The sequence below is a fragment of the Agromyces mediolanus genome, assembly GCF_023715325.1.
Lineage (GTDB): Bacteria > Actinomycetota > Actinomycetes > Actinomycetales > Microbacteriaceae > Agromyces > Agromyces mediolanus_A.
In genome coordinates, this window is sequence record NZ_JAMBNX010000003.1 from 280,624 (window position 1) to 336,900 (window position 56,277).

Consider the following 56,277-nt stretch of genomic DNA (forward strand, 5'->3'; position numbering starts at 1 on the left):
TCGTCCGGGCGCTTCTGTGGAGAGCCGCCCGGCCGGCCGTGCGGACGCGGACCGAGGCTTCAGGCCGGTCGCCGGGCAGGAGCCCGCCACGGCCCGCCCCGATCGCGTCAGGATCGGGATCTGCCCCGACACGCGCGCGCCGGCTGCTCGGGCTCGGGCACCGCTTCGGAGACGAGCGACGTGCTTCGCCCTTCCCGGCCGGAGCCGTGTCGGTGGTCGCCCGTACCTTGGGAGCAGACGCAGGGCCGGCTGCACGAAGCGAGAGGAGCGACATGTCCATGACCGTCTCGATCCGCGAGCCGTTCCCCGACCGCATCCCCGGTCTGAACTTCGCCGCCGCCGCCCCCGACCTCTGGCGCGTCGCCGCGAGCGACGGCGCGCTGCTCGGCCACATCCGTCGCCGTGAGATCGGCGGCGTCGAGCGCTTCAGCTCACGCCGGCTCCTTCCCGGCGGCCGTCAGGGCATCGATCTCGGCGAGTTCTGGTCGCCCCGAGATGCCGCCGAGGTCTTCCGCTGATCCGGCGGCCCCGCGGCGCGGCTTCATGGCGCGCCGCGCGACCGCTCCGGCACACGCCGTCGTGGCGGTTACGCTGCGCTCATGCAGTGGTGGAACGATCTCATCTCCTGGCTCGACTCGAGCGCTTCGCGGCCCGCGGTCTTCTCGGCCGCCGTGCTCTTCCTCGCCGTGCTCGCCGCCGGCCTGCTCGCCGCCTGGATCGCGAGCGGTGCGGTGAAGCGAGTGGTCGCCCAACGCGATCGCGAGCTCAAGACCGCCGCGATCGCGGCACTCGTCGATGCGGCCACCGAGGCCTCGGTCTGGAACTCGCTGACGCCGCAGGAGCAGGTACTGGCCGACCGGGCGGTCGGACAAGCCGACATCCTCATCCGCACGCTCCCGATCCGTGGCGCCGATATCGCCGCGAACTGGTCGGCACATCAGCTGCACGAGCTGAAGCGTGCCTCCGCGACCTTCGGCTACCAGCTCGACCCGGCCGTGGCAGAGTTCCGCGACCGGCTGCTGGAGTGGCAGCGCCGCCCCTCGCGCACGAAGCGCCAGTTCCAGAACGACCTCGACCGGTGGCGTTCACAGCGACAGGAGCCGGAGCAGTCGATGATCGAGGAGCAGGATGCGTGGGTCGCGAGCCAGCACCACGAGCGGTTCCAGGACTCGGAGACCGTCGCCGAGGCCCGCACCGTGCCCGTCACGACAGCGACGCAGGCACCCGCGGCCCCGCAGACGGCGCCGACGACCCCGCTGGCACCCAGCGACTCGTCGCGCTGACCGCGCGTCCGCGCGAGCGGAGTGCGACTCGACCACCACGAGCGAAGCCCCGTCGGATCGATTCGGTCCCACGGGGCTTCGTGCGTTCCTGACCCGGAGCACGCGGCTCCGGGTCGGGGCCACCAGAGATCCGGGCCGGCGCGGCCAGAACCAGCTCAGCGCCACCAGGAGTCGAACTTGGACGCCGGCGTCTCGCGCTTGTGCCGGGTCTGACGGTAGCGGGCCTCGATGCGCTCGGCGACCGAGTCGTCGACCGTTCCGCCTTCGAGGAACTCGTCGAGGTCGCGATAGCTCAACCCGAGGTTCGCTTCGTCCGATTGCCCCGGGTCATCGTCCAGCAGGTCGGCCGTCGGCACCTTCACGTACAGCCGCTCGGGCGCATCGAGCGCCTCGAGCAGCGACCGCCCCTGACGCTTGGTCAGCCCGGTCAGCGGCAGCAGGTCGGCGCCGCCGTCTCCGTACTTCGTGAAGAATCCGGTGACGGCCTCGGCAGCGTGATCCGTGCCGACGACGAGCATCCGCCGCTCCCCCGCGATCGCGTACTGCGCGATCATGCGCATCCGCGCCTTGACGTTGCCCTTGCCGAAATCGCTGAGTTCGGTGCCGAGCGCTTCGGCGTACTCGCCGTCGATCCCGTCGACGCCGCCGGCGATGTCGAACACCACGCGCTCGTCGGGACGGATGAAGTCGAGGGCGAGCTGCGCGTCCGCTTCGTCCCGCTGCACTCGGTAGGGCAGCCGGACGGCGACGAAGCGCGCCTCGACCCCCTCCGCGCGGAGACCCTCCACCGCGAGCTGGCAGAGCCGCCCGGCGAGCGAGGAGTCCTGCCCGCCACTGATGCCCAGCACCAAGCCGGTGGCTCCGGAGCGGCGCAGATAGTCCTGCAGGAACCGGACCCGTTCGGCCACCTCCTCGGCGGCGTCGATCCGGGGCCGGACGTGGAGTTCTTCGATGATGGTGGCCTGCATCGCTCGCATGCCTCGACCCTAGCGCTCGCGTGTTTCGGTCGTGAGACGCGATCCCGCGCTACGCTCGGCGGCAGCGCGGGCACGCCGCACCGGATCGGATCGATCCGCGCCGGCTCGTGACGGAGGGGGATCCATGGACGTCTCGATCGGCACGCTCGTGCTCTTCCCGGCCGTCGCGGTTGCGGCGCCGCTCCTGGTGCGAGCCGTCGGCAAGCTCGTGGCGATCCCGCTCGTCGTGTTCGAGATCGTGCTCGGCCTCATGCTCGGGCCGTCGCTGCTCGGCTGGATCCGACCGGACGACTTCACCGGCATGCTCGCCGACTTCGGGCTCGCGATGCTGTTCTTCCTCGCCGGGAACGAGATCGACCTCCGAACCATCCGCGGCCGTCCGCTGAGCCGCGCGACGATCGGCTGGATCATCTCGCTCTGCGCCGGTGTCGGGATCGCCGCCCTCCTCGCGCCCTCGTTGCCGGCGGCTGCCTTCATCGGCATCGCCCTCACCTCGACCGCGCTCGGCACCATCATGCCGGTCCTGCGCGACGCCGGGGAGCTGCGCACCCCGTTCGGCATCGGCGTCCTCGCGATCGGCGCCGTGGGCGAGTTCGGGCCGCTCATCGCGATCTCCCTCTTCCTGAGCGGCCGCGCACCCGGGATCGCGACCCTCGTGCTGCTCGCCTTCGCCGTGATCACGGGCCTCGCCATCTGGGCGGCGGCGAGCGGCGCCGGCCGCCGACTGCACCGCGTCATCGCGGCCACGCTGCGCACCAGCGGGCAGTTCGCGGTCCGACTCGTGCTCCTGATCCTCGCCGCGCTCGTCGCCCTCAGCACCGTGCTCGACCTCGACATGCTCCTCGGCGCGTTCGCCGCCGGGGTGCTCTACCGGCTCCTGCTGAACGGGGCGCCGGAGCCCGACACCGAGCTCATCGAACGGAAGCTGGAGGCGATCGGCTACGGCTTCCTCGTGCCGATCTTCTTCATCAACACGGGCGTGACCTTCGATCTCGCAGGGCTCATCGCCGACCCACGGAACCTCCTGCTGCTGCCGATCTTCGTGCTGCTGCTCCTCGTCGTCCGAGGCATCCCGTCGATGCTCGCCGCTCCAGCCGGGAGCGACTGGCGCGACCGCGGAGCGACGCTCCTCTTCGGCGCGACCGGCTTACCCATCATCGTCGCCGTGACGGCGATCGGCGTGGATCGCGGCGAGCTGCCGAGCGGTACGGCGGCCGCGCTCGTGGGCGCCGGAATGCTCTCCGTGCTCGTCTTCCCGCTCGTCGCGCTCTCGCTCCGGCGCCGCGCAGCGGACGCACCGAGCGCACCCGGACCCGACCGATTCGACGTGCCGACGGAGGGGTGAACCGCCAGGGCTCGCTATGCTGTCTTCGGCGGTCACGCCGGCCCCCCGTAGCTCAGTGGACAGAGCAGGTGGCTTCTACCCACTTGGTCGGGAGTTCGAATCTCTCCGGGGGGACGCCGGCGAAACCCGGCCCCGTGACCGTTCCCGGGCCGCAGCCCACTCGCCGGTAGACTCGCCGCATGGCAAGCGCGAGCGACCGACTGGTCTGGATCGACTGCGAGATGACCGGACTCGACCTCGAGGTCGATGAACTGGTCGAGATCGCCGTCGTCATCACCGACTACGAGCTGAATCCCGTCGACGACGGCATCAGCATCGTCATCAAGCCCGATGCGAGTGCGCTCGAGCACATGAACGACTTCGTGCGGGCGATGCACACCGAGTCGGGCCTCATCGAGGAGATCCCGAGCGGTGTCTCCCTCGCCGACGCCGAGTACCAGGTGCTCGAGTACGTGCTGCAGCACATCCCGGAGGAGCAGAAGGCGCCGCTCGCCGGCAACTCCATCGGCACCGACCGCGCGTTCCTCACCAAGTTCATGCCGCGACTCGACGCACACCTGCACTACCGCAACGTCGACGTGTCCTCGATCAAGGAGCTCGCGAAGCGCTGGTTCCCCCGCGCCTACTTCAACGCTCCCGCCAAGCACGGCGGGCATCGCGCGCTCGCCGACATCCTCGAGTCGATCCTCGAGCTGCGGTACTACCGTCAGGCCGTCTTCGTCGCCGACCCGGGCCTCACCAGCCAGGAGCTGCAGGCGATCTCGGCCGCCGTCGTGAACGAGTTCGCACCCGACGTGGTGTAAGCTCGTGGAGTTGCCTCCCGCATTCTGCGGTGGCGCATGGTGGGTATAGCTCAGTTGGTAGAGCGCCTGGTTGTGGTCCAGGAGGTCGCGGGTTCAAGCCCCGTTACTCACCCCAAACCGATGGCCCCGGCACCGACGTCGGGGCCATCGTGCATCTGCGGGTGAGGAGCACGAATGGAACTCGACGCCGAGACCTTCGAACGCATGGTGGTCGACGAACTCGACCTGCTCCCGGACGACATGGTCGACGGCCTCGAGAACGTCGTGTTCGTCGTCGAGGATCGTCCGGAGGACGGTTCCCTCGACCTCCTCGGCCTGTACGACGGCACCGCGCTCACCGACCGCGACCGCTACGGCTTCGGCGAGATGCCCGACCGCATCATCCTCTACCGGGAGCCGCTGCTCGCGATCTGCGACGACGAGGAGTCGTTGCGCGACGAGATCCACGTGACCCTCGTGCACGAGATCGCGCACTTCTACGGCATCGACGACGATCGACTGCACGAGCTGGGCTGGGCCTGAGCGTGGCCCGTGGCGTCGAGCCTCGAGGCAGGCGGGCGCCGGTAGCCTGAATCCATGAGCGCTTCCCCCGCCCGCACGATCGGCATCGTCGTCGGCGCGATCGCGATCCTCGGCCTCGGGGCGTACGCGCCGGCCATGCTGCTCGGGCCGCTGCCCGACGTCGAGGTGGTCGCGGCCGCTCCCCCGTCGCCCCCGGCGCCGTCCGCGCTGACGCTGCCGGAGGCGGGCGCGAGCGCGGTCGCGCGCGTCGGCGAGGCGCCGACCACACTCGCGACGGCCGGCGAGACGGCGCCGCTGCCGATCGGCGCAGCAGCGAAGCTCGTGACCGTCCTCGTCACGAGCGAGGCTCTGCCGTTGCCCGCCGACGGCGCCGGCGCCGAGCTGACCATCGGCCCGCAGGACTACACCGAGTTCCTTCAGGCCGAGAAGGAGGGCACACGCACGCTCGCCGTCTCCCCCGGTGACCGGTGGTCGCAGCGCGATGTGACCCGGGCGGTCCTGCTGGCCAGCAGCAACAATCACGCCGACACGCTCGCGCGGTGGGCCTTCGGCAGCGTCGACGCGTACGTGGAGCGGGCGAACGGATGGCTCGAAGCGCACGACTTCGACACGCTCCGCGTCGCCGACGCGACCGGGCTCTCCGGCGACAGCGTGGGGACGGCCGAGGAGGTCGCCCGGCTCGCGGCGCTGGCCTTGGCCCAGCCGGCGATCGCGTCGATCGTCGACGGGGTGGAGGTGGCGGGCGAGCGCGAGATCCCGCAGGTCGCCGACCATGCCGCCGACGATGGGGTGGACGCCCTCGTGCGTGGGTTCACGGATCAGGCCGGACTCGTCTTCGTCGGCCACGCCCCGCTGGGCTCCGCCGAGGATGCGGGTGACTTCGTCGTCGCCTTCGTGCGGATGCCGGACTACGAGACGCTCGACCCCGCCATCGCCGCACTCGTGCAGAGCGTGCCGGCGGCGGCGGCCCCCGTCCCCGTGCTCACGGAGGGCGCGAGCTACGGCGAGGTGCGCACGGCGTGGGGCGAACGCTCCGCGCTGCTCGCGACCGGCTCCCGCGAGGCCGGGGCGTGGGGCGCCGAACCCGGAACGCCGACCCTCGACGTCGAACCGTTCGCGACGGCCCCCGCGGGCCGCACCGTCGGCGAGATCCGCGTGGACGTCGCCGGAGAGACACTCACATCGTCCGTCGAGCTCGAGTCCGCGATCGGCGACCCGGGGCCGATGTGGCGTCTGCTGAACCCCGGCGCCATCGTCGGTGCGTTCGTCGAGGACCAACAGTCGCGGTGACCGCCGCGCGAAGGCGTTCGCGGTGCTCGCGGACGCGCCGACGGAGGACGCCGAGCGCTCAGTCGTTCTCCTCGTCGGCCTCGACCGGGTCGGAGTCGCTCGGATCGAAGCGATACCGGGCGCGGAGCTCGCCGGCGACCTCGCGCTCGTCGATGCGGTCGTACCAGAAGAGGGACTCGAGCCCATCGACCGCCGCGACCATGCCGATCCGGGCCTCCGACCCGCCGCCCACCAGGGCGCGGCGATCGAACTCGCCCTCCATCGGGCCGTCGACGAACTCGGCGAGGTACTCGGCGGGCACGCTGTCTGCACTCATGGCACTACCGTAGCCCCGACCGCGCGTGGGCGGGAGAGCCCGCGCCATCATGCACGGATGACGAGGTCCGGCACGGTTCGACCGCCCTGACGTGCGCGATACCGGCGCCACTGAGTCTCCCAGAGCGCCCAGTACGGGTCGAAGGCTCCGTGATCACGTCGGAGGGCGCGCGTTCGGCGGTCCCCGAGCGGCGCCTCGATCAGGATCCGTACCGCGCGCGGATGGCCCGCGACGGCGGCGAACGCGCCGCAGCCTTCGATCACGAGCGGGCGACCCGGTCGTACGGCTCGCGGTTCGGCGACTCGCGAACGCGACCAGTCCCACCCCCGCACCCGGCCCGGCCGACCGGCGAGCAGGGCGGGTACGAGATGTTGGTGGAGCTCCACCGCGCCCTCGTCCAGCCCCTGCCAACCGCGGTAGACGCCGTCGAGCTGGACGAGTACCGGGTCGCTGCGCCACTCGGCGACGACGGCCTCGGCGAGGGTGGTCTTGCCCGCGCCGCTCGGCCCGTCGATGGCGACGAGGCGCGGCGTGCGCCGCTGGAGCAGCGCCTGGACCCGCGCGAGCGCCGCCGCGCTCGGCCCGGCCGGCCCGCCGCTCACACCCACACCGGGTGGAAGGTGCCCGCGAGGATCGCGCCGCCGATGGCGCAGCCGGCGACGGAGAGCGCGATGACGAGGAGCGCGGCATCTGGAGCGCCGATCGTGGACGGCCGCGCCCAGCTCCGCGCGGTGCGAGCACCGAAGCCGCGCGCCTCCATCGCCGTCGCGAGCTTCGACCCGCGCCTGATGGCGAGCACGAGGAGCGCGAACGCCATCGTGGCGAACCGCCGCACGGCACCATGGTCCCCGATGCCCCGAGCCCGGCGCGACATCGCCATGGCGCGCCAGTCGTCGAGGAACAGCCCGATCAGACGGGCCCCGGCGAGAGCGCCGAGGACGAACCTGGCGGGAAGTCGCCACACCTGCGCCAGTCCGTCGGCGAGTTCGGTCGGGTCGACGTCGAGGAAGAGCAGCACGGCTGGCAGCCCGATCGCCAGCACCCGGAGCGTCACCGCGACGGCGAGCTCGATCGAGCCGTCCGTGATGCGGGCGAGCCAGAAGCTCCAATACTCGGTGCCAGCCGGCCGCCCATAGAGCAGCATGGAGAGGCCGGCGAGGGGCGCGGCGACGAGGATCGGCCAGCAGCGGCGGAGCATCGTGGACGGCCGGACGCCCGCGGCGAGGAACAGCGCAAGCTGCAATGTCAGCGCCACGGCCGCGCTCACCCAGTCGATGGTGAAGAGGAGCGGCGTCGTCACGAGGATCGCGGCGGCGAGCCGGGTCACGGGGTTCACCCGCGGCAGGAGGCGCAGCCGCGGGGGCGGGACCGCCGCCGGTGCCTCGGTCGCGTCGCTCGGTCGACGTCCGATCACCGTCGTGGTGGGCGCCGCTCGTTCCACGCGGCCGGTCACGCGGCCTTCCCCGTTCCGAGGGAGTCCGCGCCGAGCGCGTACCTGACGTCGCCGAGCGCCTCACGGTAGGCCGCGTCATGGCTCACCGACAGCACGGCGACCCCGTCGTCGGCGAGTTCGCGCACGAGTCGGACCAGCTCGATCCAGGTGAGCCGGTCCTGTCCGAAGGTCGGTTCGTCGAGGATGACGACCCGGGGTCGTGCGACCAGCACCGAGGCGGCCGTGAGCCGACGTTGCTCGCCCCCCGAGAGCGTGAACGGGTTCGCCTCGGCGAGGTGCTCGAGGCGGAGCCGTTCGAGCACGGGATCGACCCGCGAGGCGGTGTCCTGCTCCCCCAGCGCGCGGAGGGCGACGCCGAGCTCGCCGCGCACGGTACGCGCGACGAACTGATGCTCCGGCTCCTGGAAGACCGTGCCGATCCGATGCAGCAGCTCACGGGATCGCCAGCCGGACGGATCGGGCCCGATCCCCGCCGCGAGTGCCGGCGCAGCCACCACTCGACCGGCGAGCGGCCGAAGCAGTCCGCCGAGCGTGAGCGCGAGGGTCGACTTGCCGGCTCCGTTCGGTCCGGTGAGCACGGTCGATGCGCCGGCCGGGACGGCGAGCTCCACCCCGGTGCGGAGCGGGCGCCCCGCCTGCCGCCCGATCGTGAGCCCGTGGCCGCTCAGGAGCACGTCGGTGTCCGGGTCCGCGGCACGAGCGGCGCCGACGTCGAGCGGCTCCCCGGGCACCCAGACCCCTGCCGCCAGCAGTTCGACGCGAGCCGAGACCAGCACCTCCTTCGGCCGGCCGTCGGCGATCACCCGCCCCTCCCGCCCGAGGACGACCATGCGGTCGACGAGCTCGTGCCACACATCGACCCGATGCTCGACCACGACGAGCGTCGCCCCCGTCCGGTCCAGCACGCGCGAGACCGCCGCGCGCACCTCGGCGACGCCCTCGGGGTCGAGATTCGCCGTCGGCTCGTCGAGCAGCAGGAGGCCGGGCCGCATCGCGATCGCCCCCGCGAGGGCGAGCCGCTGCTTCTGTCCGCCGGACAGGCGGCTCGTCGGGTGGTCCAGCGGCAGCTCCAGCCCGACGGCGTCGACCGCGTCGCGCACACGCGACCAGATCTCGGAGCGCTCGACGCCGAGATTCTCGCAGCCGAACGCGACATCGTCGCCGAGGCGCGAGAGCACCACCTGCGAGTCCGGGTCCTGCAGGACGAGGCCGGATCGCCCGCGGCGATCGGCGGGTCCGACGCCGTCGAGCAGCAGCTCGCCGACGGACTCCCCCTCTTCGGCACCGCCGTTCACGCCGGCCAGCGCGTGCAGCACCGTCGACTTGCCGCTGCCGGAGGGGCCGACGAGGAGCACCCGCTCCCCCGGCGCGATGCTCAGGTCGAGCCCCTCGATCGCCCAGCGGCGCCGGCCGGCGTGGCGCCAGCCCCACCCGCGCGCCTCGACGCTCGCGGGCGCGACGCGCTCGCTCACCGGCCTGCTCATACCCGCTGGGTCACGTCCTGACCGGCGGCGAATCGGCTGAGCGCTCCGGTCGCGGCAAGGGCGCGCACGATGATCCACCCGAGGATGCCGGCCAGCACGGCGCCGGAGATGACGATCGTGGTGAGGTAGAGCCCGAGGAACTCGGGCGACTTCTGCAGGTTGCCGGAGGTGAACAGCTCGAGCAGCCACGCCGCGGCGCCCGCTGCCGCGCCGGCGAGGACAGCGGGGACGAGCCCGAACCGGCGATAGGCGAAGAGCGCGAAGATCAGTTCGGCGCCGAGGCCCTGCGCGATTCCCGAGTACAGGGTCTCGATGCCCCACTGGTTGCCGACGAGCGCCGAGACGACGGCCGCCAGCAGCTCGACGAAGAGGGCCGCGCCGGGCTTGCGGATGACCAGCCCGCCGAGCACGCCGCCGATGAGCCAGATACCGACGGCGATGCCGCCGAGGCCCGGCGTGAGCGCGTCGGCCGCGGAGAACCAGGCATAGCCGAGGTTGTTCCAGAGCAGGAAGAGGAGGCCGGTCGCGACGCCGATGACGGCCGCGACGACGATGTCGACGACCCGCCAGCGCAGGTCGCGGGCCCGCTTCGCGGGCCGCTCGATGGTGGATTGCTGGTTCGCGTTCGCGTGCACTGTTCGTGCCCTTTCTTCGGTGGAAAGCGGCACGGGATTGAAGAGATCGATCTCCCTGCGCTGGCATGACCCAGATCAGGTTCGACGGTCGAAGGTTGGAGCACCTTCCTCTCAGCCCGGCTCACCGGACTCCCGTGTTCGAGCACGAGTATACGCGGACGCCGGCCGGCGTGGGCCGACCGGCGCCACCGCGAGTCGTCGACGCGCGTGCGCTCCAGCGGATCAGCGCTTCAGCGCGCGAATGACGCCCTTCAGCGCCTTGCCCGCGACCCAGACGAGCGGCGTCGCCGCGAGCAGCAGTCCGATGAGGTTCGGCTCGAAGCGGACCTCGCCGCCGCCACGACCGACGTATGCGCCGAGCGGAATGGATGCGCCGCCGCCACCGCCGCCCGACGCGGACTGACCCTCGTCGTCGGTGCCGGAGCCAGCGCCGAAGCCGTACCAGCCGAGCGCGACGGGGATCACCGTAGTGCCGTCGAGATCGACGGCTTCGCCGTAGGAGGTCTTGACGCCGACACCGGCGACGTTCTCTGCGAGGTCGAGCACGAATTCAGCCATACCTCAACGCTACCCGCGCGTCGAGCAGGACTCCAGGGCTTGCGCTCGGGCCCGAGCTGCTGGCGTTCAGTGCTGGGTGGGGCCGTCGCGGTCGTCGAGCGGCTGCCGGAAGCGCGCCCCGGCCGCCGAACGGTCGGGCGCGCGGCCCACGAGCGCGGCGGGCTTCACCGCTCCCGTGCCGAACTTCGCGACGACCTCGTCGATCGTGCGCTCGGCGTCGCGCCATTCCTCGTCGGGGTCCCAGAGCGCGAAGCCGCCGTCGGCTGGTCGGAGCTGCTCCGCCCGAACACCGATCAGCCGCACTCGCTCGCCGTGCCCGATGAGCCCCGCCATGGCCTCGACCGCCTCCTCGTAGATGCGACGGGCCACGTCGGTCGGCTCGGCCAGCGTTCGGGATCGGGTGATGGTGCGGAAGTCGTCGTATCGGAGCTTCAGCACGACGGTGCGCCCGACCAGGCCGCCCCGACGCAGCCGCACGGCGACATTGCCCGCGAGGTCGAGCAGCGCGCGGCGGATCTCGGCGGGGTCGGTCAGATCGTGCCCGAAGGTGGTCTCGTGCCCGATCGACTTCTCGACCCGGTGGGTGGAGACCTCACGCGGATCGTCGCCGTTCGCGAGGCGCGCCAGGCGCTCGGCGAGGGCCGGGCCGACGGCGCGTTCCAGCGCGTCCGGCGGCATGGCGGCGACATCACCGACCGTCTGCAGCCCGAGCTTGGCGAGCGACTGCTCGGTGACCCGACCGACGCCCCAGAGCGCCGACACCGGCAGCGGGTGGAGGAACGCCACCGTGTCGGCGGCCGGCACGACGAGCATGCCGTCGGGTTTCGCCCGGCCCGAGGCGACCTTCGCGACGTACTTCGACGCGGCGACGCCGACGGAGCAGGTGAGGCCGGTCTCGGCGTGCACCCGCTCTCGGATGCTCCAGGCGATCTCGGCGGGGCTGCCGTGCAATCGGCGTGCACCCGAGACGTCGAGGAAGGCCTCGTCGATCGACAGCGGCTCGACGAGCGGGGTGACCGACTCGAAGATGGTGAGCACTCGACGGGAGTACTCGCTGTATTTGCGATAGTCGCCGCGGAGCACGATCGCGTTGGGGCAGCGCTGCAGTGCGACCGACATCGGCATGGCGGAGTTGACGCCGTACCGTCGCGCTTCGTAGCTCGCCGCGGACACCACCCCTCGACCGGCGGTGCCACCGACCAGCACGGGCTTGCCGCGCAACTCGGGTCGGCTCAGCAGCTCGACGGATACGAAGAACGCGTCCATGTCGACGTGGAGGATGGGGGTGCCGGAGTCGTCGACGGGGCCGGTGGTGACCTGCCTCGACGAGCCGTCCTGCTTGCTCATGCTGCGACCCTATCCCGCGCCGCCGACATCAGCCGCGCCGCCGACATCAGCCGCTCCGCCGACATCGGCCGCTCCGGGTCAGAAGCCGAAGTCGCCGCCACCGCCGAAATCGCCCCCGCCGAAGTCGCCGAAGCCGCCATCGCCGAAGCCGCCCTGATCCGCGCCGGCCGCGTCGACGCTCCCCGCGTCGCCGGCCTGGTCGGCACCGGGGTCACCGCCCTGCTCGGCGGAGCCGTCACCAGACGCCTCGAACGCGCCGGGACCGGGCAGGAAGGCCTGCGCGATCGCCGAGCCGACGACCACACCGGCGATGGTGCCGAGCATGGATCCGCCGAGCATCTGCCCGAACGACGGGCCGCCCGCGGCCGCCGCCGTGCCGCCGCGACCGCCGCCCTGGAACGCGCGCTCCATGCTGCCGGGCGCCCGCAGCTCCTGGCGGGTGGCCGCCCTGGCCAGGGCGCCGGGCTCGTCGGAGACGAGGCGCTCGCCCGCGGGTGCCTGATCGCTGAGCGCCTGGAACACCTGCTGGCGCTGTTCGGGCGTCAGCTTCGCGAACGCCTCCGCGTGCACCTGCTCGATGGACTCCGGCGGCGCGGTGCGCAGCAGGTAGCGGTAGCGCTCGACCGCCAGTTCGTCCTCGCTCAGGGCTCGTGCCGGCGGGGCGGGCTGGGCGGCGGGGCGCTCCTCGGGAGCGCCGAAGAGTCGGTCGAAGAATCCCATGCTGTCCTCGTCATTCCTGGTGGGGAAGGCGATCGTATCGAGCGCGGCCACGAAACGGCTGAGAGCCGGCGCCGACGAATCGGCACCGGCTCCCGCGGGAGTGCTTCGGTTACTCCGCTGCGGCGGCGCGCTCCAGCACGAGCTCCCGGACGCGTGCCGCGTCCGCCTTGCCCTGCATCGCCTTCATGACGGCACCGATGACGGCACCTGCGGCCTGCACCTTGCCGTCGCGGATCTTCGCGAGCACGTCGGGCTGCGCCGCGAGCGCCGCGTCGATCGCCGCGATCAGGGCGCCGTCGTCGGAGACGACGGCGAGCCCGCGGGCGTCGACGATCTGCTGCGGCGAGCCCTCGCCCGCCACGACGCCCTCGAGCACCTGCCGTGCGAGACGGTCGGTGAGCGTGCCAGCCTCGACGAGGGCCGCGAGCTCGGCGACGTGCTCGGGCGAGGCCAGCGACGCGGCATCCGTCTCGCTCGCGTTGGCGAGGCGGGTGAGTTCACCGGTCCACCACTTGCGGGCGGCAGCAGGGCTCGCCCCCGCCGCGATCGTCGCGGCGACCTCGTTCAGCAGGCCGCCGTTCACGACGCCCTGGAACTCGAGGTCGGTGAAGCCCCACTCGGCCTTGAGCCGGCGCCGGCGGGCCGGCGGCGGCTCGGGCAGCGCAGCACGCAGCTCGGCGACGCGCTCGCGCGATGGGACGACGGGCACGAGGTCGGGCTCCGGGAAGTACCGGTAGTCGTCGGCGTCGGACTTCGGGCGACCAGGGCTCGTCGTGCCGGTGTCCTCGTGCCAGTGCCGGGTCTCCTGCGTGATGGCGCCGCCCTTGGCGAGGATCGCCGCCTGACGCTGGATCTCGTAGCGCACCGCGCGTTCGATCGAACGGAACGAGTTCACGTTCTTCGTCTCCGTGCGGGTGCCGAGCTGCTCGGCGCCGCGGGGGCGCAGCGACACGTTCGCGTCGCAGCGGAGGTTGCCGCGCTCCATGCGCGCCTCGGAGATGCCGAGCGAGATCGCCATGTCGCGGATCGTCGACACGTACGCCTTCGCGAGCTCGGGGGCGTCGCCCTCGGCACCGAAGATCGGGCGGGTGACGATCTCCACGAGCGGCACGCCGGCGCGGTTGTAGTCGACCAGCGAGTACTCCGCGCCCTGGATACGCCCGGTCGCGCCGCCGACGTGCGTGAGCTTGCCCGCGTCCTCCTCCATGTGCGCCCGCTCGATGGGCACCTGGAAGGTGCGGCCGTCGGCCAGCTCGACCTCGACCTCGCCGTCGAACGCGATCGGCTCGTCGTACTGGGAGATCTGGTAGTTCTTCGCGAGGTCGGGGTAGAAGTAGTTCTTCCGCGCGAAACGGCTCGACTCGGCGATCGAGCAACCGAGGGCGAGCCCGAGCGAGATCGACTTCTCGACCGCCTCGCCGTTCACCACCGGCAGCGAGCCGGGCAGCCCGAGGCAGACCGGTGAGACGAGCGTGTTCGGCGCCGCGCCGTGGTACTTCTCGTTCGCCGGGTTCGGAGCGGGCGAGAACATCTTCGTCTCGGTGTTGAGCTCGACGTGCACCTCGAGGCCGATGACCGGCTCGAAGAGCTCGAGCGCCTGCTCGTAGTCCATCAGTTCGACTCGCGCCATCAGAGTGCGCCCTCCTCGGTCGCGGTGAGCTCGTGGGTCGACAGGTCGGGGGCCTTCGCGAGCAGCGGGCCGCCCCACTCCGCCTCGAGCAGTCGCTCGAGCGCGCCGCCGACGTTGTACAGGCGGGCGTCCTGGCGGGCCGGGGCGAGGAACTGGATGCCGACCGGCAGGCCGTCCTCCGGCGCGAGGCCGGCGGGCAGCGAGATGCCGGGGACGCCGGCGAGGTTCGCCGGGATCGTGGCGATGTCGTTCAGGTACATGGCGAGCGGGTCGTCGAGCTTCTCGCCGAGCTTGAACGCGGTCGTCGGCGCGGTCGGCGTGGCGAGCACGTCGACCTTCGCAAAGGCCTGGTCGAAGTCGCGCTGCACGAGCGTGCGCACCTTCTGGGCGCTGCCGTAGTAAGCGTCGTAGTAGCCGGCGGACAGGGCGTAGGTGCCGAGGATGATGCGGCGCTTCACCTCGGGGCCGAACCCCGCCTCACGTGACGCGGCCATGACCTGCTCGACCGTGCCGCCACCCTGCGGGGTGACGCGGAGGCCGAAGCGCACCGAGTCGAACTTCGCCAGGTTCGAGGATGCCTCGGCCGGCAGGATGAGATAGTACGCGGCGATCGCGTGCTCGAAGTTCGGCGCCTCGACCTCGACGATCTCGGCGCCGTTGCGCTCGAGCAGCTCGAGGGACTCGTGGAAGCGCTGACGGACGCCGGTCTGGAAGCCGTCGGTGTCGAGCTCCTTCACGACGCCGATCCGCAGGCCCTGCACGTCGGCCCGGCGCACGGCCTCGGCCATCGAGGGCCACGGCTCGGCGATCGAGGTGGAGTCGTGCGGGTCGTGGCCCGCGATCACGTCCTGCAGCAGTGCCGCGTCGAGCACCGTGCGGGTGACGGGGCCGATCTGATCGAGCGAGGAGGCCAGGGCGATCGAGCCGTACCGGCTGACGGCGCCGTAGGTGGGCTTCACGCCGACCGTGCCGGTCACGTGCGCGGGCTGGCGGATGGAGCCGCCCGTGTCGCTGCCGAGTGCGAGGGGCGCCTCGAAGGCCGCGACGGAAGCGGCCGAGCCACCACCGGAGCCGCCGGGGATGCGGTCGAGGTCCCAGGGGTTGTGCGTCGGGCCGTAGGCCGAGTGCTCGGTGGAGGAGCCCATGGCGAACTCGTCCATGTTCGTCTTGCCGAGCGGCACGAGGCCGGCCTCGCGGACCTTCCGCACGGGCGTGGCGTCGTATGGCGGGATCCAGCCCTCGAGGATCTTCGAGCCCGAGGTCGAGGGCATGCCCTCGGTCACCAGCACGTCCTTGATGGCGATCGGAACGCCGGCGAGCTCGCCGAGCGACTCGCCAGCGGCGCGGGCCCGGTCGACCTCGGCAGCGGCGCGCAGAGCGCCCTCGGCGTTCACATGGAGGAAGGCGTGCACGGCGCCGTCGACGGCGGCGATGCGGTCGAGGTGCGCCTGCGTCGCCTCGACGGAGCTCACCTCGCCGCGGCCGAGGCGGCCGGCGAGCTCTGCGGCACTGAGACGGATCAGGTCGTCGGAGTGGCTCACTGCTCCTCCCCCAGGATCGCGGAGACGACGAAGCGGTCGCCGTCTCGTTCGGGTGCGCCGGAGAGCGCCTGCTCGGGGGTCAGCACGTCATCGGTCACCACATCGGCGCGGAAGACATTCTGCATCGGGATGGGATGGCTCGTCGGCGGGACGTCGGGGGTCGCGACCTGGTTCACCTGCTCGACGGCCTGCATGATCTGGCCGAGCTCGGTGGTGAGGTGCGCGATCTCCTCCTCGGTGAGCGCGATGCGAGCGAGGTTCGCCAGATGGGCGACCTGCTCCGCACTGATTTCAGGCATGCTGCTCCGAACGTGTCGTGACGGGGATGCCTGCCAGTCTATTCGAGCGCGTCACCCGGGATCGAGTCGCCGAGCGCCGACGGCCCCTCGGTGACGAGCAGTCGGAACTGCTCGGCGTCGAGGACGGGGATGCCGAGTTCCTCCGCTTTGGCCAGCTTCGACCCGGCGCCGGGACCGGCCGCGACAAAGTCGGTCTTCTTCGAGACACTCGAGGCGGCCTTGCCGCCGGCCGAGATGATCGCCTCCTGCGCACCCTCCCGCGTGAACCCCTCGAGGCTGCCGGTGGCGACGACGGTGAGGCCGCTGAGCACCCCGCCGTCGGCGACCGCCGCCCCCGGTCCGGGGTGGCCGGGCGTCGCCCATTGCACGCCCGCCGCGGCCCAGCGTTCGACGATCTCGCGATGCCAGTCGACCTCGAACCATTCGAGGAGCGAGTCGGCGATGATGCCGCCGACGCCCTCGACCTCGGCGAGCTCCGCGCGATCGGCGGCGCGGATCGCCTCGAGCGACCCGAACCACTCGGCCAGAGCCCGGGCGGCCACCGGCCCGACGTGGCGGATGTTCAGCGAGACGATGAGACGCCAGAGCGGCTTCGTCTTCGCTTTCTCGAGCTCGGCGAGCAGCTTCGTCGCCGCTTCGGACGGCCCGACCTCTCGGTAGTCCTTGCGGACTCCGGCGGCCCGGCGCTCTGCCGGCGTCATCGCCTCGGTGCCCGGCGGGTAGCTCGCGGGGCCGAGCTTCTGGAACGGCAGTCGTCGGACCGGTTCGCCCGTCTGCTCGTCGATCTTCACTTCGCCGGTCTCGGCGTCGCGCACGACGACCTCGATCGGCACGAGCTCGTCGAGCGTCAGCTCGAAGAGCCCGGCTTCGGTCGGGAGCGGCGGCACCGCGGGCACCGTCGGCTGGGTGAGCGCCGCCGCGGTGACCTCGCCGAGGGCCTCGATGTCGAGGCCGCCGCGCGAACCGATGTGCTCGATGCGCCCCCGTACCTGCGCGGGGCAGGACTTCGCGTTCGGGCAGCGGAGGTCGATGTCGCCCTCTTTCATGGGCCGGAGCGGGGTGCCGCACTCGGGGCAGCGCTCGGGCATCTGCCACTCGCGCTCGGTGCCGTCGCGCAGCTGCTCGACCGCCCCGAGGATCTCGGGGATGACGTCGCCCGCCTTCCGCAACACGACGGTGTCGCCGATGCGGACGCCCTTGGCCTTCACGACCTGCTGGTTGTGCAACGTCGCCTGCCGCACGGTGGAGCCCGCGACCTTGACCGGCTCCATGATCGCGTAGGGCGTGGCGCGGCCGGTGCGGCCGACCCCGACGGCGATGTCGAGGAGCTTCGTGTGCACCTCTTCGGGCGGGTACTTGTAGGCGATGGCCCAGCGGGGCGCGCGGCTCGTGGCACCGAGTTCGTCGTGGAGGGCGAGCTCGTCGACCTTGACGACGATGCCGTCGATCTCGTGCTCGACGTCGTGCCGGTGCTCGCCGCGGTCGGCGATGAACTCGGCGACCTCGTCGACCGTCGAGAACACCCGGGAGTGCGGCGAGACGGGCAGGCCCCAGCCGGCGAGCAGGCCGTAGATCTCGGACTGCTCGCGCACCTCGGGGTGCTGCCAGGCGCCGATGCCGTGCAGGTAGAGGGAGAGCCGCCCGAGCCGCTCGCGCATGAGTTCGAGCTCGACGGGACCCTTCTTCTCACGCCGCTGCCGCAGGCTGCCCGCGGCCGTGTTGCGCGCGTTCGCGAACTCGGGGTACTTCGTCGGGATCTCGTCGGCCGGGCGTCCCTTGGCCAGCTGCTCGGCCTCGTAGGCGGCCTGCAGCTCGTGCTGACGTTCGTTCAACGCCTCGAAGTCGACCGTGCGCAGGAACACCTCGCCGCGCACCTCGAAGAAGGCGGGGAACCCCTCGCCGGAGAGCTCACGCGGGATCACCGGGATCCAGTCGACGTTCTCGGTGATGTCTTCACCCACGCGCCCGTCGCCGCGCGTCGTCGCCGTCTCGAGCACGCCCTCCCGGTACGCGAGGCTGATCGCGAGGCCGTCGATCTTGAGCTCCGACAGCCAGTGCACGCCACGACCGGCGGCCGCCTGCGTCTTCGCCGCCCACTCGCGGAACTCCTCGATCGAGAAGACGTTGTCGAGGCTCAGCATGCGCTCGGCGTGCTCGTGCTCGGGGAATCCGGCGGACACGATGGCCGCGCCGACCTGCTGCGTCGGGCTGTCTTGCCCCGCCAGCTCGGGGAACGCGCGCTCGAGCGCCTCGAGCCGGTGGAAGTCGGCGTCGTACTCGGCGTCGGACAGCGTCGAGTCGCCGTCGCCGTAGTAGGCGAGGCGGGCCCCTTCGATGCGCTCGGCGAGCCGCTCGGACTCGGCTCGCGCCTCATCGAAGCTCATGCCCTCGAAATCGGCCGGGAACTCGCTCGCAGCAGTCGTCTCGCTCACAGGCCAATCCTACGGACGGCCGGCGACACTCACTCGGCGTTCCAGAGCTCCCGGTAGTACGCCAGCCGACGCTCGTCGGGCGTGACGCCGTACGCGCGAAAGAACGCCGGCTGCCAGCCGGGCCCGTAATTCCAGTCGAGGCTCATGCTCGCCACCGCGAGGTCCGCCCAGCGATCGGCGACGCCGATCCGGGCCGCGTCGACGATGGCGGCGAAGGAGCCGTCGTCGCCGAGCAGGGTGTTCGGCGCGCACGGGTCGCCGTGGCAGACGACGAGGTCGGCCGACGGCGCGTCGAGCAGCTCACCCGGCACCCGACGCCCGTCGCGACGCAGGAGTTCGAGCCGGTGCTCGACCCCCCAGTCGTACGGGCAGCCGTCGGGGTCGAGCGCGTGCAGCCGCCGGAGGCCCTCGGCGATCGCGCGCACCGCGACGGCCGGCTCGGCGAGCCATCGTTCGTCGACGGCCGAGCGGGCCGGGATCGCCGTCGTGAGCAGCCATTCGCCCGAGGCATCCGTCCCGGCGTCGAGCACCTGCGGGGCGGGCACCCGCCCGGCGAGCCAGCGCAGCCGCTCGGCCTCGTCGGCGAGCGACTCGCCCGAGCCGGCCGGGTTCCACTTGACGACCCGCGGCCCGTCGCCCTCGATGCGGAAGGTCAGGCCGCCGGCCTCGTTCCGCCAGAGCGGGGTCGTGCGCCGCCCGGCCGCGAGCCGGAGCACGCTCGAGGGACGAACCACGTCGGCCTCCGGTCGCTGGCTCGCGAGCTCGGGCACACCCACCTAGGCGCCGACCGGGACCGCGCTGACGGTGCGATCGATGGTGCACTGACCGAGCACCCTGGTGCCGACGTAGACGACCGCGGTCTGGCCCGGCGCGACCCCGTCGAGCGGCTGTGCGGGGCGGACCACGAGTTCGGGCGCCCCCTCGTCGCCACGATCGACACGGGCCACGGCCGGCACCGGATCGGCGTGCGCCCGGATCTGCACCTCGCAGTCGAACTCGTCGCCATCCGCGGCGACGATGCCCGAGGCGACGGGATCGAGCCCGGCCCAGCTGAACCGGGACCCGGCGATCTCCGCCGTCGCAAGGGCCTCCTTCGGCCCCACCACCACGGTGTTCTCCTTCGGACGCACCTCGAGCACGAAGCGAGGGCGACCATCGGGTGCCGGGGTGCCGAGACGAAGGCCGCGCCGCTGTCCGACGGTGTACGCGTGCGCGCCGTCGTGGCTGCCGACGACCGCGCCGCTGCGGTCGACGATGTCGCCGGGGGTCTCACCCACCCGCTCGGCGAGCCAGCCCTTCGTGTCGCCGTCGGGGATGAAGCAGATGTCGTAGGAGTCGGGCTTCCGCGCGACCGCGAGGCCGCGCCGCTCGGCCTCCTGGCGCACCAGCTCCTTCGAGGGCGTGTCGCCGAGCGGGAACCACGCGTGCGCGAGCTGCTCGGCCGTGAGCACGCCGAGCACGTAGCTCTGGTCCTTCGCCTCGGCGCTCGCGCGGTGCAGCTCCAACTCGCCGGACGCTCCGGGGAGGACCTTGGCGTAATGGCCGGTCACGACGGCGTCGAAGCCGAGGGCGAGCGCCTTCTCGAGCAGCGCCGCGAACTTGATGCGCTCGTTGCAGCGCATGCAGGGGTTCGGGGTGCGCCCGGCGGTGTACTCGGCGACGAAGTCGTCGACGACGTCCTCCTTGAAGCGCTCGGAGAAGTCCCAGACGTAGTACGGGATCTCCAGCAGGTTCGCGACGCGCTGCGCGTCCATCGAGTCCTCGATGGTGCAGCAGCCGCGGCTGCCCGTACGCAGGGTTCCGGGCATGCGGCTGAGCGCCAGGTGCACGCCGACGACATCGTGCCCCGCCTCGACCGCGCGCGCGGCCGCGACGGCGCTGTCGACGCCCCCGGACATGGCTGCAAGCACTCGCATGGCTCCAGTCTACGAAACCGCGGCTGGGCGGCGGCCGGATCACGAGGATCGGTGACGACCGGCGGATGCCGCGCCCCGAGGTCAGCGGTCGAACGACGTGCGACGGGCGGCGAGCCCGGCTCTGGCCGCCCGTTCATGAGCCGAAGGCAGCGCCGCCAGGAAAGCGTCGACGTCGGCGTCCGTGGAGTCGTGGCCGAGGGTGATGCGGAGCGCTCCGCGCGCCTCGCTCTCGTTGCGGCCCATCGCGAGCAGCACGTGGGAGGGCTCCGGCACGCCGGCCTGGCAGGCCGAACCGGTCGAGACCGACACGCCGGCGGCGTCGAGGAGGAAGAGCAGGGAGTCGCCCTCGCAGCCGGGGAAGGCGAAGTGCGCGTTGCCCGGCAGCCGCCCGTCCGGGTCCGGGTCGCCCGACAGCACGGCCGCCGGCACCGCGGCGGCAACCCCGTCGATCAGTCGGTCACGGAGACCGGCCAGGCGAGCACGGTCGGCATCGAGCCCGAGGGCGACCGATTCGGCCGCCGCGGCGAACGACGCCGCCGCCGCCACGTCCTGGGTGCCCGAGCGCACCCGTCGCTGCTGCCCGCCGCCGTGGATGAGCGGCTCGATGCGCCCCGTGCGATCGAGTACCAGGCCGCCGATGCCGGCCGGGCCGCCGATCTTGTGCGCCGAGACGCTGATCGCGACGAGCCCCTCGCCCGGCGCCGCGCCGCTCTCCCGCCGCAACGCGTGCAGGCCGATCGGCAATTGGCCGTACGCGGCCACCGCATCGAGATGCAGCGGCACACCGGCCGCGGCCGTGAGCTCGGCGACCCTGGCAACCGGCTGCACCGTGCCCACCTCGTTGTTCGCCCACAGCATCGTGACGAGGGCGATCTCGTCGGCGTGGGCGGCGAGCTCCTCGGCGAGCGCGTCCACCTGCAGCCGGCCGAGTGCGTCGACGGGGAGCTCGATCACCTCCGCGCCTTCGTGGGCGGCGAGCCATTCGACGGTGTCGAGCGTCGCGTGGTGCTCGCCGGCGGGCAGGACGATCCTGGGCCGGCGGGCGTCGTGCTGCCGCTGCCAGAAGAGCCCCTTGACGGCGAGATTGATCGCCTCGGTCCCGTTGCCCGTGAACACGAGCTCGATGGGGTCGGCGTCGAGCGTCGCAGCCACGACCGCGCGGGACTCTTCGAGCGAGCGCTTCGCGCGCTGCCCCGCGCTGTGGATCGAGGCGGGGTTGCCGACCGTGGCGAGCGCGGCGGTGAGCGCGGCGACGGCCTCCGGGCGCATGGGCGTCGTAGCGGCATGGTCGAGGTAGACGGGCACGCCGCCCTCCTCTCCTGCCGACGACACGGGTCCACGAACTACTGTAGATCGCATGTCGGCCCCCGATCCCCTGCGCGAGCTCGGCGCCTCCCCCGGCGTCGGCGGCGGATCGGTCCGGATCTGGTCGGAGCACGCCTCGGCGGTCGAGCTCGTCGTCTTCGACGGCGGGGATCTGGACTGGGCGGTGGATCGGGTCGCGCTGGTACGCGACGAGCACGGCGTGTGGTCGGGCCGTTCCGATGTGCTGGTGCCCGGCGCCCGGTACGCGATCCGCGTCGACGGTCCCGCCGGGGTGGAGCATGCGTTCAATCCGGTGCACGATCTGCTCGATCCGTACGCCAGAGGGCTGGTGCGTGCCGGCGACGGCTCGTGGCGCGGCGTCGCGCTCGGCCGTCTGGGCGATGGCGACGGCTTCGACTGGGGCGGCGTGCCCGCTCCTCGGATCCCGCTCGATCGCACGGTCGTGTACGAGACCCATGTGCGCGGCTTCAGCAAGCGCAACCCGGCCGTGCCCGAGGCGCTGCGCGGCACGTACGCGGGGCTCGCGCACGACGCCTCGCTCGACTACCTCCGCGATCTCGGGGTGACGACCGTCGAGCTGCTGCCCGTGCACGCGTTCGTGTCGGAGGAGCGCCTGGTCCGTCAGGGTCGGGTGAACGCCTGGGGGTACAACACCCTCGGGTTCTTCGCGCCGCACGGTGCCTACGCCTCGGCGGCGGCGCAGGCCGAGGGCGCGGCCGGCGTACGCCGGGAGTTCGCCGGCATGGTGCGCCGGCTGCACGAGGCGGGGCTCGAGCTCGTGCTCGACGTGGTCTACAACCACACCGCCGAGGAGAACCGCGAGGGTCCCACCTACAGTTTCCGCGGGATCGACAACGCCGCGTACTACCGGCACGACGCGCACGGCCGCTACGTCGACACGACGGGCTGCGGCAACACCCTCGACTTCGGCCGGGAGCAGCCGGTGCGTCTCGCGCTCGACTCCATGCGGTACTGGGCGGGCGAGCTCGGGGTCGACGGCTTCCGCCTGGACCTGGCCGCGACGCTCGGCCGCGATGACCACGGCGCCTTCACGCCGGAGCATCCGCTGCTACAGGGGATGCTCGAAGACCCGGTGGTCGGTGCGTCGAAGCTCATCGCCGAACCGTGGGATCTCGGTCCAGAGGGGTGGCGCACAGGTGGGTTCCCCACCGGGTTCAGCGAGTGGAACGACCGCTACCGCGACCGCATGCGCGAGTTCTGGCTGACCGATCTGCGCCTGGAGCGGGAGACCGGCTCGGCGGGCAGCGGCATCGGCCGGTTCGCGACCAGGCTGGCGGGCTCCGCGAACACGTTCTCCCCCGAGCGCGGGCCGCTCGCGAGCCTGAACTTCGTGACCGCGCACGACGGCTTCACCCTGGCCGATCTCACCGCCTACGACGTCAAGCACAATCTCGGCAACGGCGAGGACAACCGCGACGGCACCGACCACAACCGCTCGTACAACCACGGGGTCGAGGGCGAGGCGGCCGATCCCGACGTCCGCGCCGCGCGCCGCCGGAGCATCCGGAATCTGCTCGGCACGCTGCTGCTCTCGGCCGGGGTGCCCATGCTCACGGCGGGAGACGAGTACGGCCGGACGCAGCGGGGGAACAACAACGCGTACTGCCACGACTCGCCGCTCACCTGGCTGGCCTGGTCGGACGAGGAACGCCCGCGCTCCGCCCCTGCCTTGCAGCGCACGGTGCAGGCCCTGCTCCGGCTCCGCGCCGAGAACCCGGCGCTGCGGCCGGTCCGCTACGGCGTGTTCGGCGAGACGACCCCGAGCGCGACGCAGATGGACTGGTACAACGCCGAGGGCGAGTCGATGAGCATCGACGACTGGAACTCCCCCGCGGAGCGGACGCTGCAGTACCTCGCGGCTTCGACGCCCGAGCACGAGCCGCTGAACCGCATCCTGCTCGTCGTGCACGCCCGGTCCGAGCCCACCGCCGTCGTGCTGCCGGTGCACGACGGTGTCGTCAGCTACGCGCTGCTCTGGGATTCCGCGCAGGAATCGCCCGAGCTCGACGCTCGCACGGCGCTGCCGGGGGCCCGGCTGCCGGTCGCCGGGTGGTCGATGCAGCTGTTCCGGGCGGACGATCGGGGGGACGACTGATGGCCAAGCGCACCGAGCCCGCCGCGGGGACCCCGGCGACCGTCGCGCTCGGCGCGGCGGGAATCTCGTACGTGCCTCGGACGTACGAGCACGATCCGCGCGCGGCGGCGTTCGGCCTCGAGGCGGCGGAGAAGCTCGGCGTCGAGGTGGAGCGCGTGTTCAAGACGCTGCTGGCCTCCGTCGACGGCGGGCTCGTCGTCGGCATCGTGCCGGTCGCCGAGCAGCTCGACCTGAAGGCGCTCGCGCAGGCGGTCGGCGGCAAGCGGGCGGAGATGGCCGATCCGGCGCTCGCGGAACGCAAGACGGGCTACGTGGTCGGCGGCATCAGTCCGATCGGCCAGAAGACGGCGTTGCCGACCGTGCTCGACGAGTCCGCCATCCTGTTCGAGGCGATCCTCGTGTCCGGCGGCCGACGCGGCTTCGACCTGGAGCTCGCGCCCGACGATCTGCTGCGCGCGACCTCCGGGAGCTACGCGCCGATCGCACGCGTGCGCTGAAGCGGAGCCGGCCCGGCGCTCCGGAATGCGTCGCGCCGGGCCGCGGCCTCAGCCCTCGGCGAGCGCGACGAGCCCGAGCTCCGCCGATCCGGCGAGCAGCGGATTCGACGGCACAACGCGCACGGTGTAGCCGAAGGAGCCGGCGCGATCGAGCGTGACGGTGCCGCCGTACTCCCCGTCGGAGAGGCGGGCGAGGCGGGTCGTGCGCGGCTCGTCGAGGGAGTCGTCGGCGCGGCTGCGCCCGGAGACGAGTTCGACCGCCACATCGGCGTCGTCGAGGCCGCCGAGCGCGACTTCGGCGCGGACGTGCAGCTCGTCGCCGACCGCGGGCTGGTCGAGCCCGCCTGACTCGACGTGCACCACGCGGACCTGCGGCCAGGCGGCGCGGACGCGGGCGCTCCAGGCGGCGAGTTCCCGGGCACCGCGTGCCCCGTCGGCGACGAGCGCCCGACGCCGTTCGGCTGCGGGCCGGTACAGCCGTTCGACGTACTCGCGCACCATGCGGTCGGCGCCGAGCTCGGGCACGAGCCGGGCGAGCGTCGCACGCAGCATCCGGAGCCACTCCCCGGGGACGCCGTCGGCGTCGCGTTCGAAGAACCCCGCCGGCGCCGCGGCATCGGGGCGGTCGTAGAAGGCGGGCACGATCCGGTGTTCGAGCAGCTCGTAGAGCGACCCGGCTTCGCGCTCGTCGCGCTCGCCCTCGTCTCCCGCGGAATCGGCGGACGGGATGACCCAGCCGAAGTCGTCCGCGGCGTACTCCGCCCACCACCCGTCGAGGATGGAGAGGTTCAGCGCCGCGTTCATCGCCGCCTTCATCCCCGAGGTGCCGCAGGCCTCGAGCGGGCGGAGCGGCGTGTTGAGCCAGACGTCGCAGCCCGGGTACAGCAGCTCGGCCATGCCGATGTCGTAGTCGGGGAGGAAGACGATGCGCTCGCGGAGCTCGGCCCGGGCGGCGAACTGCACGAGGCGCTGGATGAGGCGCTTCCCCTCGTCGTCGGCCGGGTGGGCTTTGCCCGCGATGACGAACTGCACGGGGCGCACCGGGTCCGTGAGGATCGCGGCGAAGCGCTCCGGGTCCTGCAGCATGAGCGTCAGCCGCTTGTAGGTCGGCACTCGGCGGGCGAAGCCCACGGTCAGCACATCCGGGTCGAGGGCCCGGCTCATCCACTCCGGCGCCTGTCCGCCCGGGTGCTGATCCTCCCAGCCGGCCACGAGGCGACGACGAGCCTCGTCTACGAGTCGGGCACGCATCTCTCGCTTCACCGCCCAGAGCTCGGCGTCCCCGAGGGCGGGGTTCTGCCAGTCGGCGTGCTCACTGTCGTCGGTGCCGAGGGTGCGCTCCGCGAGCGCGACCAGGGCCGAGTCGGTCCAGCTCGGCGCATGCACGCCGTTCGTGACGGAGGTGATCGGCACCTCCTCCGGGTCGAAGCCCGGCCAGAGCGCGGCGAACATCCGACGGCTGACGCGACCGTGGAGTTCGGAGACGCCGTTCGCGTGCTGGGCGAGCCGCAACCCCATCACGGCCATGTTGAAGGCGCTCGTCGCCGGGTCCGCGCCCGGCTCGACCCCGAGGGCGAGGGCCTCCGCCGGGGCGACGCCGGGCAGCAGCTCCGCGGTGACGTACCGCTCCACCAGCGCACGGTCGAAGCGGTCGATCCCGGCGGGCACCGGGGTGTGCGTCGTGAACACGGTGCCGCCACGGACGAGCTGCAGCGCCTCCGGGAACGTGAGCCCCTCGCCGATGGCCGCTGAGATCCGCTCGAGGCCGAGGAAGCCCGCGTGGCCCTCGTTCATGTGGAACACCTCGGGCTCAGGCGCGCCGCTCAGCTCGACCCAGGCGCGGAGCGCGCGCACGCCGCCGATGCCGAGCAGCAGCTCCTGGAGCAGGCGGTGCTCGCTGCCGCCGCCGTAGAGCCGATCCGTGACGCCGCGCAGCTCGTCGCCGTTCGCGGGCACGTCGGTGTCGAGGAGGAGCAGGGTGACCCGGCCGACCGCCGCGCGCCAGACCCTCGCCGCGAGGGTGCCGCCGTCGGGCAGCGCGAGCGAGACCTGCACGGCGCTGCCGTCCGGCCTGCGCAGGACGGAGAGCGGCAGACCGTCCGGGTCGAGCGCCGGGTAGCGTTCCTCCTGCCAGCCGTCCGGGGAGAGCGACTGCGAGAAGTAGCCCGTGCGGTAGAAGAGCCCCACCGCGACGAGCGGGACCCCGAGGTCGGAGGCGGCCTTCAGATGGTCGCCGGCGAGGATGCCGAGCCCGCCGGAGTACTGCGGCAGGGCGGCGGCGATCCCGTACTCGGGCGAGAAGTAGGCGACGAGCTCGGGGCGTTCTCCCTCGATCCGCTGGTACCAACGCGGCTCCGCGAGGTAGGCGTCGAGCGCCGCGCGCTCGCGCTCGGCCCGGGCGACGAACTCCTCGTCCTCGGCGAGCTGCTCGAGACGCGCCGGTTCCACCTCGCCGAGGAAGGTCACCGGATCGTGCTCCGATCGCGACCACGCCTCCGGGTCGATGTGCTCGAACAGGCGCCGGGTCGGCTCGTGCCACGCCCAGCGGAGGTTCGCCGCGAGACTCTCGAGCGCGGCGAGCCGCTCGGGGACGACGGCACGGACGGTGAACTTCCGGATCGACTTCACCCCCTCAGACTAGGAGGCCCTCGTGTCCGGTGTGTGAACGCCGCATCACCGCCCGCGACGGAGGACGCCGAAACCCGGCTGCGCTAACGTTCGGAGGGTGACGTTCCGCCTCGCAGCCGACCGCATCCCCGTGACCGGGCTCACCCCGGCCGTGCCAGACCCGCGCTGGCACCCGAAGGCGTTCGAGGGCGAGGTGGTGCCGTTCGGGGCGACGGTCTTCCGCGAGGGGCACGATCTCGTCGGCGCCCTCCTGGTGCTCACCGCGCCGAGCGGGCGGGTGCTGCGCGAACGGATGGCGACCGCGGGGCCGGGCACTGATCGCTGGGTCGCCGAGGCCCTCCTCGACGAGACGGGGCGCTGGCACTGGCACGTCACCGGCTTCGACGACGAGATCGGCACCTGGCGGCACGACGCCGCCGTGAAGATCGATGCCGGCGTCGACGTGGAGCTCATGTACGAGCTCGGTGCGCGGCTGCTGGAGCGCGCCGCCGCCGACGATGGGCGACCGGCCGGAGTGCGGCGGACGCTGACCGCCCTCGCCCGCCGGCTCCGCGACCCGGCGCTCGCGCCGGCGGAACGGCGCTCGCTCGTGGACGACCCGGTATTCGCGGAGTTCGAGCTGCGGCCGCTCAGCCGACTCGCGGGCGACTCCCCCGAGCGCGAGCTCCTCGTCGAGCGCCGGCGCGCCGGTGTCGGCAGCTGGTACGAGTTCTTCCCGCGCTCGGAGGGCGCGAAGCGGCGTGCCGACGGCAGCTGGAAATCCGGCACCTTCCGCAGTGCGGTGCGGCGTCTCGACGCGATCGCGGCGATGGGCTTCGACGTCGTCTACCTCCCGCCCATCCATCCGATCGGCGTGACGAACCGGAAGGGGCGGAACAACACGCTCGATCCCGGTCCGCACGACCCCGGATCGCCCTGGGCGATCGGCGGGCCGCTCGCCGACGGCACCTCAGGGGGGCACGACACGATCCACCCCGACCTCGGCACGCTCGCCGATTTCCGCCGCTTCGTGCGCGAGGCCTCGGCCCGCGGCATCGAGGTCGCCCTCGACCTCGCCCTGCAGGCCTCCCCCGACCATCCCTGGGTGACCGAGCACCCCGAGTGGTTCACCGTGCTCCCCGACGGCACCATCCGCTACGCCGAGAACCCGCCGAAGAAGTACCAGGACATCTACCCGGTGAACTTCGACGACGACCCGGAGGGTCTCTTCGCCGAGGTCCTTCGGATCGTGCGCCACTGGATCGCTCAGGGGGTCCGCATCTTCCGCGTCGACAATCCGCACACCAAGCCCCTGGCGTTCTGGGAGCGGCTGATCGCCGCAGTGAACGCCGAGGACCCCGACGTGGTGTTCCTCGCGGAGGCGTTCACCCGGCCGGCGATGCTGCAGGCGCTCGCGATGGCCGGGTTCCAGCAGTCGTACACCTACTTCACCTGGCGCAACACGAAGGAGGAGCTCGAGGAGTTCCTCCTCGGACTCGCCCGTGACACGGCCGACTTCCTTCGCCCGAATCTCTTCGTGAACACGCCCGACATCCTCACCGAGTACCTGCAGTTCGGCGGCCCTGCGGCGTTCACGGTCCGCGCGACGATCGCGGCCACCGCGGCGCCCACCTGGGGGGTGTACTCCGGCTTCGAGCTGTTCGAGTCCGTCGCCCGTCCGGGAGCGGAGGAGGCGATCGACAACGAGAAGTACGAGTACAAGCCACGCGACTTCGCGCTCGCCGAGCAGGAGGGGCGCTCACTCGCGCTCTATCTCGGCATCCTGAACCGGATCCGCGCCGAGCATCCCGCGCTCGGCCAGCTCCGCAACCTGCACGTGCACCGCAGCGACGACGACGCCGTCCTCGTGTTCTCCAAGCGGCTCGCCGCCGAGTACACCGGCACCGGTGCCGACGACACCCTCATCGTCGTCGCGAACGTCGACCCGCACTCCGTCCGGGAGACGACGGTGCATCTGGACCTCGAAGCGCTGGCGCTGCCCCGGGGCGAGACGTTCGAGGTCGAGGATCTCGTCACGGGGCAGCGCTGGACGTGGGCGGCGGACGCGTACGTGCGGCTCGACGCGTTCACCCGGCCGGCGCACATCCTGCACGTCCGACCGAACGGCACCGACGCCCCGGAGGCGAACCACCATGATTGACGCGGTCCCGCCCGAGCTCCTGGCCTCGGTCGCCGAGGGTCGCTCCCCCGACCCGCACGCGGTGCTCGGCCAGCACGGCGGCGAGGCACCCGGTGCGCCGCGCACGCTCATCCGTGCGCGCCGGCCGCTCGCCGACCGGGTGGACGCGCTGCTCGACGACGGTCGCACCGTCGCCCTCGAGCACCTCGCCGACGGGATCTGGTCGGGCGGCGACGACGGCGCCCCGACCGGATACCGGCTCCGCGCACGGTACGCGGACGGCACCGAGTGGACCGCCGACGACCCCTACCGGTTCGAACCCACCATCGGGGAGCTCGACCTCCACCTCATCGGCGAAGGCCGGCACGAGGAGCTGTGGCAGGCCCTCGGAGCGCACGTGCGCAGCCACCGCGGCACCGGAGCCACCGTGACCGGGACGGCGTTCACGGTGTGGGCGCCGCGGGCGCGGGCGGTGCGCGTCGTCGGCGACTTCAACCGCTGGGACGGTCGCGGGCACGCGATGCGCAGCATGGGCGCGAGCGGAGTCTGGGAGCTGTTCGTGCCGGCCGTCGAGCCCGGCGCCCGGTACAAGTTCGAGCTGCTCACCGCAGCGGGCGCCTGGGTCATGAAGGCCGACCCGATGGCCAGGCAGGCCGAGCAGGCGCCCGCGACGGCCTCCGTCGTCTCCTCGAGCGAGCACCGATGGGGCGACGCCGCCTGGCTCGCCGAGCGCGCGTCGACCTCGGTGCACGAGCGCCCGATGAGCATCTACGAACTCCACCTCGGGTCCTGGCGCCCCGGTCGCGGGTATCGGGACGTCGCCGACGAGCTCATCGAGTACCTCGACTGGCTCGGGTACACCCACGTCGAGTTCCTCCCGCTCGCGGAGCACCCGTTCGGCGGGTCGTGGGGGTACCAGGTCACCGGCTACTACGCCGCGACGAGCCGGTTCGGGTCGCCGGACGACCTCAAGTACCTCGTCGACCGGCTCCATCAGGCCGGCATCGGGGTCATCATGGACTGGGTCCCCGGGCACTTCCCGAAGGACGAGTGGGCGCTCGCCCGCTTCGACGGCGAGCCCCTCTACGAGCACGCCGACCCGCGCCGCGGCGAGCAGCTCGACTGGGGCACCCTCGTCTTCGACTACGGCAACCCGAGGGTGCGCAACTTCCTGGTCGCGAACGCGCTGTTCTGGCTCGAGGAGTTCCACGTCGACGGGTTGCGGGTCGACGCGGTCGCCTCGATGCTCTACCTCGACTGCTCGCGCGCCGAGGGTGAGTGGCTGCCGAACGAGCACGGCGGGCGCGAGCATCTCGAGGCGATCGCGTTCCTGCAGGAGGCGACGGCGACCGCGTACAAGCGGAATGCCGGCATCGTGATGATCGCCGAGGAGTCGACGGCGTGGCCCGGCGTCACCGCCCCCACCTCGTCGGGCGGTCTCGGCTTCGGCTACAAGTGGAACATGGGCTGGATGCACGACACGCTCCAGTACGTCGCGCACGACCCGATGCACCGCGCGCACCACCACCACGAGCTCACGTTCTCGTTCCAGTACGCGTTCAGCGAGCACTACGTGCTGCCGATCAGCCACGACGAGGTCGTCCACGGCAAGGGCTCGCTCGTGCGCAAGATGCCCGGCGACCACTGGCAGCAGCTCGCGAACACCCGCGCATATCTCGCGTTCATGTGGGCGCATCCCGGCAAGCAACTGCTGTTCATGGGGCAGGAGTTCGGTCAGCTGTCCGAGTGGAGCGAGGAGCGTGGCCTCGACTGGTGGATCCTCGACCAGCCCTCGCACCGTCAGCTGGCCGAGTTCGTGGCGCGGCTGAACCACGTCTACCGCCGACTGCCGTCGCTCTGGCAGCTCGACGACGACGCGGCCGGCTTCGAGTGGGTCGACGGGGGCGCCGCGGCGGAGAACGTGGTCGCGTTCCTCCGATACGACCGGGCGCAAGTGCCCCTGCTCTGCGTCGTGAACTTCGCCGGCCGCCCGCACGAGGGGTTCCGGCTCGGCCTGCCGGCCGCCGGCCGGTGGGTGGAAGTCTTGAACTCAGACGCGCTCGAGTTCGGCGGCTCGGGGGTCGGCAACCTGGGCGCCGTGGACGCGGTCGACGCGCCCTGGGCCGGTCGACCGGCGTCGGCGAGCGTCACGCTGCCACCCCTCGGCGCCCTCTGGTTGCGCTTCGAGGGACCGTCGGCGGCTCAGTAGAGCAGGCTCGCGAGCCGGCGACGCGCCACGGCGACGCGCGGGTCCTCCGTGCCGACGACCTCGAAGAGTTCGACGAGGCGCTCGCGCACGGCGGTCTTGCCGTCGGCGTCGAGGCGCGGGAAGAGGCTCAGCAGCCGGTCGAACGCGTCGTCGATGTGCCCGCCCGACAGATCGAGGTCGGCCACGGAGAGCTGGGCCTCCAGATCTTCGGGTGCGGATGCCGCGGCGTTCCGGATCTCGTCGAGGCTCTTGCCCTGCAGCCGCCCGAGGAGCCGCACCTGGGCGAGACCGGCGACCGCGAGCTGATCACGCGGATCCTGCGCCATCGCCGTGCGGTACGCGGTCTCGGCCGCCTGGTAGTCGCCACGCTCGATCGCGTCGAAGGCTTCCTGGTGCAGCGGAGGCAGCGGCGCTTCGACCGGCTCGGCCGCTTCGTCGCCGGCGGCGCCCGGGTCGATCCGGCCGTCGGCACCGTGCTGGGCGCCGAGCTCGAGGAGCTGGTCGAAGAGCTGCTCGATCACCTCGTCGGGCTGCGATCCGGCGAACAGCGGGACCGGCTGCCCGGCGACGAGCGCGACGACCGTCGGCACGGACTGGGCCTGCAACGCCTGCACGAGCTGCGGGCTGCGCTCCGCGTCGACCGCGGCGAGCAGCAGGCGGCCCTGGCGAGCGCGGACGAGGCGGGCGAGGCGGTCGACGAGCTCGATCGACGGCTCGCTGAACCCGGCCCAGAGCACCGTGACGACGGGAACGGTCTTGCTCTGCTCGAGGACCCGGCCGAAGGACTGGTCGTCGGCCTCGACGATCAGCGGGTCGGTGCCGCCGTTCGCCGGCGCCGCGCCGTCGGCCGGCGACTGGGCGCGCGGTGCGAGCGAGGACAGGTCGACCGCGCCGCGCAGGCCGATCGGATCGTTCGGGTTCGTCATTGGACCTCCGAGGCGCTGACGAGGCTCTCGGACCAGCCGAGGAGCCGGATGGGTTCATCCGTGCCGACCGCCGGCACGTAGAAGAGCAGTTGCAGATCGCGCGTGGACTGCACACCCTTCGCGCTCTGCTCCGTGAAGCCCGAGAGCGCGCGGGCCGGGGTGTTCTCCTTGAAGCCCGTGGTGCCGCCGTCGTTCGGTCGCGACTGCTCGGTGCGGCGCACGAGCGTCGAGACCAGTGCGCCGGCGTCGTTCGTGGCGAGCGCGACCGCCGGGGCGTCGCCGGCGACGGCCGACACGCTCAGGGTGATCGTCGGGTTCGCACCCTGGACCTCGTTCGCCCGAGCGGTCGCGTTCAACGTGTCGTCGAGATCGGTGCCCTCGAGGTCGAACAGCGGGGCGTACTCGCTCTCGGCGCCCTTCATCAGGATGTCGGCGAACGCCGTCGACACCTGGGACGGGGCGAGGGTGAGGCCCTTGTACTCCGGGGCGATGATCGGTGCGCCGATCGAGGCGGGCGCGACGTCGGGGAACTCCGGGCCGGGCACGAGCGACATCGTGTACACCACGTGGTACTGGTCGCGCGGGGCGTCCTGCTGCAGCACGAGCGCGGTCGGCGCGACCGCCGCGTCGTCGGAGGACTCCGTGACGGTGAGGACCGTGCGAGGCCATCCCTTCGTCGGGTCGGCGCTCGTCTGCTGCGGGAGCATCACGGACAGCGGACCCGGCGGGATGGCGAGCGCCTGCGTCTGCTCCGGCAGCGTGCCGCGGATCGTGTAGTCGGCGGCTCGCGCCTCGAGCGCCGGCCCGGCGAACCGGGTCTCGAGCGCATCGGTCGCGCGTGCCTCGTCGTTCGTCACGGTGAACTCGGAGATGGTCTGCATGATGCGCTCCATCTGCGGCTCGGTGACGGCGGGCAGACTCTCGTCGACCGGATCACCCTGCTCGGGGGCTTCGCTCTCGGTCGGGCCGGGCGTCACGGTCGGGGCGTCGCTCGCCGACGGCTGGTCGAAGGTCGGCCAGTAGTCGGCGGAGCAGGCGGTGAGCGCCAGCGCCGGCACGAGCACGAGCGGCGCGAGGAGCGCGCGACGGCCGCGGCCGAGGGCGCGGGACTGCTCGGCCGGGCTCGCCGCACTCCGGCGGCGCAGGCCGCGTGGTCCCTTCGGCAGGTTGCGCCGAGGACCGCGGGAGCGGCGGTGGTGCAGGATGCCGAGGAGCAGGAGCACGAGGCCCACCAGGAACAGGGCGCTTCCGCCGACGAGCAGCGGGCCGGCCCAGGGCGTGGAGTTGTCGAGCGGCCACGCGACGACGATCTCATTTGGTGCCGGGTCCTCCGAGCCGGAGGCCACGATGACCGAGATGCCCTCGGGCGCGGCAATGGTCGTGGTGACCCGCCCGTCGCCGGTGAACTGGTCGAGCCAGAGATCGGAACCGGCCGGCGAGATGGTCGCCGTGTCGGCTGCCGGCGCCTCGGGCGTCGCCGGGGTCTCGACGACCGCGCCGTCGGCGGGCGGGGCCGCCTCCGGGGCATCCGCCACGCCGTCGACGCGCTCGGTCACGAGGGTGTCGGTCTCCGCGTCGTAGCCGATCGTCGCGTGGTCGCTCGATCGCACCCAGGCGTCGACGTCGGAGGAGCGCCCGTAGGCGACGAAGACGCTGCCGTCGCCGGTCACGCTCAGGGTCTGGGTTCCGGGGTGCGCCGCGAGCGCGTCGGGCTGGATCACCACGTAGTCCTCCGAGCCGTCGATCGTGGCGGTGAGCGACACCCGGGCAGGCTCGAGGAACACCGTGCGCTGGGCGATGCCCAGCCCGATGAGCACGGCCGCAGCGACGAACGCCACGATGGCGAGGACGAATCGCACGTAGGACCTCCAGGGGCAAAGACATTCCACACTACCCAGCGCGCCTGAGCGTCTCCTAACCGCCAGCTGAAGACGAACACCCCGGTCCCGCCTCCTACCCGTACAATCGGAGGCGATTCCCGCGCGCCATTTCGCCGACGCGGGACCGACACGGAGGAAGAATGGCCGTCGAAGAGACCGAGTTCACCCAGGTGTTCCGCGGATACGACAAAGATGAAGTCGACAAGGCGATCAACGGCCTGCGTCGGGACATCATCGCTGCGAACACCCAGTCGGCCGAGGCGTCGAAGGAGAACAAGCGACTCCTCGCCCGGATCGAAGAGCTCACGGCCGAGCTCGAAGAGGTCGGCAGTCCGACCTTCTCCGGACTCGGCACGAAGCTGGAGAACACGCTCCGGGTCGCCGAGGAGCAGTCGACCCGGCTCATCGCCCAGGCCGACATCGACGCCGAGAAGCTCCGCCGCGCCGCGGAAGACGAGGTGCACGTCCTGAAGTCGGACGCGAAGGAGCTCGCCGAGCGCAGCGTGTCCGAGGCGCGCGCCCAGTCGAGCCGGATCCTCGAGAGCGCCCGGGCCGAGGCCGACGACATGGTCGCCCGCGCGCACGAGACGAGCGAGCAGCTCCGCCAGGAGGCGGCCCGCGATGCCGCCGCCATCCGGAGCTCGGCCGCGACCGAGACCGCAGAACTCCGCGCCAGCGCGAAGCGCGAGGCCGCGGCCACCCTCTCCGACGCCGAACGCCGCGCCTCCGAGCGGCTCGCCGAGGCGAACGCCGAGGCGAACGAGGCGAAGGCCACCGCGGCCGGCCTCGCCCAGGAGACCGAGCAGACCCGCGCAGAGGTCGCGGTCGAGCTCGACCGGGCGAGGGCCGAGCTCGCGAAGGAGAGCGAGCAGGTTCGCCTCGACCTGGCGGCCGAGACCGAGCAGGCGCGTCTCGACCTCGCTCGCGAGAGCGACGAGGCCCGCGCCGCGGTCGCCGCGGAGACCGCTGAGCAGCGCACGGCGCTCGGCCACGAACTGGAGCAGGCTCGCGCCGATCTCGCCCGCGAGATCGAGAGCGGTCGCGAGGAGCTGGAGCTCGAGCGCGAGCAGGCCGCCATCGATCGCGCCCGCGAGGGCGAGGCCGCGAAGCAGAAGCTCGCGCACGAGCTCGAGCGCCTCCGTGCCAAGCACGCCGCCGAACTCGAGCAGATGCGCGCCGACCTCGCCCTCGAGCAGGAGCAGGCTCGCGCCGACTTCGAGGCCGAGGCCGAGCAGGCGCGAATCGATCTCGACAACCAGCTCACCTCGATGCGCAAGAAGACCACCCACGAGGTCAACCGCAAGACCCGCGAGATCGAGCAGGCCCGAATCGACCTCGAGACCGAGCTGGCGACGAAGCGCGACGAGGCCGAGCAGGAGCTGCTCGCCGCCCACCAGCAGGGCGTCGCCGAGACGAAGAAGTTCCTCGACGAGGCGAACGCCGAGCTGGCCGATGCGGTCGCGCGCACGGCTTCGAGCCGGGCCGAGGTCGAGCGGCTCGAGACCGAGGTCCGCGCCGAGATCGCCGAGCTCCGCAACCGTGCCGAGGACGAGGCGCACTCCCGCGTGCAGAGCGCGCACGACCAGGCCCGCAAGCTCATCTCCGACGCGGAGGAGCGCACCCGGGCCCTCGTCGCCGACGCGGAAGACCGACTCTCGCAGATCCGCATCGAGCGCGACGCCGTCGCCGGCTACTTCGAGAGCCTTCGCGGAGTGCTGACCCAGGCGGAGCAGGTCGCGGCGGACACCGAGTAGCGAGGGCGGGGCGGCTCCCGGCATGAAGATCCAGAACGCGTTCCGGGTCGGGCTCGTCGGCACGCTCGGCGTCGGCGTCGGGCTCCTGATCCTGATGTCGATCGCGAGCCTGTCGACGATCCTCACCTACGTCGGCGCCGCCCTCTTCCTCGCCCTCGGGCTCGAACCGGCGATCGCCTGGCTCGAACGCCGAGGACTCCCCCGCTGGAGCTCGATCCTCATCGTGATGGCGGGCGTCGCAGCGCTCGTCGCCGCGCTGCTCCTCGCGGTGATCCCGATCATCGTCGAACAGGTCGGCCAGCTCGTGCAGCGCGTCCCGCTGCTCGTCGCCAATCTGAACTCGACCGAGTGGGTCGCGAGCACCCTCGACTCCCTGCAGGAGCAGTTCCCGCTGCTGAACGTCCAGGAGATCTGGGACAGCGTCTCCAAGGGCGTCGTCGACTTCGTGAGCGACCCCGACAAGATCAGCGAGCTCGCCGGCGGCGTCTGGCAGGTGGCGGTCGCCCTGGGCAGCGGCCTGTTCGCCGTCATCATCGTCGTCATCCTGACGCTCTACTTCACGGCCTCGCTGAACACCATGAAGCGCGGCATCTCCCAGCTCGTGCCGGCCTCGCGTCGGGCCCGCTTCGCCGATCTCACCGAGCAGATCACCCAGTCGGTCGGGCGCTACGTCATCGGTCAGGTGTCGCTCGCCGCGATCAACGGTGTCGCGAGCTTCGTCTTCCTCTCGGTGATCCAGGCCCCGTTCTCAGCCGTACTGGCGTTCGTCGCGTTCGCATTCTCGCTCGTGCCGCTCGTCGGCACGCTCACCGGATCCGTGCTGATCGTGCTCGTCTGCCTCATCCCGGGGCTCGGCTCACCGCTCACCGCGCTGGTCGCCGCGGTCTACTACATCGTGTACATGCAGGTCGAGGCATACGTGCTGAGCCCTCGCATCATGAACCGAGCCGTGAAGGTTCCCGCCGCGCTCGTCGTGGTCGCGGCGCTCGCGGGCGGCGCACTGCTCGGCGTGCTCGGAGCCCTCGTGGCGATCCCGATCGCCGCGTCGCTCCTGCTCATCATCAAGCAGGTCGTCATCCCCCGCCAGAACGAACGCTGACGCGGCCGCCCCTCAGGGGCGCGCGTTCGCTCGGGCGCCCGGGCCCGGTCTCAGACGCCCGCGCTGGGGGCCGGCCAGCTCGTGGGCAGCGGTGCGGCGGACGGGTTCACGATCGAGACGATCTCGTCCAGCACCCGCCTGGTCTGCGTCTCGCCCACCCAGAGATGGCGACCCCCCTCGACGTCGATGCGCCGGAGTCGCGGCACCGCGGCGAACCGTGCCGCGGCCTCGGCGGGGCGGAGGTAGTCGTCGAACTCCGGGATGAGTGCGACGAGCTGCGGTTCGGCGTCGCGCCAGCGCGACAGCTCGGCGTCGCTCGTGCGATGCAATGGGGGCGAGAGCAGGATCGCGCCGTCGATCCGATGCTCCAGGCCGTACTTCAGCGCGAGCTCCGTGCCGAACGACCAGCCGAGGAGCCAGGGATGCGGAAGGCCGCGCGCCTCGACGAACGCCATCGCCGCCGCGACATCCGCCTGTTCCGCGATGCCGTCGCCGAACTCGCCGTCGCTCGTTCCGCGCGGAGACGCCGTACCGCGGGTGTTGAAACGCAGCACCGCGAGGTCTGCGAGAGCGGGCAGCCGAGCGGCGGCCTTGCGGAGGATGTGCGAGTCCATGAAGCCGCCCGCGGTCGGCAGCGGGTGCAGCGTCACGAGCGTCGCGACCGGCTCCCTCGCCTCCGGGAGAGCGAGCTCGCCGACGAGTCGGAGCCCGTCGCTCGTCGTGAGCACGACCTCCTCCCGACGGGCCGGAAGTTCGATGCCCGCGCGGATCTCCACGGAGGTGGTCTCACTCGAATCGTGCTGCGTCATCTGCCTGCCCTCCAGCAGTGGGTGTGCCAGTGCCGACGAGCGGACAGGTCGGCCGCATCGCCGAGCACCCCGTCGGCCCGCCACACCACGAGATGCGCGGTGCCGGGCGGGATCTGCTGTGCGCACCCGGGACACGCGTAGGGCTTCAGCGCCTGCGCCTCGGACACCGGCTGGACGTTCCATTCCCGCCCGCGGTGCGTCTCGGTGCGACGCCAGCCGGAGGTCAGGCGGTCGACGTCGAGCTCGGGATGCGGCTCGCGTGCCCGCGCGGCTCGACCATGGGATCGGTGCGAGGGTGCCATGCGAACCAGTCTATGGCGAGCTGCGACACCGGCAGCTCAGACGGCGAGGCACCGCTCAGTACCAGCCTGCGGACTCCGAATGCGCCCACGCGCCGCAGGGTGAGCCATACCGGCCCTGGATGTAGCCCAGTCCCCACTCGATCTGCGTAGCGGCGTTCGTCTCCCAGTCGTCGCCCGCGCTGGCCATCTTCGAACCCGGTAGGGCCTGCGGGATGCCGTACGCGCCGCTCGACGCGTTGTGCGCGTTCACCCGCCAGCCCGACTCACGGTTCCAGAGCGCGACGAGGCAGTCGAACTCACCGGCCCCCCAGCCGCGGGCCGCGACCGCGCCGGAGGCGTACCCCTGCGCCGAGCCGGGATCCGGCTGGACGGCCGGCGGAGCCCACGCCACGGCTTTCGGCGCCTCGACGATCGGTTCGGGCTTCTTCTCGACGGCGTAGTCCTCGCGGCCGACCGAGAGGGTGTACTCGCCCTCGAGCTCGAGGTCCTGCACCGACCGACCCTCGAAACGGTCGCCGGCCGCCGCGAACTCCACTCCCGAGGCGGCAGTCGCGCGCGCATCCACCGTGGGGTCGACGAGGTTGACGAGGACGATGCCGATGCTCGCGGCCGAGGCGAAGCCCACGGTGAGGGCCTGCTTCACCCGCGATCGCACGCTGGTGGCGGCGCCGGCGGTGCGGGGCGTCGCCGTGACCGTGTCGATGGCCGGCTGGGAACGGTGAAGCGATGCGCTTGGCGCGCCTGCGTCCGAGTGCCTACCCACGATGCTCCGAGTCTAGCGAGACGACCCCGCTCATCGCACGGCCAGCATCACGTCGACGACGGCATCGAGCACGAGATCGACCTGTGCCTCGCGGTAGCCACCACGCTGCGGGCGGAACGTCACCGTGCGGACGTCGTCGACCGAGATGGGCCAACCGTCGCGGAAGTACCGGGTCAGCTTGTCGGCGAATCGATCGACGTCCTCGACGCGGTACCCGGTGACGAGCGGGTTCACCCGCTCGAAGCGGTGGTGCTCCGGGCGACCGAGCCGGTTCGCGATCACCTGCGCCGTCGTCCGCGCCTCGCGCAACCAGGCCTCCTGGCCGTAGAGCAGGGCCGAGGTGCGGCGCTCCTGCGCCGCGAACGCGTCCTCCAGCCGTTCGAGCGCGGCATCCACGTGATCGGTCGAGTACCCGCGCTTCTGCATGCCGAAGGCCGTCAGGCGGATCGACTCCGCCGTGATCGTCTGATCCCCGGGCGCCGGGGTTCCGTCGTAGGCGCGGCGCGCCACCCTCAGGAACTCGTCGACCTCACCGGTGTGGTACCCCAACTTGGGCTTTCGTGCGCGCGGAAAGGGAGAAGACACCGCTCCAGTATTGCGCACGCTCATCCGAAGAGCTGGAAGGCCACGAAGGCAACTGCGGCTGAGGGCAGGATCGAGTCGAGTCGGTCGAGGAACCCGCCGTGCCCCGGCAACCAGGAACTCATGTCCTTGATGCCGAGATCCCGCTTGACGAGCGATTCGGCGAGATCGCCGAGGGTCGCGGTGAGCAGCACCGCGGCACCGAAGATCAGCCCGAACCACCACGTGTTGTCGAGCATGAACACCGACAGCAGCACCCCGGCAACGAGACTCGCGAGCGCGCCGCCGGCGAAACCCTCCCACGTCTTCTTCGGGCTGATCACGGGGGCCATCGGATGCTTTCCGAAGAGCAGCCCGGAGACGTAGGCACCGGTGTCGGCGCCGACCGCGATGATGATGAACGCGAGGGTCCACCACTGTCCGCCGTCCGCCGCCGTGAGCACCACCGCGAACGAGGCGAGGAACGTGACGTAGCCCTGCACGAACGCCCCCGCGGCGAGATCACGGAGCAGCCCCCGCGAGCCGGCGACGGCCTTCGGCACGGCCTGCTCGATGATCCGCCAGAGCGACACCAGCAGGATGCCGCCGGGCACCGCGAGCAGCTGCCCCCCTGGACCGCCGTAGTAGGCGATCGGTACGGCGACCACCGCGGCGATGACGGTGGGAATGCGGGGCACCAGGTACGAGCCCTTGCGCAGCGCTTGCGCCAGCTCGTAGCTGGCAAAGCCCGCCACGAGCACGGCGAAGAGCATGAAGAGCTCTTTCAGGAAGAGCAGGCTGAGCAGCAGGGCGCCGCCGAAGACGACCCCGATCAGCACCGCCAGGATCAGATTCCGACCGGTGCGCGCCTGAATGCGCTCCTGCGCCTGATCGAACTGCGCCTTGCCCGCTTCGAACTGCCGCTCCAGGTCGGCCTTCCTCGCCCCGAGCTGCCGCTCGAGACCAGCCTTCCGGGCCTGCACCTGAGCACGGAACTCACCGCGCGACGCGGGCTCCTGCTCTGATCCCCCGCCGCGCTCCTCCTCGGGAACGCCCGACATCCGCTGGCCTCAGACCTCGAGGAGTTCGGCTTCCTTGCGCTTCAGCGCCTCGTCGATCTGGTCGACGTGCGCCTTGGTCACCTGTTCGAGCTCCTTCTCACCGCGAGCCACCTCGTCGTCGCCGACCTCGCCCTTGAGCGAGTCGAGGTCGTCCTTCGCCTTCCGGCGGACGTTGCGCACCGAGACGCGGGCGTCCTCCGCCTTCGACCGCACGATCTTCACGAACTCCTTGCGGCGCTCCTCGGTGAGCTCGGGGAGGGTCACCCGGATGATGTTGCCGTCGTTGCTCGGGTTGGCCCCGAGGTTCGGCGTATCGCGGATGGCCTGCTCGATGTCCTTCATCGCCCCCTTGTCGTACGGCGTCACGACGAGCGTGCGCGCCTCGGGGTTGGCGAGGGACGCCAGCTGCGCGAGCGGGGTGGGCGTGCCGTAGTAGCTCACCATGATCTTCTGGAAGAGCTGCGGGTTCGCACGACCAGTGCGGACCGTGGCGAAATCTTCCTTTGCCGCCTCGACGGCCTTCTGCATGCGCACACCGGCGTCGGAAAGTACATCCGCGATCACGTCGAACTCCTTACGGTTCTAAGCCTCTGGTCAGTCTATCGACTGACGGGTTCCACGCCGTTCGCCACGACGGTGCCGAGGTCGGCGCCGAGGATGGCCGCGGTCACGTTGCCGGCCGGCTCCATGCCGAACACCTGCATCGGCATGCCGTTGTCCATGCACAGGCTGAAGGCGGTCGAGTCGACGACCTTCAGGCCGCGCTGCAGCGCTTCCTGGTAGCTGATCCGATCGATCTTGTGGGCGTCCGGGTTCGTCCTGGGGTCGTCGGAGTAGACCCCGTCGACGCCGTTCTTCGCCACGAGCACGACGTCGGCGCCGATCTCGAGCGCACGCTGCGCGGCGACCGTGTCGGTGGAGAAGTACGGCAGCCCGGCCCCCGCACCGAAGATGACGACGCGGCCCTTCTCGAGGTGCCGTTCGGCGCGGCGCGGGATGTACGGCTCGGCGACCTGCGTCATCTCGATCGCGGACTGCACCCGCGTCTCGGCGCCGGCCTGCTCGAGGAAGTCCTGCAGCGCGAGCGAGTTCATGACGGTGCCGAGCATGCCCATGTAGTCCGCGCGGCCGCGGTCCATGCCGCGCTGGCTGAGCTCGGCGCCGCGGAAGAAGTTGCCTCCGCCGACGACGATCGCGATCTCGACGGTGCGCGCGGCATCCGCGATCTCACGGGCGATCTGGCTGACGACGTCGGGATTGACGCCGAGGGCGCCACCTCCGAACGACTCGCCGGAGAGCTTGAGGAGGACCCTGCGTCGCGTGGGGGTCTCGGTCATGGATGTCGGTTCCTTCCCGCTCGTCTGAGTTCAAACTAGTGCGTCCGCAACGCGGCGGAGCCGTGCGGCGCCTGAGAATCCCGCCCGACGAGGAGGGCAGGGCAGGCGCGGTCGCCCAGGGGGCGAGTGCGCGCCGATCGCGCGCACAGAAAAGGAGTCCGGATCGACGAGCGATCCGGACTCCTCCTCATCGGCGTTACGCCGTGGCCTTGAACCGGGCGAAGCCGGTCACGGTGAGGCCGGCATCGTCGAGCACCTTCTTCACCTGCTGCTTGTTGTCGCGGGCGTAGTCCTGCTCGAGCAGGGCGACCTGCTTGAAGAACGCGGTGAGACGACCCTCGACGATCTTCGGCAGGGCGGCCTCGGGCTTGCCCTCGTTGCGGCTGATCTCGGTGACGAGCTCGCGCTCCTTCTCGACGATGTCGGCCGGGACCTCGTCACGCGAGAGGTACGTCGGGTCGAACATCGCGATGTGCTGCGCGATCGCCCGCGCCGTCTCGGCGTCGCCACCCGTGTAGGCGACGAGGACGCCGATCTGCGGCGGGAGGTCCTTCGAGGTCTTGTGCAGGTAGACCCCGAACTGGTCGCCGCTCAGGGTGACGACCTTCGAGAGCTCGACCTTCTCGCCGAGGATGGCAGCCTGCTCGTCGATGACCTCGCCGACGGTCTTGCCGTCGACGGGGGCCGCGAGCGCGGAGGCCACGTCGGTGGCGCCGGCCGCGGCGACCGCGTCGAGCACCTGGTCGGCGAGGGCGATGAACTTGTCGTTCTTCGCGACGAAGTCCGTCTCGCAGGCGAGCTGGATCATCGTGTAGCCGGCGGCCGACTCCTTCGCCGCGACGAGACCTTCGCTCGTCGAGCGGTCGGCGCGCTTGGCGTTGCCCTTGGCACCCTTCAGGCGCAGGATCTCGGTGGCCTTCTCGAGGTCGCCACCGGCCTCCTCGAGCGCCTTCTTGGTGTCGACCATGCCCGTGCCGAGCTGCTCGCGCAGGGCCTTGATGTCAGCGATGCTGATTGCCATGTCTGGCTGTCTCCTTCGGGGACTTATTCGGCGGGGGTTGCGGCGGCGGCCGCGCCCTCGGCGTCGGCCTCGGACTCGGTCGCGGCGATCTCGGTCGCGGCCTCGTCGACGACCTCGGCGGCCTCAGCCTTGGCCTCGGCCTCGGTCTCGACGGCCTTCTCGGTCGCGGCGCCCTGCTGCAGGAGCTCCTGCTCCCACTCGGCGAGCGGCTCGACGGCGGAGACGTTGCCGCTCTCCTCGGGCTTCTGGTGGCGCTCGATGAGGCCCTCGGCGGCGGCGTCGGCGATGATGCGGGTGAGCAGGCTCACCGAGCGGATCGCGTCGTCGTTGCCCGGGATCGGGTACTGCACCTCGTCGGGGTCGCAGTTCGTGTCGAGGATGCCGATGACGGGGATGCCGAGCTTCTTCGCCTCGTCGATCGCGAGGTGCTCCTTCTTGGTGTCCACGACCCAGAGCGCCGACGGCGTCTTCGAGAGGTTGCGGATGCCGCCGAGCGACTTGTGCAGCTTGTCGAGCTCGCGCTTCTTGAGCAGCAGCTCCTTCTTCGTGAAGCCCGAGGTGGTGCCCTCGTAGTCGAGCTCCTCGAGCTCCTTCATGCGGGCGAGGCGCTTCGACACCGTGGTGAAGTTGGTGAGGAGACCGCCGAGCCAGCGCTGGTTCACGTAGGGCTGGCCGACGCGGGTCGCCTGCTCGGCGATGGACTCCTGCGCCTGCTTCTTCGTGCCGACGAAGAGGACGGTGCCGCCGTGGGCGACCGTCTCGCGGACGAAGTCGTACGCCTTGTCGATGTAGGCGAGCGACTGCTGCAGGTCGATGATGTAGATGCCCGAGCGCTCGGTGAAGATGAAGCGCTTCATCTTCGGGTTCCAGCGGCGGGTCTGGTGCCCGAAGTGCACGCCGCTGTCGAGCAGCTGGCGAATGGTGACGACGGCCATGAGCCGTTCTCCTTCTGTTCTCAGTTGTACGCTGCCGGCCGGCGGCCGGAAGCCCTGGTGCCCGGCGCGATCCCGCCGTTCCGGCGAATCGCTGCGGGCAGCGGTTCGCGGTGGTTTGGACTGAGTGGGATCGGCGGCCGAATGGGCACGCGGAGTCACCTCGACATGCGAGGTGCGGGTTCACTCTACCAGTTCACCGCCCGCTCGCCGTCCGGCACCGCACCGGGCGCGGTCGGGCACCGGCCCGGTCGGCTCCAGCGGACGCCCCGTCCTCCACACCCGTCGCACGGTCGCGCGATCGCACCGATCGCGCGCACCGGCCCCGGGACGCGGCGACGCACGCGAGGGTGAAGGGATGACGCGCCCACTGCTCCGACGCTTCGCCCCGTCGCTCCTCCTGAGCGTCGTGCTGCTCGCCCCGTTCGCCGTGCCCGCTCAGGCCACCCCCGCTCGCGTGGCGCCCGCCCAGGCCGCCCCCGCTCGCGTGGCGCCCACCCAGGCCACCCCCGCTCGCGTGGCGCCCACCCAGGCCACCCCCGCTCGCGTGGCGCCCGCCCAGCCGGCCGGCGAAGCACGGTGGGGCTGGCCGGTCGGCCCGCCTGTGGCCGTCGTCGAGCCGTACCGGGCGCCGCCCACCCCGTACGCCCCCGGACATCGCGGCATCGATCTCGCCGCATCGTCCGGCGCCCCGGTGCTCGCCCCGGCGAGCGGAACGGTCAGCTTCTCCGGACCGGTCGCCGGGCGCCCACTCGTCGCCATCGATCACGGCGACGGGTACGTGAGCGCGATCGAGCCGGTGTCGGGCCTCGTCGAGGTGGGGGCGGTGGTGGAGCCCGGCGCACCGCTCGGGCAGGTCGCCCTCGGCGGGCACTGCGACGGGCGGTGCGTTCATTTCGGGGTGCGACTGCACGGCGAGTACGTCTCACCGATGCTCCTGCTCGACTCGGTGCCCCGCGCCGTGCTGCTCCCGCTCGACTGAGCCCGCCTTGTGAGTGCGCCCTCCGCGTGGCTGCGCCCCGTCAAGCCCGAGGGTGGGCGGTGCGGTAGCTCTGCTTCAGCCGCTCGGCCGAGACGTGCGTGTAGATCTGGGTCGTACCGAGGCTGGCGTGCCCGAGGAACTCCTGCACCGCCCGCAGCTCGGCGCCGCCGTCGAGCAGGTGCGTCGCCGCCGTGTGGCGGAGGGCGTGCGGTCCGGCGGGCCCCCCGCCGGGAATCTCGGCGAGGAGGCCTGCGACGAGGCGGTGCACGCTGCGAGGATTCAACCGGCCCCCTCGAGCCCCGAGGAACACCGCGTGGCCCGGCCTCGAGGAACTGCCCCCATTCGACGGGCGTGCCGCGGTCGATGATCCCCCAGCGGAGGGGCTCCCTCCAGCCGCCGCGCGCGCGAGCAGCACGGGCCGCCCGAGATCGAGATACCGGTCGAGCGCGCGCGCCGCCGGCGCCCCGTAGGGCACCACGCGCTCCTTCGACCCTTTGCCGAGCACGCGCACCGTGCGAGCCGACCGGTCGAGATCGTCGACGTCGAGCCCGACGAGTTCGGAGACGCGGAGCGCCGCCGCATAGAGGAGTTCGACGACCGCGTGATCCCGGAGGGCGTTCGGCTCGCCGGTGGCGGCGGCGGCCTCCAGATCGCCGAGCAGCCCTTCGGCGGCCTCACGGGTCAGCACCCGCGGTAGCGTGCGCTGCGCCTTCGGCGCCCGGAGCCGTGCACCGGCATCGCTCGCGGCGCGCCCGCTCGTGGCGAGCCAGGCGGCGAAACCACGGGCGGTCGCCGCCCGCCTCGCGAGCGTCGCCCGGGCGAGGCCGCGTTGGTCGGCGTCCCAGAGCCAATCGCGGAGCAGTGCGAGATCGAGCTCGGCAGCGGGCCCGGCGGCAGCGTTCGCGAGCGGCGCCCTCGCTGGGTCCCGGGTGCGCGTGGACGGGACCGCCGCCGGCGAACCGGCCTCGACGCCACCGCGCGAATCCGCGAAACCGGCGAGATCGGCGAGATCGGCCGCGTAGGCCGCGACCGTGTGCGCCGAGTACCGGCGCTCGTCACGGACGTGTGCGAGGTAGTCGTCGATCGCGGCTTCCAACGGGCTGGCCACGGTCAGAACCCCCGCTTGCGCGAGAAGCGCTCGAGCCTCGCCAGCGGGTCGAGCCCCGACAGCTCGTCGACGAACCGCCCGTCGAAGCGCGAGATCACCTCGCTCGGCCCGAGCGGCGCCACGGAGACCAGATGCCCCTGGTCGAAGAGCTGCACCAGCGAGAACGAGCGCCCTCCGTCGACCCCGTGCAGTTCGCGCGGCGGGGCGCTGACATCGAGCGTGTAGGCGGTAGCGCCGGCGATCGAGACCGGGACGCCCACGAAGCTCCCTGCGCTCGGATAGTGCAGGTGCCCACCGAGGATCAATCGGACGTCGCTCCCCCGCAGTACCTCCGCGAGTCGCTCCTGGCCCTGCAGCTCGAGCACGTCCATCACCGCGATCGGCGTCGGGATCGGCGCGTGATGCACGGCCAGCACAGTGCCCTTCGGCGCAGGCGTGGCGAGCACGCTCGCCAGCCAGGTGGCGCGCTCCTCGTCGACCGCTCCGTGGTGCCAGCCGGGCACCGAGACATCGAAGGAGATGAGCCGCACCCCTCCGACTTCGGCCACCCGGTGCAGCGGCGCGCCCTCGTGCGGTCGGCCGAGCAGTTCAGCCGCGAACGGTGCGCGCTCGTCATGGTTGCCCATCACCCACAGCAGCTCGGCCTGCGCGCGCGCCGCGAGCGGCTCCAGCGCCGCCCGCGCCAGACGATAGGCATCGGGCTCGCCGAGGTCGGCGATGTCGCCGGTGACGACGATCGCATCGAGGACGGTGCCGAGCCGATCGAGCTGCTCGACCGCCTGGTCGAGCGCACGAACCGTGTCGGCCGCGCCGCCGAGCGGCGCCCCGCCCGCCAGCAGGTGGGTGTCACTCAGATGTGCGATCGTCGTTTGCGCCGCCGGGTATCTGCCGAGTTGCATCCGTCCTCCCGGGCACAGCCTACGGCGGACCTCGGTCACCGCGGACTGCTGCTCCGGCGTGGTCGAGCCTCGTCATCCGATTCGGCGGATCAGCCAGCCGTCGGTGGTGCTCCGCACCCGGCCCAGCGCGTCGAGCGTGCCGAGGGCGCCGAGCGTGCGCGAGGGTTCCAGCCCTGCCCGGGCGGCCAAGTCCGCGACGGTTCGTGGCACGCGAGCACTCATCGCGTCGAGCACCCGGACTTCGACCTCGCGCACCCCTTCGGTGACCGCGGCGGCTGCCGCCACCGGGAGGGGGTCCGAGACGCCCGGCCGGCCCACGAGCTCCGCCATCTCCGCGGCATCAGTCACGCACACGGCCGCCTGCTCCCGCAGCAGTCGATGGCACCCCGCGGACGCCGGACTCGTGACCGGCCCCGGTACCACGCCGACCGGACGCCCCAGGGCAGCCGCGTGGTGCGCCGTGTTCAGCGCGCCGGAGCGCCATCCAGCCTCGACCACCACCACGGCATCGCTCAGCGCGGCGATGACCCGGTTGCGTGCGAGGAACCGCCACTTCGTCGGCGCTGCACCGCACGGCAGCTCGGAGACCACGGCCCCGCGCTCGATGATCTCGCCGAGCAGCGCCGCGTGCCCCTGAGGGTAGAGCCGGTCGGGTCCGCCGGCGAGCACCGCGACCGTCGCTCCCCCGCGGCGCAGGGCCGCGCGATGAGCGGCCCCGTCGATGCCGTACGCGCCGCCAGAGACGATCGTGCAGCCGCGATCGACGAGTCCCGACACGGCGTCGAGCGCGACGTGCTCGCCGTATCCCGTCGCCGCGCGCGCCCCGACCACGGCGATGCTCGCCCGCCCGCCCACAAGGTCGGGATCGCCACGCACCCAGAGCGCGAGCGGCGCGTGGGGGCCGAGGTCGGCGAGGCCCGCGGGCCAGCGTCCGTCGCCGGGGACGAGGAGGCGGGCCCCGACCCGACCGGCCTGCTCGAGCGAGCGAAGGAAGGCGGCAGCGTCGAGCCGCTGACGCCACCGTTCGAGTCCCTCGGCGAGCGTCCGCACGCCGAGCTCGACCGCGAGCTCCGGTCGGGAGCGCAGTGCTTCGCCGGCCGTGGACTCGCTCGCGACGAACACGGCCGCCTCCTGGGCGCCGAGCGCATCGACGAGTGCCCCGAGCGTGCCGTCACCGGGCTCGCTGAGCACTCCGAGCAGCGCACGCGAGGCGGCCTCGGCGGTCGCTGCCCGCTCGGAGCTCGCCGCCCCGATGCGCATCGCGTCGACCATCGGCTCCGCCCCGCGAAGCGCGGCGACGATCTCGCCGCTCAGGCCACCCACTGCGGCGCCTTCCGAAGCACATTCGCCTGCCCCACGTGGTCGCCGTCGGGCAGGCCTGCGCCGTCGAGATCGGCGAGCGTCCACGCGAGCCGCAGCACCTTGTCGTAGCCGCGCATCGTGAGGCCACCGCGTTCGAGCGCCCGGTCGATCGCGGCGGTCGCCCGGTGGCCGGGGTGCATGCCGCCGGCCCCGCGCAGCCAGGGGCCCGGGACCTCGGCGTTGGTTCGCCAGGGAGTCTCCCGGTATCGCTCGGCGGCGACCGCTCTCGCGAGCTCGACCCGTCGGCGCGCCTCGGCGCTGGACACCCGCCCCGCGGCATCCCCGCTCGCCGCCGTCGACGTCAGCCGGGGCACCCAGAGCTCGAGGTCGAGGCGGTCCCGCAGCGGCCCGGAGATGCGGGAGAGGTAGCGCCGCTTGACGCTCGGCGCGCACGTGCACGACTCACCCTTGGGTGACCACTGCCCGCACGGGCAGGGGTTCGCCGCCAGCACGAGCTGGAAACTCGCGGGGAACGAGGCGATCGCACTGGCTCGGTGGATGGAGATGGTGCGCGACTCGAGCGGCTGCCGGAGGACGTCGAGCACCGAGGAGGGGAACTCCGGCGCCTCGTCGAGGAAGAGCACCCCGTGCGACGCTCGGGCTGCGGCGCCCGGTCGGATGAGGCGACCACCCCCACCGATGATGGCGGCCGCACTCGCGGTGTGGTGGGGCGCCTCGAAGGGTGGCCGCATCGAAAGGCCACCGACCCCGAGGCCTGAGAGGGAACGCAGGGAGGCGACCTCCAGCGATTCGTCGAGGGCGAGGTCGGGGAGGATGCCGGGCAGGCGCGACGCCAGCATGGTCTTGCCGGCGCCCGGCGGCCCGTAGAGCCCGAGATGGTGCCCACCCGCCGCCGCGGCAATGAGCGCGGCCACCGCCTCGGGGTTGCCCACGACGTCGGCGAGATCGCCGGAATGGACGATCGGCGGCTCCGCCGGGTCGGGCGCGAGCACCGCGTCGACGGGGACCACCTCGACGTCGCCGCCGTGCCACGCCACCGCCTCGGCGAGCGAGGCGACGCCCACGACCTCGATACCGTCGACGAGCGCCGCCTCCGCGGCGTTCGACGTGGGCACCATGACCCGCTGGACGCCCGCCCGCCGCGCGGCGAGCACCGCGGGCAGCACGCCGTCGGTCGGGCGGAGGCGGCCGTCGAGCCCGAGCTCACCGAGGTGCACGACAGCGCCGGCCGACACGGCGTCGAGGCGCCCCGCCGCGGCGAGGCAGGCGATCGCGATCGCGAGGTCGAAGCCGGAGCCGTGCTTGGGCAGCGTGGCCGGCGACAGGTTGACCGTGAGCCTGCGGGCCGGCAGGGGGCACCCGGAGTTCGCCGCGGCCGCCCGGACGCGTTCCCGCGACTCGCCGATCGCGGCGTCGGGAAGGCCGATCACGAGGAACGCCGGCAGCTGGCTGCCCAGGTCGGCCTCGACCTCGACGATGGAGCCGCTGAGCCCGAGGAGCGCCACGGAGCGGGTGCGCGCGACCGGCATCAGCCGATGCCTTCGAGGTGTTCGATGACGGCCGACTCCCCCGGTCTGGCCAGCACTGCGACCGCGTCGATTCGAGCCGGCCCGGCCTTGGTGCCGTTCGCCTCGCACCACATCGCGGCGAGGCGGCGGAGCCGGGCGAGCTTCGCCGGCGTGATCGCCTCGAACGGGTGGCCGTAGCGCTCGCTGGCCCTGGTCTTCACCTCGACGAACACCGTGCACGCGCGGTGAGCCGCGACGACGTCGATCTCGCCGTGCCTGCACCGCCAGTTGCGCTCGATCAGCCGGAAGCCGCGCGCCTCCAGGTGCTCCGCGGCGAGATCTTCGCCGAGGCGTCCGAGTTCTGCGTTGTGGGACATCCGCACCACCTCCGCGACCCAGCGTCGCGAACGATCGGGGCGCGCACGGTGGTGCCGGGCGGATCAGTGGAGAGCGGGCGGTACACCGCGGCGGATGCGGAGGAGACGGGCCTCACTCGTCGAGCGCGAGCTCCTTCGGCAGCTCGAACTCGCGGGCGGCGAGCTCCTCGATGTTGACGTCTTTGAACGTGAGCACGCGCACGCTCTTCACGAAGCGATCGGCGCGATAGACGTCCCAGACCCAGACGTCCTTCATCGTCAGCTCGAAGTAGAAGTCGTGCTCGGTGTCGCGTCGCACGAGTTCCACCTCGTTCGCGAGGTAGAAGCGACGCTCGGTCTCGACCACGTACTGGAACTGCGACACGATGTCGCGGTACTCGCGGTACAGGGCCAGCTCGACCTCACGGTCGTAGTCGTCGAACTCGTCGTCATCCATCGCTGATCATCCTACGCCGAGCTCGAAGAGCGCGGCGGCCGGTTCCGCCTCGCGCGAACGATCGTGGAGCCACGTGCGACGGTGGAGCTCGCTCGGGCCGTGTTCAGCGATCGCCTCGAAATGCGCCCGAGAGGAGTAGCCCTTGTTCTCGTCCCAGCCGTAGACCGGCCAGTCGACGTGCGCCGCCCGCATGGCGCGGTCGCGGTGCACCTTCGCGATGACCGAGGCCGCCGACACCGAAGCGCAGTCTCGGTCGGCCTTGATCCGCGTGATCACCCGGGCTCGGTGTTCGATCGACTGGCTCAGCCAGTCGTAGTTGCCGTCGAGCACGAGCGGCGCGCCGAAGGGCACGTCGACGAGCTCGCGGATCGCGGCGAACGCACGAGCTCCCGCCAGGCCCAGGCAGGCCATGATGCCGAGCTCGTCGATCTCGGCTGCGCTGGCCTCGCCGACGGCGGAGGCGCGGACCCAGCCGGCGGCCCGCGGGGCGAGGAGCTCGCGCTTGGGCTCCGATAGCAGCTTCGAGTCTCGGAGCCCGGCGGGCATGCGGCGCATCTCGCCGTCGACGACGACGATGCCGACCGCGACCTGCCCCGCGAGTGCGCCGCGACCGACCTCGTCGCAGGCGATCACGATTCCGGCTCCGCCGTCGAGGAGCTCCCGCTCGAAGCGCATCGTCGGCGCTGCGGCCGGCATCAGCCCGAGCCCTCTTCGACGCCGGCGAACACCTCCGGATAGTTCCCGAGCCACGCCCAGCGCGACAGCGGCCAGCTCACGACGAAGGCGCGCCCGACGACATTGTCGACGGGTACGAAGCCCTTGAGCGGGGTATCGCCGTTGTACCGGCTGTCCTGCGAGTTGTACCGGTTGTCGCCCATCACCCAGAGGGAGCCGTCCGGCACGGTCACGTCGAAGTCGTCACGGGAGACCCGGGTCTCGCCGGGCGGGAGCGCCACGTACGGTTCATCGAGCGGGACGCCGTTGACACTCATCTGGCCGAGCGCGTTGCAGCACACGACGTGATCGCCCGGCAGCCCGATGAGACGCTTCACGAGGTGATCGTTGGAGTCGGGGGCCGAGAGCCCGACGAAGGCGAGGAACCAGTCCACCGCGGCCACGAGTGGCGGCTGCTGCGGCTCCTCGCGGATCGGCAGCCACCCGCCCGGGTCGCGGAACACGATCACGTCGCCGTGCTCGAGCGGCACCACGTCGGGCACGAGTTCGTTGACGATGATGCGGTCGTCGACCTGGAGCGTCTCCTGCATCGACTGCGAGGGGATGAAGAAGGAACGGATCAGGAACGTCTTGATGAGGAAGGACACCAGTACCGCGACGACGAAGATGATCAGCAGGTCGCGCAGGAACAGCAGGACCCCCCGCTTCCGGCCGGGCTGCTGCGAGCGGCCTTCGTCGGCGCTCGCGGTGGTCTGCGTCTCGTCTGTCATGGAACCCCGTGTCATTCGCTCGGAAAACACCGAGCTCCCCGTCCCAGTGTAGGGGCGGGGAGCTCGGCCAGGCGCTGCGACGCGGAGCGAATCAGCTCTCGCGCTTCTCCTTGATCTTGGCCTTCTTGCCACGGAGCTCGCGCAGGTAGTAGAGCTTCGCACGACGGACGTCACCGCGCGTGACGACCTCGATCTTGTCGATGATCGGCGAGTGCACCGGGAACTTGCGCTCGACGCCGACCTGGAAGCTGATCTTGCGGACCGTGAAGGTCTCGCGGACGCCCTCGCCCGAGCGGCCGATGACGACGCCCTGGAAGACCTGGACACGCGAGCGCGTGCCTTCGACGATGTTGACGTGCACCTTGACGGTGTCGCCGGGGCGGAAGTCGGGGATGTCCGACTTCAGGCTCGCGGCGTCGACGTGGTCGAGGATGTGCATGATGGTTCGCTCTCTGCGCCCGCCACCGGTCGAACGCGGATCATTGTTGGAAGAATTCGGTGCCGCCTCGCGCGAAGCGCGTCGCAGGCTCCCCGGAGGCAGGGCCGAGCAGCGGCACAAGCGTCCATTCTGCCAGATCCGGACCCCACCCGCCAACCCGGGCCGTCGGGGCGACGGGCGGATGACTCGGCGAGTTCAGTCCCGCGACTCGTGGACGATGATGACGTCGCCGTCGCCGTCGTCGAAGGGCGGCTTCGGGGCGCCGGGGACGGAGCCGCCGTTCTGCGCGGCAGCCTGCCGCTCGAACTCCGCCATCGTCGCCCGCATCCGGCGCGAGCCGTCGGCGACCAGCTGCGAGAGGGCGACCCAGAACGCGGCGACCGCACCGATGATGGCGAGCACGCTGAAGAGGGTCGCGGTGGCGCCGTAGAAGCCGGTGCCGACGATGGCCAGATGCCACGCCCCGAGCGCGCCCACGTCCAGCCACGATGCCGCTCGCTCCGATCGGGCGGTCGGCCGGGCGTTCACGAGCAGCGCCACGACGAGCAGCGTGAGGAACGCGGCCGGCACGGTGACGACGAGCCCGAGCGTGCCCCAGCCGCCGGCCCCGAAGAACGCCCAGCCGATGACCAGCCAGAGCGGCAGCGCGATCACCGCGACGAACTGCCAGCGGTAGAAGAGGCGCCTGAGGAGCATGCCGACAGGCTAACCTCGGGCCGCTGTGAGCGCACCGGGTGTTCACTCAGGGCGGAGCCCGGAGACTGGACGGGGAGAGCCGCGCCCGCGGCATCCGCCAGAATGGTCTCGGAGAGGATGAGCGTGATCGAACTGAGGACCCCCGCCGAGATCGAGGAGATGCGACCCGCGGGCCGTTTCGTGGCCGGCGTGCTGCAGGCCACCTCCGCGGCGGCGAAACCGGGCATGAACCTGCTGGAGCTCGACGCCCTCGCGCACGAGATGATCCGGAAGGCCGGCGCCGAGAGCTGCTACATCGACTACCACCCCTCCTTCGGCGCGAGCCCGTTCGGCAAGGTCATCTGCACCTCCGTCAACGACGCGGTGCTGCACGGCCTCCCCCACGACTACGTGCTGCGCGACGGCGACCTGTTGAGCCTCGACTTCGCCGCGTCGGTGAACGGCTGGGTCTCGGACTCGGCGGTGTCCGTCGTCGTCGGCACCCCTCGCGAGGCGGACCTCCGCCTCATCTCGACCACCGAGGAGGCGCTCGCCGCCGGCATCGACGCGGCCCGCGTCGGCAACCGGATCGGCGACATCTCGCGGGCGATCGGCGACGTCGCGAAGGCCTCGGGCTACCTCGTGAACACCGACTTCGGCGGCCACGGCGTCGGCCGCACCATGCACGGCGACCCGCACGTGCCGAACTCCGGCCGCCCGGGCCGTGGCATGCCGCTGAAGGCCGGCCTCGTGCTCGCGATCGAGCCGTGGTGGCTCGAGACGACCGACCGGATCTTCACCGACCCCGACGGCTGGACGCTGCGCAGCGCCGACGGCTCGCGCGGCGCGCACTCGGAGCACACGATCGCCATCACCGACGGCGACCCGATCGTGCTCACGGCACGGGGCTGAATCGCGCCTGACCCGCGGCGCGCCTACTCGGGCGGCAGGAGGTCCGGACGGACGGCCCGGGTGCGCTCGAGCTGCTGCTCACGGCGCCACTCGGCGATGCGACCGTGATTGCCGGAGCGCAGCACGGGCGGCACCTCGAGGCCGCGCCACTCCTGCGGCTTCGTGTAGCTCGGGTACTCGAGCAGGCCGTCCTCGTGGGACTCCTCGACGAGCGACTCCGGATTGCCGACCACGCCCGGCACGAGGCGGCCGGCGGCCTCGATCATCGCCATGACGGCGACCTCGCCGCCGTTCAGCACGTAGTCGCCGAGCGAGACGAGCCGCACCCGCATGCGGGTGCGGTAGTGGTCGACGACGCGCTGGTCGATGCCCTCGTAGCGGCCGCAGGCGAAGACGAGGTGCGCCTCCGCCGCGAGTTCGCGGGCGAGCTGCTGCGTGAACGGCTCGCCGGCGGGCGAGGGCACGACGAGCAGAGCATCGGATGAGCCGTCGCCGACGATCGCGTCGAGGGCCTCGCCCCACGGCTCCGGCTTCATGACCATGCCGGCGCCGCCGCCGTAGGGCGTGTCGTCGACCGTGCGGTGCCGGTCGTGCGTGAAGTCGCGCAGATCGTGTGCGGCGACCTCGATGAGTCCCGACTGCCTGGCCTTGCCGAGCAGCGACAGGTCGAGCACGTCGAAGAAGCTCGGGAAGATCGTGACGATGTCGATCCGGATGGCCCCGTCTCCTTCGTTAGTTCGCGTCGTCGCCCGCAGCGGATGCCTCGGCGTCGCCCGGCGCCGCCTCCGGCTCGTCGGGCAGCTCCTCGAAGAGCCCGGCCGGCGGCGTCACGGTGAGGGTGCCCGCCTCGAGGTCGACCTCTGGCACGATCGCGGCGACGAACGGCACCATGACCTCGCCCGCCGCGGTCTTGACGATGAGCAGGTCCTGCGCCGGCAGGTGGTCGACGTGCGCGACCTCACCGACGCGGACCCCGTCGCGGAGGACGTCCAGCCCGACGAGCTGGTGGTCGTACCAGGCATCCGGCTCGGCCGCGGCCGCTTCGGCCGCCTCGTCGACGTCGACCCAGAGGATCGCCTTGATGAGCGTCTCGGCCGCGGTGCGGTCGTCGACGCCCTCGAAGAAGCCGACCGGCTGCTGGTTGTACCAGCGGAGCTCCCGGAAGACCAGGTGCTTGCCGTGCCACGGGGACTCGGCAGGCACCTGGAGGGAGAACTCGGCTCCGGGGACGAACCGCCGTTCGGGGTCGTCGGTGTAGAGCTCGAGCTTGATGGCGCCCTTCAGCCCGTGGGCCTTGGTGAGGCGCCCGACCCGCAACTGCTGGGGGCGCTTCTCGCGCGCCACGTCAGGCGTCGGTGTCGACGACGTCGACACGGACTCGGCGACCGTCCGAGAGGGCGGCCACCACGGTGCGGAGCGCTTTGGCGGTGCGGCCGGCGCGTCCGATGACGCGGCCGAGGTCCTCGGGGTTCACATGAACCTCGAGGACCTCGCCACGTGCGCTCGACGCGGAGACGACCTTCACCTCGTCGGGGTGTTCGACGATGCCCTTGACGAGGTGCTCGAGCGCGGACCTGAGCAAGACGTTACGCCTCGTCGGTCGCGGTCTCGTCGGCGGGGGCCTCGGCCTCGGCGGCCGCGGGGGCCTCCTCGACCTTGGCCGGCTTCTCCGCCTTGGGCTTCAGCACCGGCTTCTTCTTGTCGTCGGCCACGAAGGCCTCCTTCGCCGCGGCGACCTGGACGGTCGAGACGGCGTCCTTGTCGCCCTTGAAGCTACCCCAGTCGCCGGTGAGCTTGAGGATGGCCCGGACCTGCTCGGTCGGCTGCGCGCCGACGGAGAGCCAGTACTGGGCGCGCTCCGAGTCGACCTCGATGAACGAGGGCTCCTCGGTGGGGTGGTACTTGCCGATCTCCTCGATCACACGACCGTCGCGCTTGGTGCGCGAGTCGGCGACGACGATGCGGTAGTACGGGGCACGGATCTTGCCGAGCCGCTTGAGACGGATCTTGACAGCCACGATTCTCCTGAAAGGTGTTGCGAGAGTTGAACCGATCGCCTGGAGCGTGGGGTGCACACCCGGCGGAAGCTCGAAATGGGCGGACCACGGCCTGATAGAGGGTCGGGCGGCGGTCCAACCGCCTATTCTGCCAGATCCGGGCCGCCGCCGCGAACCAGGGCGGCTGCCGTGTCGTCGCGAGGGTGCGAGCCGCCGACCGCGTGCCCGTCACGCGGCGTCGTACGGGCGGCGGCGGGCACCCGCCGTGTCATGATTGGCCGCACG

General features: G+C 71.9%; 56 protein-coding genes, 2 tRNA genes and 1 riboswitch. Of the genes, 16 read left to right on the forward strand and 42 right to left on the reverse strand.

Going from position 1 to position 56,277, the window contains the following annotated elements; all coding sequences use genetic code 11:
* Positions 1–278 precede the first annotated feature (278 nt).
* Both M3147_RS07550 and M3147_RS07555 read left to right on the forward strand, forming a co-directional pair.
* Positions 279–518 carry a hypothetical protein gene (locus M3147_RS07550; RefSeq protein ID WP_251202845.1) on the forward strand — a complete coding sequence of 80 codons (240 nt, stop codon included), beginning with the start codon at positions 279–281 and terminating at the stop codon, positions 516–518.
* Between the two features lie 81 nt (positions 519–599).
* On the forward strand, positions 600–1,283 hold the full coding sequence (locus M3147_RS07555; protein WP_251202846.1) for a hypothetical protein: 684 nt from the start codon (positions 600–602) through the stop codon (positions 1,281–1,283).
* Between the two features lie 155 nt (positions 1,284–1,438).
* Here the strand turns inward: M3147_RS07555 and nadE are convergent, their stop codons facing one another.
* Positions 1,439–2,260 (reverse strand): ammonia-dependent NAD(+) synthetase, encoded by an 822-nt coding sequence (gene nadE, locus M3147_RS07560; protein ID WP_251202847.1) that lies wholly within the window; start codon positions 2,258–2,260, stop codon positions 1,439–1,441.
* A gap of 124 nt (positions 2,261–2,384) precedes the next feature.
* Between nadE and M3147_RS07565 the strand changes: the two genes are divergently transcribed.
* The 6 genes from M3147_RS07565 to M3147_RS07590 all read left to right on the forward strand — a co-directional run bounded on the left by M3147_RS07565 (position 2,385) and on the right by M3147_RS07590 (position 6,220).
* Entirely contained in the window at positions 2,385–3,605 is a 1,221-nt protein-coding gene (locus tag M3147_RS07565; protein WP_251202848.1) for a cation:proton antiporter, read from the forward strand.
* Between the two features lie 41 nt (positions 3,606–3,646).
* Positions 3,647–3,719: transfer RNA gene (locus tag M3147_RS07570), tRNA-Arg, on the forward strand.
* A gap of 65 nt (positions 3,720–3,784) precedes the next feature.
* Positions 3,785–4,408, forward strand: coding sequence for an oligoribonuclease (orn, locus tag M3147_RS07575; RefSeq protein WP_251202849.1), 624 nt, complete (start codon positions 3,785–3,787; stop codon positions 4,406–4,408).
* A 39-nt stretch (positions 4,409–4,447) separates the two neighbouring features.
* A tRNA-His gene (locus M3147_RS07580) sits at positions 4,448–4,523 on the forward strand.
* Between the two features lie 59 nt (positions 4,524–4,582).
* Positions 4,583–4,930, forward strand: coding sequence for a metallopeptidase family protein (locus tag M3147_RS07585; RefSeq protein ID WP_251202850.1), 348 nt, complete (start codon positions 4,583–4,585; stop codon positions 4,928–4,930).
* Between the two features lie 54 nt (positions 4,931–4,984).
* On the forward strand, positions 4,985–6,220 hold the full coding sequence (locus M3147_RS07590; protein WP_251202851.1) for a hypothetical protein: 1,236 nt from the start codon (positions 4,985–4,987) through the stop codon (positions 6,218–6,220).
* Between the two features lie 58 nt (positions 6,221–6,278).
* Here the strand turns inward: M3147_RS07590 and M3147_RS07595 are convergent, their stop codons facing one another.
* The 15 genes from M3147_RS07595 to M3147_RS07665 all read right to left on the reverse strand — a co-directional run bounded on the left by M3147_RS07595 (position 6,279) and on the right by M3147_RS07665 (position 21,856).
* Entirely contained in the window at positions 6,279–6,536 is a 258-nt protein-coding gene (locus tag M3147_RS07595; RefSeq protein WP_251202852.1) for a hypothetical protein, read from the reverse strand.
* Between the two features lie 47 nt (positions 6,537–6,583).
* Positions 6,584–7,138: an ATP-binding protein gene (locus M3147_RS07600; protein WP_251202853.1), complete on the reverse strand. Its 555-nt coding sequence runs from the start codon at positions 7,136–7,138 to the stop codon at positions 6,584–6,586.
* The gene (locus M3147_RS07605; RefSeq protein ID WP_251202965.1) at positions 7,135–7,890 is read right to left on the reverse strand and encodes an energy-coupling factor transporter transmembrane component T family protein; all 756 of its coding nucleotides are present in this window, start codon (positions 7,888–7,890) and stop codon (positions 7,135–7,137) included. Before M3147_RS07605 ends, M3147_RS07600 begins: the two co-directional genes overlap by 4 nt.
* Positions 7,891–7,985: 95 nt before the next feature.
* Complete coding sequence (locus tag M3147_RS07610; RefSeq protein ID WP_439954190.1) at positions 7,986–9,473, reverse strand: ABC transporter ATP-binding protein; 1,488 nt, start codon at positions 9,471–9,473, stop codon at positions 7,986–7,988.
* The gene (locus tag M3147_RS07615) at positions 9,470–10,108 is read right to left on the reverse strand and encodes an ECF transporter S component (protein ID WP_439954191.1); all 639 of its coding nucleotides are present in this window, start codon (positions 10,106–10,108) and stop codon (positions 9,470–9,472) included. Before M3147_RS07615 ends, M3147_RS07610 begins: the two co-directional genes overlap by 4 nt.
* Before the next feature lie 35 nt (positions 10,109–10,143).
* Positions 10,144–10,254, reverse strand: a riboswitch (TPP riboswitch).
* A 76-nt stretch (positions 10,255–10,330) separates the two neighbouring features.
* Positions 10,331–10,666: a hypothetical protein gene (locus tag M3147_RS07620; protein ID WP_251202855.1), complete on the reverse strand. Its 336-nt coding sequence runs from the start codon at positions 10,664–10,666 to the stop codon at positions 10,331–10,333.
* Positions 10,667–10,732: 66 nt separating this feature from the next.
* Positions 10,733–12,013: a DNA polymerase IV gene (locus tag M3147_RS07625; RefSeq protein WP_251202856.1), complete on the reverse strand. Its 1,281-nt coding sequence runs from the start codon at positions 12,011–12,013 to the stop codon at positions 10,733–10,735.
* Between the two features lie 78 nt (positions 12,014–12,091).
* Entirely contained in the window at positions 12,092–12,733 is a 642-nt protein-coding gene (locus M3147_RS07630; protein ID WP_251202857.1) for a hypothetical protein, read from the reverse strand.
* 109 nt (positions 12,734–12,842) lie between these two features.
* Positions 12,843–14,363 (reverse strand): Asp-tRNA(Asn)/Glu-tRNA(Gln) amidotransferase subunit GatB, encoded by a 1,521-nt coding sequence (gatB, locus tag M3147_RS07635; protein WP_251202858.1) that lies wholly within the window; start codon positions 14,361–14,363, stop codon positions 12,843–12,845.
* Complete coding sequence (gene gatA / locus M3147_RS07640) at positions 14,363–15,904, reverse strand: Asp-tRNA(Asn)/Glu-tRNA(Gln) amidotransferase subunit GatA (protein WP_251202859.1); 1,542 nt, start codon at positions 15,902–15,904, stop codon at positions 14,363–14,365. Before gatA ends, gatB begins: the two co-directional genes overlap by 1 nt.
* A complete protein-coding gene (gatC, locus tag M3147_RS07645; RefSeq protein ID WP_251202860.1) occupies positions 15,901–16,203 on the reverse strand; it encodes an Asp-tRNA(Asn)/Glu-tRNA(Gln) amidotransferase subunit GatC in 303 nt (100 codons plus the stop codon). The genes gatA and gatC overlap by 4 nt, the downstream gene beginning before the upstream one ends.
* 38 nt (positions 16,204–16,241) lie before the next feature.
* Complete coding sequence (gene ligA / locus M3147_RS07650) at positions 16,242–18,587, reverse strand: NAD-dependent DNA ligase LigA (protein WP_251202967.1); 2,346 nt, start codon at positions 18,585–18,587, stop codon at positions 16,242–16,244.
* Between the two features lie 77 nt (positions 18,588–18,664).
* Positions 18,665–19,369, reverse strand: coding sequence for a phosphotransferase (locus M3147_RS07655; RefSeq protein WP_251202861.1), 705 nt, complete (start codon positions 19,367–19,369; stop codon positions 18,665–18,667).
* A gap of 42 nt (positions 19,370–19,411) precedes the next feature.
* A complete protein-coding gene (gene mnmA / locus M3147_RS07660; protein WP_251202862.1) occupies positions 19,412–20,551 on the reverse strand; it encodes a tRNA 2-thiouridine(34) synthase MnmA in 1,140 nt (379 codons plus the stop codon).
* Positions 20,552–20,632: 81 nt separating this feature from the next.
* A complete protein-coding gene (locus M3147_RS07665; protein WP_251202863.1) occupies positions 20,633–21,856 on the reverse strand; it encodes a cysteine desulfurase family protein in 1,224 nt (407 codons plus the stop codon).
* Between the two features lie 52 nt (positions 21,857–21,908).
* On the opposite strand from M3147_RS07665, the gene glgX reads away from it, so the two are divergent.
* Together glgX and ybaK are read left to right on the forward strand one after the other, a co-directional pair.
* The gene (gene glgX / locus M3147_RS07670) at positions 21,909–23,993 is read left to right on the forward strand and encodes a glycogen debranching protein GlgX (RefSeq protein ID WP_251202864.1); all 2,085 of its coding nucleotides are present in this window, start codon (positions 21,909–21,911) and stop codon (positions 23,991–23,993) included.
* Positions 23,993–24,490 (forward strand): Cys-tRNA(Pro) deacylase, encoded by a 498-nt coding sequence (gene ybaK, locus M3147_RS07675; protein WP_251202865.1) that lies wholly within the window; start codon positions 23,993–23,995, stop codon positions 24,488–24,490. Before glgX ends, ybaK begins: the two co-directional genes overlap by 1 nt.
* A gap of 48 nt (positions 24,491–24,538) precedes the next feature.
* Here the strand turns inward: ybaK and glgP are convergent, their stop codons facing one another.
* On the reverse strand, positions 24,539–27,118 hold the full coding sequence (gene glgP / locus M3147_RS07680; RefSeq protein ID WP_251202866.1) for an alpha-glucan family phosphorylase: 2,580 nt from the start codon (positions 27,116–27,118) through the stop codon (positions 24,539–24,541).
* 97 nt (positions 27,119–27,215) lie between these two features.
* Between glgP and M3147_RS07685 the strand changes: the two genes are divergently transcribed.
* Both M3147_RS07685 and glgB read left to right on the forward strand, forming a co-directional pair.
* A complete protein-coding gene (locus M3147_RS07685; protein WP_251202867.1) occupies positions 27,216–29,258 on the forward strand; it encodes a maltotransferase domain-containing protein in 2,043 nt (680 codons plus the stop codon).
* Positions 29,251–31,446, forward strand: coding sequence for a 1,4-alpha-glucan branching protein GlgB (glgB, locus tag M3147_RS07690; protein WP_251202868.1), 2,196 nt, complete (start codon positions 29,251–29,253; stop codon positions 31,444–31,446). The genes M3147_RS07685 and glgB overlap by 8 nt, the downstream gene beginning before the upstream one ends.
* On the opposite strand, the gene M3147_RS07695 is transcribed toward glgB, so the two are convergent.
* A complete protein-coding gene (locus M3147_RS07695) occupies positions 31,440–32,372 on the reverse strand; it encodes a tetratricopeptide repeat protein (RefSeq protein WP_251202869.1) in 933 nt (310 codons plus the stop codon). The two genes, glgB and M3147_RS07695, sit on opposite strands and share 7 nt — an antisense overlap.
* Positions 32,369–34,231 (reverse strand): hypothetical protein, encoded by a 1,863-nt coding sequence (locus M3147_RS07700; protein ID WP_251202870.1) that lies wholly within the window; start codon positions 34,229–34,231, stop codon positions 32,369–32,371. The genes M3147_RS07695 and M3147_RS07700 overlap by 4 nt, the downstream gene beginning before the upstream one ends.
* Before the next feature lie 161 nt (positions 34,232–34,392).
* Here M3147_RS07700 and M3147_RS07705 point away from each other — a divergent pair, with 161 nt between their 5' ends.
* Both M3147_RS07705 and M3147_RS07710 read left to right on the forward strand, forming a co-directional pair.
* A complete protein-coding gene (locus M3147_RS07705) occupies positions 34,393–36,006 on the forward strand; it encodes a DivIVA domain-containing protein (protein WP_251202871.1) in 1,614 nt (537 codons plus the stop codon).
* Between the two features lie 22 nt (positions 36,007–36,028).
* The gene (locus M3147_RS07710; protein WP_251202872.1) at positions 36,029–37,105 is read left to right on the forward strand and encodes an AI-2E family transporter; all 1,077 of its coding nucleotides are present in this window, start codon (positions 36,029–36,031) and stop codon (positions 37,103–37,105) included.
* A 50-nt stretch (positions 37,106–37,155) separates the two neighbouring features.
* On the opposite strand, the gene M3147_RS07715 is transcribed toward M3147_RS07710, so the two are convergent.
* The 9 genes from M3147_RS07715 to rpsB all read right to left on the reverse strand — a co-directional run bounded on the left by M3147_RS07715 (position 37,156) and on the right by rpsB (position 43,894).
* Positions 37,156–37,914 carry an alpha/beta hydrolase gene (locus tag M3147_RS07715; protein ID WP_251202873.1) on the reverse strand — a complete coding sequence of 253 codons (759 nt, stop codon included), beginning with the start codon at positions 37,912–37,914 and terminating at the stop codon, positions 37,156–37,158.
* A complete protein-coding gene (locus M3147_RS07720; protein WP_251202874.1) occupies positions 37,911–38,216 on the reverse strand; it encodes a hypothetical protein in 306 nt (101 codons plus the stop codon). The genes M3147_RS07715 and M3147_RS07720 overlap by 4 nt, the downstream gene beginning before the upstream one ends.
* 55 nt (positions 38,217–38,271) lie before the next feature.
* Entirely contained in the window at positions 38,272–38,859 is a 588-nt protein-coding gene (locus M3147_RS19860) for a lytic transglycosylase domain-containing protein (protein WP_439954192.1), read from the reverse strand.
* Between the two features lie 150 nt (positions 38,860–39,009).
* Positions 39,010–39,588 (reverse strand): DivIVA domain-containing protein, encoded by a 579-nt coding sequence (locus tag M3147_RS07730; RefSeq protein WP_251202875.1) that lies wholly within the window; start codon positions 39,586–39,588, stop codon positions 39,010–39,012.
* Positions 39,585–40,601: a phosphatidate cytidylyltransferase gene (locus tag M3147_RS07735; protein WP_251202876.1), complete on the reverse strand. Its 1,017-nt coding sequence runs from the start codon at positions 40,599–40,601 to the stop codon at positions 39,585–39,587. The genes M3147_RS07730 and M3147_RS07735 overlap by 4 nt, the downstream gene beginning before the upstream one ends.
* Positions 40,602–40,610: 9 nt before the next feature.
* On the reverse strand, positions 40,611–41,165 hold the full coding sequence (frr, locus tag M3147_RS07740; protein WP_251202877.1) for a ribosome recycling factor: 555 nt from the start codon (positions 41,163–41,165) through the stop codon (positions 40,611–40,613).
* A gap of 35 nt (positions 41,166–41,200) precedes the next feature.
* Positions 41,201–41,938, reverse strand: coding sequence for a UMP kinase (pyrH, locus tag M3147_RS07745; RefSeq protein WP_251202878.1), 738 nt, complete (start codon positions 41,936–41,938; stop codon positions 41,201–41,203).
* A 196-nt stretch (positions 41,939–42,134) separates the two neighbouring features.
* Positions 42,135–42,959, reverse strand: a complete 825-nt coding sequence (gene tsf, locus M3147_RS07750; protein ID WP_251202879.1) for a translation elongation factor Ts — start codon at positions 42,957–42,959, stop codon at positions 42,135–42,137.
* A 23-nt stretch (positions 42,960–42,982) separates the two neighbouring features.
* Entirely contained in the window at positions 42,983–43,894 is a 912-nt protein-coding gene (rpsB, locus tag M3147_RS07755; protein ID WP_251202880.1) for a 30S ribosomal protein S2, read from the reverse strand.
* A gap of 355 nt (positions 43,895–44,249) precedes the next feature.
* Between rpsB and M3147_RS07760 the strand changes: the two genes are divergently transcribed.
* Entirely contained in the window at positions 44,250–44,873 is a 624-nt protein-coding gene (locus M3147_RS07760) for a M23 family metallopeptidase (RefSeq protein WP_251202881.1), read from the forward strand.
* Positions 44,874–44,913: 40 nt separating this feature from the next.
* Here the strand turns inward: M3147_RS07760 and M3147_RS07765 are convergent, their stop codons facing one another.
* From M3147_RS07765 to M3147_RS07810, 10 genes are all read right to left on the reverse strand, one after another.
* Positions 44,914–45,981, reverse strand: coding sequence for a tyrosine-type recombinase/integrase (locus M3147_RS07765; protein WP_251202882.1), 1,068 nt, complete (start codon positions 45,979–45,981; stop codon positions 44,914–44,916).
* Positions 45,982–45,983: 2 nt separating this feature from the next.
* Positions 45,984–46,880: a metallophosphoesterase gene (locus tag M3147_RS07770; protein ID WP_251202883.1), complete on the reverse strand. Its 897-nt coding sequence runs from the start codon at positions 46,878–46,880 to the stop codon at positions 45,984–45,986.
* 72 nt (positions 46,881–46,952) lie between these two features.
* Positions 46,953–48,203 carry a DNA-processing protein DprA gene (gene dprA, locus M3147_RS07775; RefSeq protein ID WP_251202884.1) on the reverse strand — a complete coding sequence of 417 codons (1,251 nt, stop codon included), beginning with the start codon at positions 48,201–48,203 and terminating at the stop codon, positions 46,953–46,955.
* Complete coding sequence (locus M3147_RS07780) at positions 48,191–49,732, reverse strand: YifB family Mg chelatase-like AAA ATPase (RefSeq protein ID WP_251202885.1); 1,542 nt, start codon at positions 49,730–49,732, stop codon at positions 48,191–48,193. Before M3147_RS07780 ends, dprA begins: the two co-directional genes overlap by 13 nt.
* Positions 49,732–50,088: a YraN family protein gene (locus tag M3147_RS07785; protein ID WP_251202886.1), complete on the reverse strand. Its 357-nt coding sequence runs from the start codon at positions 50,086–50,088 to the stop codon at positions 49,732–49,734. Before M3147_RS07785 ends, M3147_RS07780 begins: the two co-directional genes overlap by 1 nt.
* A 112-nt stretch (positions 50,089–50,200) precedes the next feature.
* Entirely contained in the window at positions 50,201–50,524 is a 324-nt protein-coding gene (locus tag M3147_RS07790; protein ID WP_251202887.1) for a DUF2469 family protein, read from the reverse strand.
* Between the two features lie 6 nt (positions 50,525–50,530).
* Positions 50,531–51,220, reverse strand: a complete 690-nt coding sequence (locus M3147_RS07795) for a ribonuclease HII (protein WP_251202888.1) — start codon at positions 51,218–51,220, stop codon at positions 50,531–50,533.
* Positions 51,220–51,969, reverse strand: a complete 750-nt coding sequence (gene lepB / locus M3147_RS07800) for a signal peptidase I (protein ID WP_251202889.1) — start codon at positions 51,967–51,969, stop codon at positions 51,220–51,222. Before lepB ends, M3147_RS07795 begins: the two co-directional genes overlap by 1 nt.
* A 91-nt stretch (positions 51,970–52,060) precedes the next feature.
* Positions 52,061–52,408 carry a 50S ribosomal protein L19 gene (gene rplS, locus M3147_RS07805; protein ID WP_189084790.1) on the reverse strand — a complete coding sequence of 116 codons (348 nt, stop codon included), beginning with the start codon at positions 52,406–52,408 and terminating at the stop codon, positions 52,061–52,063.
* A 195-nt stretch (positions 52,409–52,603) separates the two neighbouring features.
* Entirely contained in the window at positions 52,604–53,104 is a 501-nt protein-coding gene (locus M3147_RS07810) for a hypothetical protein (protein ID WP_251202890.1), read from the reverse strand.
* A 123-nt stretch (positions 53,105–53,227) separates the two neighbouring features.
* On the opposite strand from M3147_RS07810, the gene map reads away from it, so the two are divergent.
* Positions 53,228–53,995, forward strand: coding sequence for a type I methionyl aminopeptidase (map, locus tag M3147_RS07815; protein ID WP_251202891.1), 768 nt, complete (start codon positions 53,228–53,230; stop codon positions 53,993–53,995).
* A 23-nt stretch (positions 53,996–54,018) separates the two neighbouring features.
* Here the strand turns inward: map and trmD are convergent, their stop codons facing one another.
* From trmD to rpsP, 4 genes are read right to left on the reverse strand one after another with little or no spacing between them, the layout of a single operon-like run.
* Positions 54,019–54,711 (reverse strand): tRNA (guanosine(37)-N1)-methyltransferase TrmD, encoded by a 693-nt coding sequence (trmD, locus tag M3147_RS07820; protein ID WP_251202968.1) that lies wholly within the window; start codon positions 54,709–54,711, stop codon positions 54,019–54,021.
* Between the two features lie 16 nt (positions 54,712–54,727).
* Positions 54,728–55,339 (reverse strand): ribosome maturation factor RimM, encoded by a 612-nt coding sequence (gene rimM, locus M3147_RS07825; protein WP_251202892.1) that lies wholly within the window; start codon positions 55,337–55,339, stop codon positions 54,728–54,730.
* 1 nt (position 55,340) lies between these two features.
* Positions 55,341–55,577, reverse strand: a complete 237-nt coding sequence (locus M3147_RS07830) for an RNA-binding protein (protein ID WP_251202893.1) — start codon at positions 55,575–55,577, stop codon at positions 55,341–55,343.
* 4 nt (positions 55,578–55,581) lie between these two features.
* A complete protein-coding gene (gene rpsP / locus M3147_RS07835) occupies positions 55,582–56,013 on the reverse strand; it encodes a 30S ribosomal protein S16 (protein ID WP_251202894.1) in 432 nt (143 codons plus the stop codon).
* Positions 56,014–56,277 lie beyond the last annotated feature (264 nt).

Coding starts and splice junctions, on each gene's coding strand:
- M3147_RS07550 (WP_251202845.1), top strand. CDS start 279: ATGACCGTCTCGATCCGCGAGCCGTTCCCCGACCGCATCCCCGGTCTG.
- M3147_RS07555 (WP_251202846.1), top strand. CDS start 600: ATGCAGTGGTGGAACGATCTCATCTCCTGGCTCGACTCGAGCGCTTCG.
- nadE (WP_251202847.1), bottom strand. CDS start 2,260: ATGCGAGCGATGCAGGCCACCATCATCGAAGAACTCCACGTCCGGCCC.
- M3147_RS07565 (WP_251202848.1), top strand. CDS start 2,385: ATGGACGTCTCGATCGGCACGCTCGTGCTCTTCCCGGCCGTCGCGGTT.
- orn (WP_251202849.1), top strand. CDS start 3,785: ATGGCAAGCGCGAGCGACCGACTGGTCTGGATCGACTGCGAGATGACC.
- M3147_RS07585 (WP_251202850.1), top strand. CDS start 4,583: ATGGAACTCGACGCCGAGACCTTCGAACGCATGGTGGTCGACGAACTC.
- M3147_RS07590 (WP_251202851.1), top strand. CDS start 4,985: ATGAGCGCTTCCCCCGCCCGCACGATCGGCATCGTCGTCGGCGCGATC.
- M3147_RS07595 (WP_251202852.1), bottom strand. CDS start 6,536: ATGAGTGCAGACAGCGTGCCCGCCGAGTACCTCGCCGAGTTCGTCGAC.
- M3147_RS07610 (WP_439954190.1), bottom strand. CDS start 9,473: ATGAGCAGGCCGGTGAGCGAGCGCGTCGCGCCCGCGAGCGTCGAGGCG.
- M3147_RS07620 (WP_251202855.1), bottom strand. CDS start 10,666: ATGGCTGAATTCGTGCTCGACCTCGCAGAGAACGTCGCCGGTGTCGGC.
- M3147_RS07625 (WP_251202856.1), bottom strand. CDS start 12,013: ATGAGCAAGCAGGACGGCTCGTCGAGGCAGGTCACCACCGGCCCCGTC.
- M3147_RS07630 (WP_251202857.1), bottom strand. CDS start 12,733: ATGGGATTCTTCGACCGACTCTTCGGCGCTCCCGAGGAGCGCCCCGCC.
- gatB (WP_251202858.1), bottom strand. CDS start 14,363: ATGGCGCGAGTCGAACTGATGGACTACGAGCAGGCGCTCGAGCTCTTC.
- gatC (WP_251202860.1), bottom strand. CDS start 16,203: ATGCCTGAAATCAGTGCGGAGCAGGTCGCCCATCTGGCGAACCTCGCT.
- ligA (WP_251202967.1), bottom strand. CDS start 18,587: ATGAGCTTCGATGAGGCGCGAGCCGAGTCCGAGCGGCTCGCCGAGCGC.
- mnmA (WP_251202862.1), bottom strand. CDS start 20,551: ATGCGAGTGCTTGCAGCCATGTCCGGGGGCGTCGACAGCGCCGTCGCG.
- glgX (WP_251202864.1), top strand. CDS start 21,909: ATGTCGGCCCCCGATCCCCTGCGCGAGCTCGGCGCCTCCCCCGGCGTC.
- ybaK (WP_251202865.1), top strand. CDS start 23,993: ATGGCCAAGCGCACCGAGCCCGCCGCGGGGACCCCGGCGACCGTCGCG.
- glgB (WP_251202868.1), top strand. CDS start 29,251: ATGATTGACGCGGTCCCGCCCGAGCTCCTGGCCTCGGTCGCCGAGGGT.
- M3147_RS07695 (WP_251202869.1), bottom strand. CDS start 32,372: ATGACGAACCCGAACGATCCGATCGGCCTGCGCGGCGCGGTCGACCTG.
- M3147_RS07705 (WP_251202871.1), top strand. CDS start 34,393: ATGGCCGTCGAAGAGACCGAGTTCACCCAGGTGTTCCGCGGATACGAC.
- M3147_RS07710 (WP_251202872.1), top strand. CDS start 36,029: ATGAAGATCCAGAACGCGTTCCGGGTCGGGCTCGTCGGCACGCTCGGC.
- M3147_RS07715 (WP_251202873.1), bottom strand. CDS start 37,914: ATGACGCAGCACGATTCGAGTGAGACCACCTCCGTGGAGATCCGCGCG.
- M3147_RS07720 (WP_251202874.1), bottom strand. CDS start 38,216: ATGGCACCCTCGCACCGATCCCATGGTCGAGCCGCGCGGGCACGCGAG.
- M3147_RS07730 (WP_251202875.1), bottom strand. CDS start 39,588: ATGAGCGTGCGCAATACTGGAGCGGTGTCTTCTCCCTTTCCGCGCGCA.
- M3147_RS07735 (WP_251202876.1), bottom strand. CDS start 40,601: ATGTCGGGCGTTCCCGAGGAGGAGCGCGGCGGGGGATCAGAGCAGGAG.
- pyrH (WP_251202878.1), bottom strand. CDS start 41,938: ATGACCGAGACCCCCACGCGACGCAGGGTCCTCCTCAAGCTCTCCGGC.
- tsf (WP_251202879.1), bottom strand. CDS start 42,959: ATGGCAATCAGCATCGCTGACATCAAGGCCCTGCGCGAGCAGCTCGGC.
- rpsB (WP_251202880.1), bottom strand. CDS start 43,894: ATGGCCGTCGTCACCATTCGCCAGCTGCTCGACAGCGGCGTGCACTTC.
- M3147_RS07760 (WP_251202881.1), top strand. CDS start 44,250: ATGACGCGCCCACTGCTCCGACGCTTCGCCCCGTCGCTCCTCCTGAGC.
- M3147_RS07770 (WP_251202883.1), bottom strand. CDS start 46,880: ATGCAACTCGGCAGATACCCGGCGGCGCAAACGACGATCGCACATCTG.
- M3147_RS07780 (WP_251202885.1), bottom strand. CDS start 49,732: ATGCCGGTCGCGCGCACCCGCTCCGTGGCGCTCCTCGGGCTCAGCGGC.
- M3147_RS07785 (WP_251202886.1), bottom strand. CDS start 50,088: ATGTCCCACAACGCAGAACTCGGACGCCTCGGCGAAGATCTCGCCGCG.
- M3147_RS07790 (WP_251202887.1), bottom strand. CDS start 50,524: ATGGATGACGACGAGTTCGACGACTACGACCGTGAGGTCGAGCTGGCC.
- M3147_RS07795 (WP_251202888.1), bottom strand. CDS start 51,220: ATGCCGGCCGCAGCGCCGACGATGCGCTTCGAGCGGGAGCTCCTCGAC.
- lepB (WP_251202889.1), bottom strand. CDS start 51,969: ATGACAGACGAGACGCAGACCACCGCGAGCGCCGACGAAGGCCGCTCG.
- rplS (WP_189084790.1), bottom strand. CDS start 52,408: ATGCACATCCTCGACCACGTCGACGCCGCGAGCCTGAAGTCGGACATC.
- M3147_RS07810 (WP_251202890.1), bottom strand. CDS start 53,104: ATGCTCCTCAGGCGCCTCTTCTACCGCTGGCAGTTCGTCGCGGTGATC.